Source organism: Pseudomonas sp. R2-60-08W, from assembly GCF_003852335.1.
In the GTDB taxonomy this organism is placed as follows: Bacteria; Pseudomonadota; Gammaproteobacteria; order Pseudomonadales; family Pseudomonadaceae; genus Aquipseudomonas.
Map to the genome: position 1 here is coordinate 1,435,839 of NZ_CP027731.1, position 56,904 is coordinate 1,492,742.

Below are 56,904 nucleotides of genomic sequence, written 5' to 3' on the forward strand. Positions count from 1 at the left end.
TAGGTAAACAGCGTCAGCACCTGCTCATCACGCTGGAAACGCTCACCGGCTTGCAGCGCCAGGGAGAAAAAGTCGGTGTCCTTCCAGGCGCAGGCATCCATGTCCACCAGCACCGCGATGCGGCTGGCATTGAGGTTACGGACACCACCCAATAACCTCAGACCCTGGGGTTTGGGCAGGTGTTCAAGGCAATCGACCACCAGCGCCAGGTCAAAACGCTGCGCCGCCAGGTCGGCAGGCAGTGGCCCGGGTTGCGCAACGCTGACGAGCACATCGGGGTGCGCTGTTTTAAACGCATCCAGTGCCGGGAAGTGGCTGGCGCCCAACAGCAGCAGGCGTTTGGGAGCGTGCAGGTCCAACAGCGCAGCCAACGCTTGCTGGGGCGTACGGGCAGAAATTCCAGCGGTCATCGCAGATCCTCACATCAGGACCGTAGAGACTAGCGCGCCTGGGCGTGCGGGCCTAGAGCATCAGGGCAATACCGCTGGCGTTGCGAAGTTTTTTGATCCTTCACTGGCAAAGCGCCTGCAGAAGTCGTTACTGTGCGTCCAAAGAAAAATTTGAAAACACTCGGGAGCCCCATGATGCGTAAGGTTTTTCTGCTGGCCCTGTTGGTCAGCCCCGTTGCCCTGGCCCAGAGTGTCAGTGTCGAAACCAACTCGTTGATGCGCCTGCCCAGCAGCACCAGCGTGTTGCAACTGGAGCGCCTGGACGTGGCGGACTACGGCACCCTGCTGATTCCAGCCACCATCAGTCAGATCGCGGTGGAAGAACTGCATCTGGGGCGTGACGCGCGCATTGCGATTGTCCCCGGCAATACCGCGCTGCAGTTGCAGGTGCGCCAGGCTCAACTGGAGCACGGCAGCCAGATCACCTCCCGCGGCGCCCCCGGCACTCATGAAAAACCGGCCAAAGCCGGGCGTGACCTGACCTTGCGTATTAATTCGCTGACGGCTGAAGAACTGTCGGTGGACGCCCGTGGTGGCGCCGGCGCCCAAGGGTACGCGGGCCTGGATGGTGCCAATGGCGTCGACCCGGGTTGCACCTGGGGTTCGGCCGGACGCGGGTTCAATGGCGATAACGGCGGCGATGGGTTGCCGGGGGCGTCGGGGGCGGCGGTGCGTATTGAGCTGGCTCAGGATTTCCCAGGCGACAAGATCAAGGTCTTGGTGGACGGCGGCGCCGGTGGTTTGGCCGGTGTAGCGGGCAAACCTGGCAAGGGCGGGCAGTCCAAGGGCTGCCTGGTGTACCGCGCCGATGGCGGCGACAAAGGCCGGCCTGGGTTGGAAGGGCAGCCGGGGCCGGCTGGGCCTGCGGGGTCTGTGACCATTCAACGGCTCTGAAGCGCCGTAGCTTCAAGCTTCAAGTTTACAGCTGCAAGTTCAAAGCTTGCAGCTTCAGGCTTGAAGCTTGGCGCTGTGCTTAGAACATTGGCCGAGCCGAAGCAATCGCCACCACCACCAACCCCACAATCAAGTTAACGCCCACTAGTTTGCGAATCTGCCCCAGCGCCGCCGCGCCCGCCGGCCAGTCCTCAGCCGCCACCGCCGCCTTCAACGCCGGAAACTTCAACGCCTGGATGCGAATAAACAGCGCCGTCATCACCAGGTACAAGCCCATCATCACTTGCACATAACGCGGTGCGGTTTCAAAGCCGTTGAAGCGCAGGTGCAGCAGGCCGACGCCGCTGATCGGCAAAATCAGTACCGCCACCCACACCCATACAAAAAAACGTTGAAACACATTTGCCCACAGCTTCAGCCGGGCAGGGCCCTCAAGGGCCGCCATGGCGGCGGGGCGCAGGATCATCCAGGCGAAAAACATACCGCCGACCCAGATCAGGGCGGCCAATACATGCAGGGTGTAAGCGAGGCTAAACGCGGTCATTGTGGTACTCCGTTCTGCGCGGGATTAATTAGCGGGGTATGATAGCGGCCGATCCGAACCACTGAAAATTTATCCAGCGTTTTTTGCGCCCGACTATCCATGATCAGCACTGAACTCAAAACTACGATCCAGGGCGCTTATACGCGTTTTCTCGAAGCCAAGAGCTTGAAACCGCGCTACGGCCAACGCCTGATGATCGCCGAAGTGGCGAAAGTCCTCGGGGATATCGACACTGACGACGAGGGCCGCCGTGCGGGCGAACCGGCGGTTGTGGCCGTCGAGGCCGGCACCGGCACCGGCAAGACCGTGGCCTACAGCCTGGCTGCGATCCCCACCGCCAAGGCCGCAGGCAAGCGCCTGGTGATCGCTACGGCGACCGTCGCACTGCAGGAGCAGATTGTCTACAAAGACCTGCCTGACCTGATGCGCAATAGCGGCTTGAGTTTTACCTTTGCCCTGGCCAAGGGGCGTGGCCGCTACATGTGCCTGTCCAAGCTCGATGTGTTGCTGCAGGAAGGCCACGCGCAGACCGCTACGGCCTCGCTGTTCGAAGAAGAAGGCTTCAAGATCGAGGTCGATGAGGCCAGCCAGAAGCTGTTCACCAGCATGATCGAGAAACTCGCGGGCAATAAATGGGACGGTGATCGCGACAGCTGGCCCACGGCCCTGGAGGATTCCGACTGGGCGCGCCTGACCACCGACCACAGCCAGTGCACCAACCGCCATTGCCCCAACTTCGGCCAGTGCGCCTTCTACAAGGCCCGCGAAGGTATGGGCAAGGTTGATGTGATCGTCACCAACCACGATATGGTGCTGGCCGACCTGGCCCTGGGCGGCGGCGCCGTATTGCCGGACCCGCGCGACACCCTGTACGTATTCGACGAAGGCCATCACCTGCCGGACAAGGCCATCGGCCACTTTGCCCATTACACGCGCCTGCGCTCTACCGCCGACTGGCTGGAAACCACCGCCAAGAACCTCACCAAGCTGCTCGCCCAGCATCCGCTGCCCGGTGACCTGGGCAAGTTGATCGAACAGGTGCCCGAGCTGGCGCGGGAGATCAAGACCCAGCAGCAGTTCATGTTCAGCGCCTGCGAGCAGGTGGCCGACTTCAAGCCCGGCGAAGACGTGGAAGGCCGTGAGCGGCCGCGTCACCGGTTTGTTGGCGGGATGATTCCCGAGCATATGCGCGAAATGGGCATTGAACTGAAGAAAGGCTTTTCACGCCTGACCGACCTGTTCACCCGTCTTACGGACTTGCTCAAGGAAGGCATGGATGGCGAGGTCAATATCGGCATCGCCAGCAACCAGGCCGAAGAATGGTACCCGCTGTTCGGTAGCCTGCTGTCCCGCGCCCAGGGCAACTGGGAGTTGTGGACCGCCTTTACCGTCGAAGACCCGGAAGACAACCCGCCCATGGCGCGTTGGCTGACCTTGTCAGAAAGCGGTGCGCTGTTCGATATCGAGGTCAATGCCAGCCCGATCCTGGCCGCCGAAATGCTGCGCCGCAACCTGTGGAACGTGGCCTACGGCTGCCTGGTGACGTCGGCCACGCTGACCGCCCTTGGCACCTTCGACCGCTTCCGCATGCGCGCCGGCCTGCCGAAAAAGGCCGTCACTGCGGTGGTGCCGAGCCCGTTCCACCACGCCGACGCCGGCGTGCTGCGGGTGCCCGACCTCAAGGCCGACCCAAGGGACGCGCCGGCGCACACGGCGGCGATCATCCGCGACCTGCCGGGATTGGTGGAAGGCTCGCGGGGCACCCTGGTGCTGTTTTCGTCGCGCAAGCAGATGCAGGACGTGTTTGACGGCCTTGATCGCGACTGGCGTAAACAGGTGTTTATCCAGGGCAACCTGTCCAAGCAGGAAACCTTGAACAAGCACAAGGCGCGGGTCGATGGCGGTGATTCCAGCGTGTTGTTCGGCCTGGCGAGCTTTGCCGAGGGCGTGGACTTGCCCGGCGCCTACTGCGAACACGTGGTGATCGCCAAGATCCCGTTCTCGGTGCCGGACGATCCGGTTGAGGCCGCGCTGGCCGAATGGATCGAAGCCCGAGGCGGCAACCCATTCATGGAAATTTCGGTACCCGATGCTTCACTGAAACTGGTGCAGGCCTGCGGGCGCTTGCTGCGCACCGAGCAGGACCGGGGCACCATCACTTTGCTCGATCGCCGCCTGGTCACCCAGCGCTATGGCAAGGCCATTCTGAATGCCTTGCCGCCGTTCAGGCGCGAAATTTCTTAAGCCACAGTGGGCGAATTCGTCCACTGCGTGGTCTATCTCACTGTATGTCATCAGGCCAGCCATCGGCCGTTTGGGAGAACCTTGTTCGTATGATTCGCACGCTGCCCGCTCTTTTTGCCCTGCTGTTCGCTGCGCCCTTGATGGCCGCACCGGCCGGGCAACAAACTCTGTTCAACTTCGTCCGGCCCGCCGATGTGGTCAAGGTGGCGACCCAGGACGCCAGCCTGCCGCAATACAACGCCGAACAAACGCCCGAAGGCGAGGTGCTGCGCCGCATCACCTTCAACCCGGCGGCCGAGCCGAGCCTGGTGCTCAGCCCGCAAACGGGCGTGTGGGACTGGTCGCAATCGGGCGCCATGAGCCTGCGTATCCAGAGCGCCATGAACTGGGCGTTGACCCTCTACATAAAGGTACAAAGTGCCGACGGTAAAACCCTGTTCAGCCGCATCGACTTGCCGGCCGGCCCGGCCCAGACCTTGCTGGTGCCGCTGCAAGCCCACTCGCCGCTGAGCCAGGGCATGAAGGCCGGCCCGCCGATGCCGATGACCGTGGACGGCCAGCGTGTGTTGCTGGCTGCCAGCGCCGGGGACATCGACCGCAGCCAGGTGGTGTCGGTGACGCTGTCGATGATCAAACCGAATGCCGCCCAAAGCATCCTGCTGGAGCGCTTTGGCGTGCAGGACAGCGAGCCGGTGATGAAAGCTGCCTACAGCGAACTGGTGGACGCTTACGGCCAGTCCACCCGCGCGCGCTGGCCGGAAAAAGTCAGCAACGACGAGCAGCTCAAGGCTGCGGCGGCCAAGGAGCAACAACAACTGAAGGTGTGGCTTGCCGAGCGGGACAAATCCTCCCTGGATCAGTACGGCGGCTGGAACAAGGGCCCGGCGTTCGACGCCAGCGGCTTCTTCCGCACTGAAAAGCGCGACGGTCGCTGGTATCTGGTCACACCGCAAGGCCATCCGTTCTACTCGCTGGGTGTCAACACCGTGGCCCCGGACAACAGCCAGACCTACGTGGCCGGGCGTGAGTGGATGTTTGCGGCGCTGCCCAAGGCCGGCGAGCCCTTCGACAAGTATTACGGCAGCGGCGATAACCGCACCGGCAACGGCGCGGGCGAGGGGCGTGGTTTTGGCGCAGGGCGTTGGTATGATTTTTATGGCGCCAATCTGCAGCGCACCTATGGCACTGAAACCGGCACCGACGGTTTCGACCAGAAGCGCTGGGTGACCCACACCCTTGATCGCCTGCAAGCCTGGGGCTTCAACACCGTCGGCAACTGGAGCGATCCGGACCTGGCCACGGCCGACCGCGTGCCCTACACCTTGCCGCTGTCGATTGTGGGTGACTACGCCAGCATCAGCACCGGCACCGACTGGTGGGGCGGCATGCCTGACCCGTTCGACCCACGTTTTGCCATGGCCACTGAACGCGCCGTGGCCATTGCCGCTCGCGATCATCGCGACGACCCGTGGCTGATCGGCTTCTTTGCCGACAACGAACTGGCCTGGGCCGGCCCTGGCGACGATGCAAAATCCCGTTACGCCCTGGCCTACGGCACCCTGCGCATGACCACCGACGTACCGGCCAAGCGTGCCTTCCTCAAGCAACTGCGCGACAAATACCGCAATGAAGAAGGTCTGTCGAAAGCCTGGGGCATCCACCTGGCCGGCTGGGAACTGATGGAAGACCCTGGCTTCGAGCCGCCTATGCCTGACCCGGAGCATCCCGAAATCGAGGCTGACTTCAAGTATTTCCAGAAGACCTTCGCCGACGCTTACTTCAAGACCATTTCCGATTCGCTGAAATGGCACGCGCCCAACCAGTTGCTGCTGGGTGGGCGTTATGCGGTGAGCACCCCCGAAGCCGTGGCAGCCTGTGCCCAGTACTGCGATGTGCTGAGCTTCAACATGTACACCCTCAAGCCCCAGGACGGTTATGACTTCGCCGCCCTGCGTGCACTCGACAAGCCGGTACTGATCACCGAATTCAATTTTGGCTCGACCGACCGTGGCCCGTTCTGGGGCGGCGTCACCCAATTGGCCGCCGAAGAAGGGCGTGGCGCGGCGTACGCGGCCTTCCTCAAGCAAGCCATGGCGGAGCCGTCGATTGTCGGCGTGCACTGGTTCCAGTACCTGGACCAGCCGGTGACCGGGCGTTTGCTGGACGGTGAAAACGGCCACTTCGGCCTCGTTGGCATTACCGACGTGCCCTTTCAGGGCTTTGTCGACAGCGTGCGCAAAAGCAATCTCGCGGCGGTCGACCAGTTGGGTAAAGCGGCCGAAAAGGCCAAGGCGGCCGGCGCGGCACGCGAGAGCGAGGGCGGCCGGGCAGGCCAGGCCGGCAAAGACGCAGGCCAGGGCGCCGGGCACGCCGGCGGGCACTCCGCAAATGGGCATTGATTCGTCGTTGATGGGTTCACAAAACCCCTAATGGCTGGAACAATGTCGGCCACTTTTCATGATGTTTTTCGAGGTCGCTCAGGTGCAGATTCAGGGTCATTACGAGCTCCAGTTCGAAGCGGTACGTGAAGCGTTCGCCGCATTGTTCGATGACCCTCAGGAGCGCGGCGCCGGGCTTTGCATCCAGGTCGGCGGCGAGACGGTCGTCGACCTGTGGGCCGGCACCGCCGACAAGGACGGCGCCGAAGCCTGGCACAGCGACACGATCGTCAACCTGTTCTCTTGCACCAAGACCTTCACTGCGGTCGCTGCGCTGCAACTGGTGGCCGAAGGCAAGCTGAAGCTGGACGCGCCCGTGGCCGAGTACTGGCCGGAATTCGCGGCGGCGGGCAAGGAATCCATCACCCTGCGCCAGTTGCTCTGCCACCAGGCCGGGTTGCCGGCGATCCGCGAGATGCTGCCCGCCGAAGCCCTGTACGACTGGCAACTGATGGTCGATACCCTGGCGGCCGAAGCGCCGTGGTGGACACCCGGCCAGGGTCACGGCTACGAGGCGATCACTTATGGCTGGCTGGTCGGTGAGCTGCTGCGCCGTGCTGACGGGCGCGGGCCCGGAGAGTCCATTGTGGCGCGGGTGGCGCGGCCATTGGGATTGGATTTTCACGTCGGCCTGGCGGACGAAGAATTTTATCGTGTCGCCCATATAGCTCGCAGCAAAGGCAATATGGGCGATGCCGCGGCACAACGGTTACTTCAAGTAATGATGCGTGAACCCACGGCCATGACTACCCGTGCATTTGCCAACCCACCGTCTATTCTGACCAGCACTAATAAACCCGAGTGGCGGCGTATGCAGCAACCGGCGGCAAATGGTCACGGGAATGCACGGAGCCTGGCCGGGTTTTATAGCGGTTTATTGGACGGTAGTTTGCTCGAAAGCGACATGCTCGAACAATTGACCCGTGAACACAGTATTGGCCCGGATAAAACCTTATTGACCCAAACCCGTTTCGGCCTGGGTTGCATGTTGGACCAACCGCAGTTGCCCAATGCGACATTCGGCCTTGGCCCGCGCGCCTTTGGGCATCCCGGGGCAGGGGGCTCGGTAGGATTTGCCGACCCTGAGCATGATGTAGCGTTCGGTTTCGTGACTAATACCCTGGGGCCCTATGTACTTATGGACCCACGTGCGCAGAAGTTGGTCGGAATATTGGCCGGTTGTCTATAAACCCCTTGCTGTTTCACAATTTTTTGTTACAAAGACACGTATAAGAAGACGCTGAACGCAATGATGTAACTTCAATGTTCTTTAAGCGTCGGTTTAACGGGGCATCTGGCCCCCCTGATTTTTTCTCATTTTGTGGATATCTCATGTTATCGAACAAGTCCTTGGCACTGGCGCTGTGCCTCACTATTACCGGCTGTGTACAAACACCACAGAATGATGCCGAAGGTGGGCACTGGTGGTCATTTGGGTCCGATAAGGCTGCTACCAAGGACGCAGTGACCCAAACCGACGCCAAGCCGGACGCCAAGCCCGCTGCCGGCGCCAAGGATGCCGCGCCTGTTGCCGCTGCCGCAGCGCCTGCCCCGGCAGCCAAGGCTGACACAGGCTCCAGCTGGTGGCCATTCTCCACCAAGAGCGCCGACGAAAAGGCCGCCGAGGCCAAGGCCGACCTGAAAGCCGACCTCAAGGCCGCAACCCCGGCTCCGGACGGTGCTCCGGTCGTGGCCAAGACCGATACCGAAGCCCACTGGTGGTGGCCGTTCGATACCAAGCCAAAGCCGCTGGCCAAGGTCGATGTGACCAACGTGCCGATGCCTGATCCGAAAATCACCCAGGCCTGGTTGGACGATTACGAGCCGCGCCTACGTGCCGCCATCAAGGACAGCAACCTGCAATTGGAACGTCGTGACAACGTGCTGGTAGTGATTGCCCCGGTGGACGGCTCCTACAACCCGAAACGTCCAGCGATGCTGCTGCCGGTGACCCTGGGCCCGTTCACTCGCGTCGCCAAGGCCGTCGAAGCGGATCCAAAGACCGCCGTACTGGTGCTGGGCCACGTCGATGCCACCGGTAGCGCGCCGGCCAGCCAGGCGCTGAGCAAGGAACGTGCGCAGTCGATTGCCTCGATTTTCAGCCTCAGCGGTTTGAAGCAGGATCGCCTGATGCTGCGTGGCATGGGCGACCTGATGCCGCGTGCCGCCAACGACAGTTCCCAGGGCCGTGCGCTGAATCGTCGCATGGAAATTATGTTCACTCAGCGTACAACTATGTTGGCGCTGCTGAACAAGTACAACTCGGGCAAGACCCCGCCTGTGGCGGAAATGGTTGCCGTGCAGGATGTTCCCGCACCGGCCCCGGCGGTAAAAGCCCCTGCGAAGAAAGCGCCAGCCAAGAAGGCCGCCGCCAAGCCAGCTGCTAAAGCCGCAAAAAAAGCCCCGGCCAAATCGGCTGCAAAGAAACCGACTCCGGCCAAGGCCAAGGCTGCTGCACCGGCGAGTAACGACCAGGCGAAAAACTGATCCGTTGAACCAGAAGGATAACGCCGCATGACCCAGGCACTGGCCGATATGCGCCGTGACTACACAAGGGACGGTTTGAGCGAGGCCCAGGCCCCGGACGAGCCGTTTGCCTTGTTCCACCAATGGTTCGCCGATGCGGTGAAAACCGAGCAGGCACCGGTGGAGGCCAACGCCATGACCCTGGCCACGGTCGACCAGGAGGGTCGGCCGCACTGTCGCATCCTGTTGCTCAAGGGCCTGGATGCGCAGGGCTTTACCTTCTTTACCAACTATCAGAGCGCCAAAGGTGAACAACTGGCGGCGCGGCCATTCGCGGCAATGACCTTTTTCTGGCCGACCCTCGAGCGTCAGGTGCGCATTGAAGGTCGCGTGGTCAAGGTTACGCCTGAAGAATCGAATGCGTATTATCAGGTACGACCGCTGGGCAGCCGCCTGGGGGCGTGGGCATCGCCGCAGAGCAAGGTCATTGGTGATCGCGAAGAACTGCAGGCGCTGCTCAAGGCGACCGAACAGCGTTTCAGCGACACCCAGCCCGACTGCCCCGAGCATTGGGGGGGCTATCGTTTGTTACCCGAGCGCATCGAGTTCTGGCAAGGCCGCGCCAGCCGCCTGCATGACCGTCTCAACTATCGGCTGCAAGCGGGCCAATGGACGCGCGAGCGTCTGGCGCCCTGAGCGTCCCCTTTCGTCATCTAATTTGAATCATGCCCTTTGCGCCGAAGTCTTTATGCAGGAGACTTCGGCGTTTTCGGCTGTATGGCTACACTGACTAACCACGCTATGGCATGTTTTGGTTAAGCTACCGTTCGTCGAGCTGTGTGGTGCCGACAGCCTGTACTCAGGCTGAATGAAAGCACTTTTCTGCCTGGCTCGCCGTGACAGGCGCCAGGCTGCAGCGTTTAATGAATACCTGTCCTTTGGAGTTGATGCTATGCGTAAGTCCGTTTTACTAGTTGCCTGCTTTACCACCCTGTCCTTGCTGTTGGGTGGCTGCGCCTCGAGTCTGACCGGCGACTCGTACTCCCGTGACGAGGCGCGTCGTGTACAGACCGTCCGCATGGGTACCATCGAATCCCTGCGTCCGGTCAAAATCGAAGGCACCAAGACCCCAATCGGCGGTGCTGCGGGTGCGGTCATCGGCGGCGTTGGCGGCAGCGCCATCGGCGGCGGCCGTGGCAGCATCGTTACCGCTGTGATCGGCGCGGTAGCCGGTGGCCTGCTGGGCTCGGCCACCGAAGAAGGCCTGACCCGTACTCAAGGCGTGGAAATTACCGTTCGTGAAGACGACGGCAGCATGCGTTCCTATGTACAAGCCGTGCAGGAAAATGAAATTTTCCGCATTGGCGACCGTGTGCGCATCATGACGGTCGACGGTACCAGCCGCGTTACTCGCTAAACGCGTAGGCAACAGGCAAAGAAAAACCCCAACCGGGTGACTGGTTGGGGTTTTTCTTTGTCTGTTGGCCGGATCTTCCAAAAATGCATAAGTGGCAGGTAATAAAAAACCGCCTTAGTAGGGCGGTTTTTTATCGCAAGGCCATATGAAGCTCGGCTTGCATGCTCACAGAACGCAATGACATGTCGGAATACTACTGTCGGTTGACGTTTCACGCAAGATGCGGCTCTGAGAGGGACTGTTGCTTCTGCTACTTTTTTTGTCAGAAAAAAATGGCAATAAATATTCCGGGCCACTCTGCGCTTAGTCACACCTTCAACGGGCCGCTCAGCTAGTATCGAGGCCGTTCTACGTTCGTCACTCTGTGAGTCGACGGGGTCAGCAAAAACAAGTTTTCTGGACCAGCCGCCACGGGCTAGTAATCCGTGCCGGATTGATGCGGAGGGCCCGTCAACCCTGCCGCCTCATGGAACGCAATGACAGCATTCGAAGGCTCACGTGTTCCGGTAAGTGCGCTGGAGGTAGGCCCAACTCTAGGAGGGCCGAGTATGTCTAAGTTTGCACGACGTACGTGGAACCTCGTGGTGAATGCCCTGCGTTTTTATCACGTATGGGTATTCCTGCGGGACAGCTTTGATGACCTGTAAGGTCTGAGAAGTGGAGCCGCCTCGATTCAGGTCGAGGCGGCTTTTTGGTGTTTGGATGGCACCTCAACTATGAAATAACGGCTTTCTTGCGACTTGCTATTGCCGTCACCGCATAACCAATAAACGCCGCCACTATCGACCCGGTCAGAATCCCCATGCGATCTTCGCCGGCGAACTCGCTGACCCCCGGTACAAATGCCAGTGAGCCGACAAACAGGCTCATGGTAAAGCCGATGCCGCACAGGATCGCCACGCCCAGCACCTGGCCCCAGTTCGCACCGCTGGGCAGTGAGGCGATGCCGGTCTTGATGGCCAGCCAGGTAAGGCCGAACACACCGATGGTCTTGCCGATCAACAGGCCGGCGGCAATGCCCATGGGCACAGGGTGGGTGAAACTCTCAAGGCTGACGCCGGTGAGTGACACCCCGGCGTTGGCGAACGCGAACAGCGGCAGGATGGCGTAGGCCACCCACGGGTGCAGCGCATGCTCAAGGGTCAGCAGGGGCGAGGTTTCGGCATTTTTGGTGCGCAGTGGAATGCAGAACGCCAGGGTCACCCCAGCGAGGGTGGCGTGGACGCCGCTCTTGAGTACGCACACCCACAGGATCAGGCCGATGATGAGGTACGGCCCGAGCTTGACCACACCCAGGCGGTTCATCGCGATCAGGGCGACCAGGCAGGCCGCTGCACCCGCCAGGGATGCGCCGGACAGGTCAGCGGAATAGAACAGCGCAATGACGATGATGGCACCCAGGTCGTCAATGATTGCCAGGGTCATCAGGAACAGTTTCAGCGACACCGGCACGCGCTTGCCCAGCAGCGCCAGGACGCCGAGCGCAAAGGCGATATCCGTGGCCATCGGGATCGCCCAGCCGGCGAGGGCTGCAGGGTTATCCTTGTTCAGCGCCCAGTAGATGAGCGCGGGGACGACCATGCCGCCGATAGCCGCCGCGCCGGGAAGGACGACCTGGGACGGTTTGGACAGGTGACCATCGAGCAGCTCGCGTTTGACTTCGAGGCCGATCAGCAGGAAGAACAGGGCCATCAGGCCGTCGTTGATCCACAGCAAGGCGGGCTTGGCGATTTGCAGCGCGCCAACCTGTGCCACCACCGGGGTGTCGAGAAAGGCGCCATACAGGTGCGACAAAGGTGAGTTGTTGATAATCAGCGCCAACGCGGCAGCAGCAATCAACAACAGACCGCTGGCGGCTTCCAGCTGGAAAAAACGGGTGAAAGTGCTTCGCAGAGGCAAGGGATGCTCTCCAATCCAGGTTCAATAGGTGGGTACCCTAACCCGTACCGTTAGTTGTTAAAACAAAAGTTATATTCTTATTTGTTATAAGCGTCGGTCAGAGCGGGCGCTGTTTCTGAGCCTAGCAATTGTGTGTCCAATTGAGTCCTCACTGTATCTGTGTGCAGTGTAGGAAACCCCCTAATATCGGGGCTGAAATTCTTAGAGAAACCTCCTCATGAGCGATCACCGTCCCTGGGCCCGCGAAGCCATTCGTATCATTGAAGCGGATTTCCAGCGCAGCGCAGACACCCATCTGATCCCTTTGCCATTGCCGGGTTTGCCGGGTATCGAGTTGTATTTCAAGGACGAGTCCAGCCACCCGACCGGCAGCCTGAAACATCGGCTGGCGCGCTCGCTGTTCCTGTACGCGTTGTGCAATGGCTGGCTGAAGCCGCACGCCCCAGTGATCGAGGCCTCCAGCGGTTCGACGGCGATCTCCGAAGCCTATTTTGCGCGCCTGCTCGGCCTGCCGTTTATCGCCGTGATGCCCGCCACCACTTCCCAGGAGAAGATCGCCCAAATCGCCTTTTATGGTGGTAAGAGCCATCTGGTGCAGGATCCCACGCAGATCTACGCCGAATCCGAACGCCTGGCCCAGGAAAGCGGCGGCCACTTCATGGACCAGTTTACCTACGCCGAGCGCGCCACCGACTGGCGCGCAAACAACAACATCGCCGAGTCGATCTTCCAGCAGTTGCGTTTCGAGCAGCATCCGGAGCCGAGCTGGTTGATTTCCAGCCCCGGAACTGGCGGCACTACCGCGACCCTGGGGCGCTATGTGCGTTATCGCCAGCATTGCACGCGAGTGCTATGTGCCGATGCCGAACGTTCGGTGTTTTTCGATTATTACCTGAGCGGCGACGCCAGCCTGCGTCTGGACTGCGGCTCACGGATCGAAGGGATTGGCCGGCCACGGGTCGAAGCCTCGTTTTTGCCCGCTGTGATCGATGCGATGGTCAAGGTGCCGGATGCGCTGTCTCTGGCAGCCATGCATTATCTGGCCGAGCGGTTGGGGCGGCGCGTGGGCGGTTCCAGCGGGACCAACCTGATCGGTGCCCTGGTAGCTGCGCAGCAGATGAAAGCGGCGGGGGAGTCGGGGTCGATCGTGGCGATCTTGTGTGATGGTGGCGAGCGCTATGCCACGACTTATTATGATCAGGCGTGGCTGGCGGCGCAGGGCTATGCGTTGCAAGGGTTGATTGCGGCCGTTGCGGCGAGTGTCGAGCAGGGTGAGCCACTGCCGGCCAGCATCCTGTGTGCCAATATCTGATACCCCGCAAACCCAATGTGGGAGGGGCGGTGCGACGATCCGACTTGCGGTGTGTCAGTCAAAAAATTCAGATTGAACCACTGCTATCGGGGCATAGGTATCTACACAGCTTTAGCATGGCCCTGAACCTGTGACGGCTCTGGAGCCGAAGCCTCTCTAACTGACGTCTCGCGTTCCAAATGTGGGAGGGGGCTTGCCCCCGATGGCGGCCTGACAGCCGACCAGGGTGTTGGATCAGAGCGAGTACATATCCGTTGCTGCGGTAACGGCGGCTGGCGGTTCCGCTCTTACAGCGGGTCACTTTTGGAAGGACCCAAAAGTAACCAAAAGGTCCTCGCCCCACCACTCGGCACCTCGCCCAGGCTCGGTGTGCCCGTAATCCGACAGTGATTTGGGGGGCCGCCGCCACGCGCCATCCATGGCGCGGGGCGGCTAAACCGGCATCCCTGCCGGTTTAGCCCCCAAATCACTATCGAATTGCGGCCAGCGTGGTTTAACGGGGCGACTGAGATCAAGATCAAAAGCAAGAGCGGCTCGCTTCGCATCGTGGTTACCGTAGGCTGCTACAAAGTTGTGTAGATACCTATGACCATCGGGAGCAAGCCCCCTCCCACATGTTTTCAGGCCTCGATGCCCAGCATATCCCGCGCCAACGCTTCGGCAATCCGGATCCCGTCAACGCCTGCCGACAGGATCCCGCCGGCATAACCCGCGCCTTCGCCGGCCGGGAACAAGCCTTTCACGTTGAGGCTCTGCATCGACTCATTGCGGGTAATGCGCAGCGGCGATGAGGTGCGCGTCTCGATACCGGTCAAGACCGCATCGTGCAGCGAGTAGCCTTTGATCTGCTTTTCGAACGCCGGCAAGGCTTCACGGATGGCTTCGATGGCGAAGTCCGGCAGGGCCAGGGCCAGGTCACCCAGGGCTACCCCAGGCTTGTAGGACGGTTCTACGCTGCCGATGGCCGTGGACGGCCGGCCTGCGATGAAATCGCCGACCAACTGTGCCGGGGCCTCGTAATTACTGCCGCCGAGCACGTAGGCATGGGACTCCAGGCGCTCCTGCAGTTCGATACCGGCGAGCGGGCCGCCTGGGTAGTCCACCTCAGGCGTGATGCCGACCACGATGCCTGAGTTGGCGTTGCGCTCATTGCGCGAATACTGGCTCATGCCGTTGGTCACGACGCGATTGGGCTCCGACGTCGCGGCCACCACGGTGCCGCCAGGGCACATGCAAAAGCTGTAGACCGAGCGACCGTTCTTGGCGTGGTGCACCAACTTGTAATCGGCGGCGCCGAGTTTCGGGTGCCCGGCGTATTTGCCCAGGCGCGCGGCGTCGATCAGCGACTGTGGGTGCTCGATACGGAAGCCCACCGAGAACGGCTTGGCCTCCATGTACACGCCACGGCCGTGAAGCATACGGAAGGTGTCGCGGGCGCTGTGGCCCAGGGCGAGGATCACATGCCTGGAGAGGATTTGCTCGCCGCCGTCGATGACCACGCCCTTTAACTGGCCCTCTTCGATCAGGACGTCGGTGACCCGTTGTTCGAAGCGCACTTCACCGCCCAGGGCAATGATTTGCTGGCGCATGTTTTCCACCACGCCGGTCAGACGGAATGTGCCGATATGCGGCTTGCTGACGTAGAGAATCTCTTCCGGGGCGCCGGCCTTGACGAACTCATGCAGCACCTTGCGCCCGTGGAATTTCGGGTCCTTGATCTGGCTGTACAGCTTGCCGTCGGAGAAGGTCCCGGCGCCGCCTTCGCCGAACTGCACGTTGGACTCGGGGTTGAGTACGCTTTTGCGCCACAGGCCCCAGGTGTCCTTGGTGCGCTGGCGTACTTCCTTGCCACGCTCGAGGATGATCGGCTTGAAGCCCATCTGTGCCAGCAGCAGCCCGGCGAAGATGCCGCATGGGCCGAAACCGACCACCACCGGCCGTTCGACCAAGCCTTCCGGTGCCTGCCCTACCACGTGGTAACTGACATCCGGCGCCGGATTGACGTTGCGATCATCGGCGAACTTGAGCAGCAGGGCGGCTTCGCCCTTTACATTCAAGTCGACGGTGTAGATGAAGCACAGCTCCGAGGACTTCTTGCGGGCATCATAGCTGCGCTTGAACAGGGTGAAATCGAGCAGGTCATCACTGGCGATGCCCAGGCGCTGCACGATGGCGGGCCGCAGGTCTTCTTCGGGATGGTCGATGGGCAGCTTGAGTTCGGTGATTCGTAACATGACAGGATCCGGTAGGCGGCGGGCAAGAAGGCCGGCTGTTTTGCAAACCGGCGATTATAAGCCCCAATGGCGTCTTTCCGTCAGGTTAAAAAACAGCGCAGGGCGCAATCAGTCGTCCCGCGAGCCGCCAAAGGCTGCGCAACCACGCTGGACCTGGCCGTTGACACGCAATTGGGCGGTCATGTGCTGCAGGCTGCCGCTCACGCTGTCGACGCATCGCTGCGGGGCGACCCACAATTCGATGTGCTGGTTATTGGCGTCGGTCATCAGGTTGAAGCGCCCGTCACCCAGTTGCTCTTCGACATAAGGCACTGCCAGGGGCGGTTGGCCTTCGCGTTCCAGCACCATGCCCTTGGCCGTGACGCTCATCGCCCAGGCCGGCTTATGGCCGTTTGCCCGCAGGATCATGCGCTTGAAGTCCGGGTCGCCACAGGCTGAGGTCGAGCGCTCGACGCGATACAGCTGTTGCAGGTCCACCGAACCCTGGGTGCCGCTGGCAACGCCGGAAAACTTGCCACGCAAATCTGCAAACAACGCGCCCTGCTGACCGGCCAGCGAGGCGGCCTCCTGCAGGATGCTGGTGCCACCGGTGTCGTTGACCACGTAGTTGCGCTGGTCGTTGCAGGGCTGGAACAACAGCTTGCCGTCCACCGCCATCAATTCACCCTGCATGCGGGTCAGCCCGGCGGTAGACAGCTTGGCGGGCTCGCTGTCGAACATCTGGCAAGCAGCGAGCAAGGGGAACAGGGCTAGCAACGTTAGGGTCGAGGCGGCACGCATTTTCGGTCTCCAGACAAGTGCCGCCACGTTACGCAGGCTCGCGCCGCATCACAAGCCCGCGGCCCAGCTTCAGGCGATTCTTACAGACCTGCAACTCAACCCACGATAAAGGTCTGACCGGTCTGTAAGCCCTCGACACTTTTTGCATAGGCCAAGGCCACTTCAGCGCCGGCAACCGGTTTGAATCCACGGAAATACGGCGCATAGCTGCCCATGGCTTCCACCAGCACCGTCGGGCTCACGCAATTAATGCGCAAGCCGCGTGGCAGTTCAATTGCCGCTGCTTTGACAAAGGCGTCCAGCGCGCCGTTGACCAGCGCAGCAGAGGCGCCGGTGCGAATCGGATCACGGTTCAGAATGCCGCTGGTGAAGGTAAACGACGCGCCGTCATTGGCGAACTCCCGGCCGATCAGCAGCAGGTTGACTTGGCCCATCAGCTTGTCCCGCAGGCCCAGTTCGAAGTCGGTTTCGTTCATGTCGCCCAGCGCCACGAAGTTCACGCTGCCCGCCGCGCAAACCAGCGCGTCGAACGTGCCGGTCTGCTCGAACAGTGTGCGAATCGAGGCGCTGTCGCTGATATCGACGTGGAAGTCGCCGCTGTGGCGGCCGATGGCGATCACCTCGTGACGCTGCGCCAGCTCTGCCTTGACCGCTGAACCGATCGTGCCGTTGGCACCAATTAAAAGAATTTTCATCGTGCTGCTCCTTCAGGGGGTGGGTGAAGGTTGAGTCTAGGGTGGCTTTTTCAGCGGATAAACCTGCTAATAGGCAACCTTTGGTTTTCAGTTGGAAACAATCCATGAGCGAAATGGATGACTTGGCGGCCTTCGCGGTGTTGATCGAAGCCGGCAGTTTCACCGTGGCGTCGGAGCAACTGGGGTGCAGCAAGGGCCAATTGTCCAAGCGAATCAGCCAGCTCGAAGCGCAGTACGCCGTGGTGCTGTTGCATCGCACCACGCGCAAGCTGAGCCTGACCGCCGCAGGCGCGGAATTGCTGCCCCAGGCACAGGCGCTGGTGGTGCAAGTGGAGCGTGCGCGTCAGGCCTTGGCGCGACTCAAAGATGATTTGGCCGGGCCAGTACGTATGACGGTTCCGGTGTCATTGGGAGAAACCTTCTTCGATGGCTTGTTGCTGGAATTTTCCAAGCACTACCCACAGGTGCAGATCGAACTGGAGCTCAATAACAACTATCGTGATCTGGCGCGGGATGGCTTCGATCTGGGCGTACGCTCGGGTGCCATCGAGAATGAGCGCCTGGTGATCAAGCCGCTGCTGGCCTGGCACGAGATGACCTGCGCCAGTCCGGCCTATCTGGAACAGCACGGTGAACCGCTGCACCCGGCGGAGCTGGCGGGCCATACCTGTTTGCTCAACAGTCACTACAGCGGCCGCGAAGAATGGCTGTATCACCAGCAGCATGAGCTGTTGCGTGTGCGGGTCAGTGGCACTTTCGCGTCCAACCACTACAACCTCTTGAAGAAAGCCGCATTGGTGGGCGCCGGTATCGCGCGCCTGCCGTCCTACCTGCTACCGACGGAATTGGCGGAGGGTCGATTGCGCTGGCTGCTGCGCGATTATCAAACGCGCAGCCAGCCGATGTACCTGGTGCATCCCTATCAAGGTGGCCTGCCGCGGCGCACCCAGGTACTGGCCGACTATTTGGTGGACTGGTTCAAGCGCAGCGGCGCGGCCCTGGACCGTCTTCAGCGGGAGTGACGGGCGATCCAGTGGTCGATGGACAGCCGGCCCGGGCCCTTGGCCACCAGCAGCAGTAACAGCGCGATCCAGGTGCCATGGGTCGGGTAGGCGTCCGGATAGACAAACAACTGAATGGTCAGGGTCATGCCGATCAAGGCAAGGGCCGAGAATCGCGTGGCGAATCCCAGCAGGATCAGCACCGGGAAAAAGTGCTCGGCAAACGCTGCCAGGTGCGCGGCGACTTCAGGTGACAACAGCGGCACGTGGTATTCGCTGCGAAATAACGGCAAGGTCGAGGCGGCCAGTTTGGGGGCGCCGAGTTGGAAGGTGCCGCTGATCAGATCAATGGCAAACCCTTCGACTTTGGTTTGTCCGGATTTCCAGAACACCGCCGCGATAGAGAAGCGCGCGATAAAGGCGATCAGGCTGTAGGGAATTTTTTCAAAAAGTGCGATGGCCTGTTTCAGCAGGCTGGCGGCGGAATTGTTCATGGCGATACCTTGGGTTCCAGGTGTAAATGAGTAATGGCGTCGTGGCTGATCAACAGCGTCAGGCACCGATGCAGATCGAATTCGGAGGAGGCCTGCAAGGCATGCTCCACCGCCATCTCCAGTCTCGCGCCCTGGTTCAGGCAGTTGATAAAGGCCACCGAGCCGCTGTCGATGACGAAGACCTTGACCGCCAACCCGTGGCGCAACACCAGCGCGTTCTGGGCAGGCCACGGGGTCAAGCCAGCGAGGTCGCCGTCCGCCTGGTGCGCGGCCCATACCGTCACGACCGCGTAAGCAGAGCTCAAGGTGGCGAGCGATGGATGCAGCGTCAGGCTCAACCGCGCTACGCCTGATTGACCTTGCAGATGCTGGAGAACAGCGTGCTGGCACAGCGCCGGAATGTCGGTCGCGTGATAAGCACGCACCCGCAGGCGCTCCAGCCGCGCGACATCCGCCAGGTAGGGCACGCTGGCGGCCGGTGCGAATGCCTGGATAAAGTCGGCCAATGTGCTGCCGTACGCGTTGATCAGCGGGCTGGTGGGCGGGTTGGCCTGGACGAAAACGCCAGCCATGGCGCGGAAAAACTCATCGCCCACCAGCTGTAGCGTCACGGGATAACTGGCCGCCAGCGCATTGATCAACGAACTGTGGACGTTATTGCGATACACCGCAAAGCGGCTGGCGGGGTCGGCGCCGTTACTGCTGAACACCCCCTCCGGGCAGGAACCGTGCGCCGCGAGCAGGGCGTGGGTGAACGCGTCCTGAAGGCTCATGACATCACCTGCGACAGATACCATTCGGCGTGCCTGGCCTCGGCGTGCAGCGTGCTGAAGCTCGGCACCTGGTTATCCCGTTCGATCAGCGTGGCGACCGGCCCAGTGCGTTTGAGCAACTGTTCGTATAGCTGCCACACCGCAGCATCGATCGGCGCACCGTGATCATCGATAAGCAGCCTGTCGCCCAGGCTGTCGGTGTCTTCGGCAAACCCGGCCAGATGTATCTCGCCGACGGCATGCAACGGTAAGGCATCGATGTAGGCCAGCGGATCGCGCTGATGATTGATGCACGACACGTAGACGTTATTCACGTCCAGCAGCAAACCGCAGCCGGTGCGCCGAATGACTTCGTTGATGAAGTCCGCTTCGTCCAGGGTGGAGCGTTGAAATTGCACATAGGTCGACGGGTTCTCCAATAGCATCGGCCGCTTGAGCGCGCTTTGCACTTGGTCTATGTGCTCGGCTACGCGCGCCAGGGTTTGTGCATCGTAGGCCAGGGGCAGCAGGTCATTGAGAAACACCGCGCCGTGGCTGGACCAGGCTAGGTGTTCGGAAAATGAGTGAGGTTGATAGCGTTCGATCAGCCCGGCCAACCGTGCCAGGTGCTCAAGGTTGAGCGGGCCTTCGCCGCCGATGGAGAGGCCCACGCCGTGCAACGACAGTGGGTAGCGTTCGCGGATCAACCCCAGGTAATGGTGAAAAGGGCCGCCGGCGACCATGTAGTTTTCGGCGTGCACTTCAAAGAAACCAATGTCTGGTGAAGAGCCGAGCACTTCAGTGAAGTGCTCGGTCTTCAGTCCCAATCCGGCCCGACGCGGCAGGCCGGATGCCTGAGCCTGGGAGACGGCTTGCAGGGATGAAAGGGTCATCATCAGTACTCAGGTCGCGTTGGGCTTCAGGACTTTGCGGTGAAAGCAGCTTCCTGGCCGAAACCGGTCGGCGAGGTAGTGCTTGGGGTTTTCAGGCAGGTACCGGCTGGGACCAGTTTCCAGGCGTTGGCCTGGTCCTTGGTTTTGGACGTACCGGCGCACGAGGTGCCAGCGCCGGCGGCGCAGTCGTTCTTGCCGGCCTCGGCGATGCCGAAGCATTTCTGCATGTCGTCGGCAGCATGGGCGGTGGTGGTCAGGGCGGACAGGCTCAGGGTCGAACCGAGGGCCAGGAGGAGGGCGGCAGCGGACAGTTTGGTGGTCATGGGGTATCTCCAGCAGTGGTTGAGTTGGCAAGCTTGATTGCCTGCTTGCACCACTAGAGAGAGGGGGACGAACTTCGTTACAAGCCAGCCGGAAAAAATTTAGAAAACGCGGGTTTAAGGATCACACAAAGCAAATGTGGGAGGGGGCTTGCCCCCGATGGCTGAGTGTCAGTCAATATAGTTATCAACTGACCCACCGCTATCGGGGGCAAGCCCCCTCCCACATTGAGTACCGGTTCATCCAGCAACCGTTTTAACCGCCCAGGTAGGCCTCACGCACCTTAGGATCGGTCAGCAATTGCTCGCCAGTGCCCTGCATCACCACCCGGCCGTTTTCCAGCACGTAGGCCCGGTCGGCAATTTTCAGGGCCTGGTTGGCGTTCTGTTCCACCAAAAACACCGTTACCCCGTCCTTGCGCAGTTGCTCAATGATGTCGAAGATCTGCTGGATGATGATCGGTGCCAGGCCCAGGGACGGCTCGTCCAACAGCAACAGCTTGGGCTTGCTCATCAACGCCCGCCCGATGGCGAGCATTTGCTGCTCGCCGCCGGACATGGTGCCGCCGCGCTGGCTGAAGCGCTCCTTGAGCCGAGGGAACAGGTGCAGCACCTTGTCCATCTGTTCCTGGTAATCGCCCTTGTCGGTAAAGAACCCGCCCATGGCCAGGTTCTCTTCCACGGTCAGGCGCGAAAACACGCGACGGCCTTCCGGTACCACCGCAATGCTCTTGCGCATGATTTCGGCGGAGTGCTTGCCCACCAGCTCTTCACCCATGTAGCGGATGCTGCCGCTGTGGGCCTGGGGCGAGCCGCACAGGGTCATCAGCAACGTGGACTTGCCAGCGCCGTTGGCGCCGATCAGGGTCACGATCTCGCCCTGACGCACTTCCACGTTGACGCTGTGCAGGGCCTGGATCTTGCCGTAGAAAGTGGAAACGTTTTCGAATTGCAGCATTTTACGCTTCCCCCAGGTAGGCTTTGATCACTTCGGGATTGTCGCGGATCTGCTCCGGCGTCCCGTCGGCGAGCGGCGTGCCCTGGTTGATCACCACGATATGGTCGGAAATGCTCATGACCAGTTTCATATCGTGTTCGATCAACAGCACGGTGGCATTGTTTTCCTCACGCAACACGCCGATAAGCGCCTTGAGGTCTTCGGTTTCCTTGGGGTTCAAGCCCGCCGCCGGTTCGTCGAGCATCAGGATCCGCGGGCGGGTCATCATGCAGCGGGCGATTTCCAGGCGACGTTGCTGACCATAGGCCAGGGTGCCGGCCGGGCGGTTGGCAAACTCGGTGAGATTGACCTTGTCCAGCCAATACGCCGCGTACTCCATGGCTTCGCGCTCGCTCTTGCGGAACGCCGGGGTCTTGAACAGGCCTGCGAAGAAGTTGGTGTTCAGGTGACGGTGCTGGGCGATAAGCAGGTTCTCGACCGCTGTCATGTCCTTGAACAAGCGCACATTCTGGAACGTGCGCACCACGCCCTTGCGGGCGATCTCGTGACCGGCCAGGCCCTGGATCGGCTGGCCGTCCAGCAGGATACTGCCGCCGCTCGGCTTGTAGAAACCGGTGAGGCAGTTGAACACCGTGGTCTTGCCGGCGCCATTGGGGCCGATCAGCGCGACGACCTGCTTCTCTTTGACGGTCAGGGCGACGCCGTTGACCGCGAGCAAGCCGCCAAAGCGCATGCTCAGATTTTCGACTTTCAGGATCTCGCGGCTCATTTGCGCAGCTCCATGTGTGGACGTTGCATGGGCAGCAGGCCTTGAGGGCGCCAGATCATCATCAGCACCATGAGCGCGCCGAACATCAACATGCGGTATTCACTGAAGTCGCGCATCAGTTCCGGGAGCAGTGTCATTACTACGGCAGCCAAAATGACGCCCAGTTGTGAACCCATTCCGCCCAATACGACGATCGCCAGGATGATCGCAGACTCCAGGAAGGTGAACGACTCCGGCGTAACCAGCCCCTGGCGTGCAGCAAAGAAGCTGCCGGCAAAACCGGCGAATGTCGCCCCGAGGGTGAATGCCGAGAGCTTGATCACTGTCGGGTTCATACCCAACGCCCGGCAGGCGATCTCATCTTCTCGTAATGCTTCCCAGGCTCGGCCGATTGGCATGCGCAGCAAGCGATTGATTACGAACAACGTCGCCAGAACCAGCAACAGCGCAATCAGATAGAGAAACACTATCTTGTCAGATCCGCTGTAAACCAAACCGAAGTACTCATGGAACGTTTGCCCGCCATCAGGCGCAGTTTTATCGAGTGGAAGACCGAAAAAAGTGGGTTTGGGAACGTTGCTTATGCCGTTTGGCCCGCCGGTAAGGTCCGTCAGGTTGCGAAGAAACAGACGAATTATCTCACCGAAGCCCAGCGTTACGATTGCCAGATAGTCACCGCGCAGTCGTAACACGGGGAAACCCAGGAGGAAACCGAAGGTGGCGGCCATCATTCCGGCGATTGGCAGGCAGATCCAGAAGCCCCAGCCGAGGTAGTGCGACAGCAGTGCATAGGTATAAGCGCCAACAGCGTAAAAACCTACGTAACCCAGGTCGAGCAAACCTGCTAGACCCACCACGATATTCAACCCTAGGCCAAGCATCACGTAGATTAGGATCAAAATGCCGATATCCACCGCACCTCGGGAGCCAAAAAACGGCCATACCAAGGCGGCGGCGATCAGGCCGATGATGATGTAACGCTGTGTACGCGGGAGCGTCAGGAACTGGCTTACCTTGGGTGAAACCAATGGACCACGATTGCGCTTGAACAACCCGCCAAGCTGCTGGGTAAACAGTACCCGCAAAAACATCAGAACCGAGCACACTGCGATGACGCTCAGCGTGAGCGGCCCTGTGCCATGCACTTCCAGATTGATGCCGACAATGCTCAGCTTGAGGCCGAGTACGGGGAAGGCCACGGCCCACACCAGCAAGGCGCTGAAAAACGCCGATTTAAGATATCTGCTCATACTTTCTCAACCTCCGGACGGCCCAGGATGCCGGTCGGACGGAACAACAACACCAGGACCAACAAGCCGAACGCCACGACGTCCTTGTACTGGTCACCGAAGATATCGGCGCCAAAGGCTTCGGCCACGCCCAGCACCAGCCCACCGAGCATGGCGCCCGGAATACTGCCGATGCCGCCCAGTACCGCTGCGGTAAAGGCCTTGAGCCCCACCAGGAAACCAGCGTTGGGGTTGATCACGCCGTACTGCATGCTCAGCAACACGGCCGCGACCGCCGCCAGCGCGGCGCCGATCACGAAGGTCAGGGCGATGATGTTATTGGTGTTGATGCCCAACAGGTTGGCCATCTTGATGTCTTCGGCGCAGGCCCGGCAGGCGCGCCCCAGACGAGAGCGGGAAATGAACAGCGTGAGGCCGAGCATCGCCACCAGAGTGACGACGAAAACCAGGATCTGCATGTAGGAAATCAGCACTTCTTGCGCACCACCTGGGCCGAAGGAGAAGCTTCCCGGGATCAGGTTGGGAATGGACTTGTCCTTGGAGTCCTGGGACAGCAATACGGTGTTCTGCAGGAAAATCGACATGCCGATGGCGGAAATCAGCGGGATCAACCGGTTGCTGCCGCGCAAGGGGCGGTAGGCAACGCGCTCGATACTGTAGCCATAGGCACTGGTCACGACGATCGATGCCAGGAACGCAGCGGTCATCAACAGCGGCAGGGAGTGGATACCCATCATGGCCAGCCCGGCAAGGGCGATGAAGGCCACGTAGGAACCAATCATGTACACCTCGCCATGGGCGAAGTTGATCATTCCAATGATGCCGTAAACCATTGTGTAGCCAATGGCTATCAAGGCATAGGTGCTGCCAATGGTCAGGCCATTAACCAGCTGTTGGAAAAAATGATAGATCTCAGGCATTACAGCGCTCCTAAAAACCCGATACGCATTTCACTGGTGGAGTCATGTTCCGGCCCTGCGCTGTGTTCTGTGAGCACATTTGCACAAAGCGTTTGCCAGCGAACCGCTGGTGACGGTTTTAAGATTTTCAGGTGAGCCAGCGCCCGGATCGCGGGGGACATGGCCCATAAACCTCGTAAAACAAAACCCACTGCTTTCACAGTGGGCTTGTTGACCAGTAATGCCTGGCTTACTGAGGGGATACTTCGGTTTTTGGTTTGCCGAAGTGCCATTCGTAGACCACGAATTTGAAGTCCTTCAGGTCGCCCTTGGCGTCGAAGCTCAGCTCGCCAGTCGGGGTCTTGAAGGTACCCGCGTGGATGGCCTCGGCCACCTTGGCGGTGTCTTCGCTCTTGGCAGCCTTGATGCCGCCGGCGATCACTTCGATGGCCGAGTAGGCCGGGAACACGAACGGACCGGTTGGGTCCTGCTTGTTCTTGGCGAACTCTTCAACGATGGCTTTGTTGGCCGGGTCGGTGTCGAAGGATTTAGGCAGGGTCACCAGCAGGCCTTCGGAAGCGCCCTGGGCGATTTGCGAGATGGAGTCGTTGCCGACGCCCTCTGGGCCCATGAACTTGGCGTTCAGGCCTTTTTCCTTGGCTTGGCGCAGGATCAGGCCCAGCTCAGGGTGGTAGCCGCCGTAGTAGACGAAGTCGACGTTGGCTTGCTTGAGTTTCTGGATGACCGAGGAGAAGTCCTTGTCACCGGCGTTCAGGCCTTCGAAGACGGCAACCTTGGTGCCTTTCTTCTCGAGGGTTTGCTTGACGGCGGTGGCGATGCCTTCACCGTATTGCTGCTTGTCGTGCAGTACGGCAACGATCTTCGGCTTGACGTGGTCGGCGATGTAGTTGCCGGCCGCCGGGCCCTGGGCGCTGTCCAGGCCGATGGTGCGGAAGATCAGCTTGTAGCCACGGGCGGTGATTTCCGGGCTGGTGGCCGCCGGGGTAATCATGATGACGCCTTCGTCTTCATAGATATCCGAGGCTGGCTGAGTGGAGCTGGAGCAAAGGTGACCGACCACGAACTTGACGCCATCGTTGACCACTTTGTTGGCGACGGCAACGGCTTGCTTCGGATCGCACGCGTCGTCGTATTCCTTGGCTTCAAGCATTTTGCCGTCGACGCCGCCCTTGGCGTTGATGTCGGCGATGGCCTGCTTGGCACCCATGAATTGCATGTCGCCATATTGCGTTACAGGCCCGGTCTTGGGGCCGGCGATGCCGATCTTGATGGTGTCGGCTGCGAACGAATGGCCGGCAACCCCAGCCAGGACCATAGCGGCAAACAGTTTGGAAATCTGCTTAGTAGCCTTATTCATAGTGCTCCACTCTTACTGTTGTATTTTTTATAGTTCTAGCGGCCTTGTGAGCTGCAGAACCGGATCAGATATCTCGGATATCCCCCGGCGATGCCCTGGCAACTGTACCGGTACAGTGTAGAGCGCCGGTTGATCGCTTGGAAAGCTGGCTGCTGGGGGCAAAACCGAGTTGTGTCGCTTAAATGAAAGAAAAAGACAGAATTGCGGCGGGGTAATGCCAGTCTTTCGAGCATTCCTTGGCTTTTCCGACACTTTCAATCGCTAGCTTATTTGCTACTGGGTTTTTCCAACTGAGACACGACGTTATGATTGCGCCGATTTTTTACTCAGGTGAACTCCCATGACGCAAGAACCTAGCACCCTCTATGCCAAGCTGCTCGGTGAAACCGCCGAAATTTCCTGGAAGGAGCTTGAACCGTTCTTTGCCAAGGGTGCCCTATTGTGGGTCGACGCCGGCCTGGATTTGATCGAAGCGGCCGAAGCGATGGCCGAAGACAATCGCGAGAAAGTCGCTGCCTGGCTGGCTGCGGGGAGTCTTAGCGAAGTGTCTGCGACGCGGGCGGTGGACTTGGTCACGCGTGACCCGAGCCTGTGGGCGGTGGTGGTCTCGCCGTGGATTTTGATCCAGGAAAGGGCAGCGTAAGAAATCATTGAGCCAAATAGGTGCACGGCTCGCGCCTGCGCAAGTGTGTAGCGGAGTAACCGCTTCCGCCGTGATGGCACGTTGCCGTAGAGAAAGGTCACAGGTGACGGTGACGTTAACGTCACGGGAACAGTTGGAGCGCTGGCGTAACGGCTGGGAAATTGTTTCAAGGTATTGGCGCCTGACTACTGGCAGCCTGCCACGTCAGCGGATGGGCCTGACAACTGAAGGCGGGCTGATGCACGCCGGGGCAGGTTCTTTTGGCGGCGGCGCCTCTTTATTACCGTCTGCGCTGAATGTGTGGAGTGGGTTGCGTATCTGCATGCCTTGCATGACGCCAATGATGTCGCTGAGGGCCACCGCCGGGCTCAGCAAATAACCCTGAATGAAATCGCAGCCATGCTGCTGCAACAGCTCGAATTGCGCCTGGGTTTCCACCCCTTCGGTCACCACCTCCAGGTGCAACGTATGAGCCATGGCAATGATGGCCTGGACAATTTCGCTGTCGGCGGTGGACCTGGGTATGTCCTGGATAAACGACCGGTCGATCTTCAAGGTGTTGAGCGGCAGGCGCTTGAGGTAGGCCAGGGATGAATAGCCGGTGCCGAAGTCATCGATCGCCAGGGATACACCCAAGGCGCGGATTTGCCGCAACAGGGCCAGGGTGCTGCTGATATTGCCCATCAACGCGTTTTCGGTGACTTCCAGCTCCAGGCGATTGGCAGCAATGCCGGCAAAGCGCAGGGCCGCTTCGATTTCATCCGCCAGTTCATCACGGGCCAGGTTCAGGGCCGAGCAATTCACGGCCATGGTCAACTCGCTATAGCCGCGATCAGACAACAGGCTCAAGTCATGACAGGCCTGGCGCAATACCCAGTGGTCCAGTTCGGCAATCAAGCCGTTATTCTCGGCAATCCCGATAAACCGGTCCGGCGCCAGCAACCCATGTTGTGGGTGCTGCCAACGCACCAGGGCCTCCAGGCGCGTGACCTTGCCGAGCTTCATGTCGAAGATCGGCTGATAAAACAACACCAACTCATTGCGCCCGCGCAGGGCCGCGCGCAGTTGCTCTTCAAGTTGCAGCTCAAGGAAAGCGCGGGTTTTGAGGTTGGAGCTGAAGAAGTGCAGGCTATTGCGGCCAGCATCCTTGGACTGGTAAAGCGCCAAGTCGGCGGTTTTCAGCAGTTCTTCACAGGTTTGGCCATCGTCGGGAAACAGGCTGATACCGATGCTGGTAGTCATGACCATGCGCCGGCCTGCCAACTCGATGGGTTCTTTCATTTTTTGCATGATGCGCTGGGCCATGTGCCGCGCTTCGTCGCGATGATGGATATTGATCAAAATGCAGAATTCATCCCCGCCAAAACGCGCGACCACATCGGCATGGCTGCGTACCGAGCCTTTGATATGGCTGGCCAGCACGGAGAGCAACTGGTCACCGGCATCATGCCCAAGGCTGTCGTTGATGCGCTTGAAATGATCGATGTCGAGGAAGATCACCGCCATCATGCCGCAGGTCGCGGTTTTTTCCGCGACCTTTTCCGCGAAGATCTGGTTGAAGCCACGCCGGTTGAGCAAGCTGGTCAGCGCGTCGTAATGGGCCACCTGTTGCAACGAGGCTCGGGCCTGGTCCAGCTCGCTGAGCAGTGCGTTGACCCGGCGCAAATCGCGTTCCTTGTGCTGCAGCTTTTTGTCGGCCAACGCTGCGCTGATGCTGCTGCCGATAACCAGCAAGGTGATCGTGGCCACCGACAGGCTCAGTTGCAGCGGATTGTTATCGACGGGCAACGACAGATCCGCCCCGTCCGGTATCAGCATTTGCATGGCCGCCATGCCGGTGAAATGCATGCTCAGGATGCCGGCGCCCAGCACCAGGCTGGCGGCGTACTTGAGCAATTGATGAAACACGCCGGTACCGTCGCGCAGGTAGCTCGACAACAACAACGCTGCCAGGCTCGCGCCGATGGCAATCGCGACCGAGGCCATGAGCAGCCCGGAGTCGAAGTAGGCCTGGGCCTGGGAGCGCATGGCTGACATGCCGACGTAGTGCATCAGCGCGATACCCAGTCCCATCCACACCGAGGCCAGCAGGTATTGATGGAGCCGCAGGTGCGCATGACTGAGGGTTTGCATGGCGAACAGCGAAGCGATCAGGGCAATCACCAACGAGGCGAAGGTCATCAGCAATTCGTAATGAATGGCGACGGGGGCCTGGAATGCCAGCATGCTGATGAAGTGGGTCGACCAAATACCGCCCGCCAGGCAACCGGCGCCCAACCAACACCAGCGACGGCGGGCGGTGGGGTCTTCGACATGACCGACGCGCTCGGCCATGTCCAGCGTGCCAAAGCCGGCCGCGCAGGCGACCAGGTACGCCAGCAGCACCAGAAAGGGGTTATGACTGCAATTGAGTAATAAGTGCCCGTTGTCTGGAAGGTCGGTGAAAAAGTGCAGTCCCAGCCATTCCATAGCGTGTCCCGTCATAGTGTCGCGTCATTGCCTCAGGCGATGACCTATGAGGTCGAGTATAGAAGCCTCGCGGGATTTGCCAGGAATAATGGCACTTTGATACAACTCTTTTTGCATGCCAGTCATAGCGTTTGATGCTAAGCGCTGATGGGCAAATCCAGCTCAAAAAGCGGCTCGTCGAGCGGCGCCAGGCCGAAGGCGGCACGGGCAGCATCGCAATCGGCGTTCTGCACGCCCTGGCTCCAGGAGGCGTCGAACTCGCGGCAGGGGCTTGAGCGCTGTTCATAAATTGAACAGCGCGTGCCTTTGCCCACTTCACCCTCGAGGCTGCAGCAGCGTGCGGGCTTCTGGTCGGTGCCGATCATCGCCACGCGGGTGGGGTTGATCTGCACTACCAGGTCATCGGGCACGGTGCCACCCGATGAGGCGCACTCGCCCCAGAAGAAAGACACACGAAAGTATGAACAGCAGGCACCGCAATTCAGACACGGACTGGCTTCGGACATGGGCGTCATCGATTAAGGATAGGTAAGGGGGGACTGCGGGAAGGCTCGCCATTCTATCCGGGCGCTGGCCATTGGGAAGGGGGGCGCACACATATATTTTTGTAGGGAAAGCCCCGTAATGCCGGGTGAAATCACGTCCTATCAGCTTTACGAATCATTACAGACAAGCGCCGCCAGCCTGACTATGTTGCAGATACCTGAGCAGGATGCAGTGGGCATCGCAGCTCTCATAACAATAAAAGAGACGGACCCATGCAGAACTCGACCCAAGCGGCGAATGCCTGGCGCATTCTGTTCCTGCTGTTCCTCGCCAACCTGTTCAACTTCTTCGACCGAACCATTCCCGCGATCATCATCGAGCCGATCCGCATGGAATGGCGCCTGAGCGACTTTCAGCTCGGCATCATCGGCACCTCTTTCACCATCGTCTATGCCATCGCCGGGCTACCGCTGGGGCGCCTGGCCGATACCGGCTCGCGCAGCAAATTGATGGGCTGGGGCTTGTTTGCCTGGAGCGGACTGACTGCGCTCAATGGCCTGGCCGGCAGTTTCTGGAGCTTCCTGGTGGTGCGCATGGGCATTGGCATCGGGGAAGCCAGCTATGCCCCCGCCGCCAATTCATTGATTGGCGATCTGTTTCCCGCCCACCGCCGCGCGCGCGCCATGGGCATTTTCATGCTGGGCCTGCCGTTGGGCTTGCTGCTGGCGTTCTTCACCATCGGCTGGATGGTCAAGGCGTTCGACAGCTGGCGTGCGCCGTTCTTTATTGCCGCCGTACCGGGGCTGATCCTCGCGGTATTCATGTTCTACATCAAGGAGCCCAAACGCGGCGCGGCGGAAACGGTGCAAGTGCCCCAGGAACGCGTCGACCGTCCGATCCGCCGCGTACTTGCGGTGCCGACCTTCCTGTGGCTGGTGCTGGCCGGGCTGTGCTTCAACTTCGCCACCTATGCGTGCAACTCGTTCCTGGTGCCGATGCTGCAACGTTACTTCCTGATGCCGTTGCAGGACGCAGCGGTGGCCACCGGTGTCATCGTCGGTGTGACCGGCCTGGTGGGCCTGACCCTGGGCGGCTGGATCGCCGACAAGATCCATCAGCGGGTCGCCAATGGCCGGCTGCTGTTTGCCGCGTGCAGTCTGATCATCTCCACGCTCACCACCGCCTGGGCATTGCATGCCGGGCGGATCGAGATCGGCGTGTTCGTCGCGCTGTTCAGCGTGGGCTGGTTGTTTGCCTATAACTTCTATACCTGCGTGTACACGGCAATCCAGGACGTGGTTGAACCGCGCCTGCGGGCCACGGCGATGGCGTTGTTCTTTGCCGGCTTGTATCTGCTGGGCGGGGGCATGGGGCCGATTGTGGTGGGCGGCCTGTCTGATCACTTTGCGCATGCGGCGATGTATGCGGCGGGGGCCGAGCAGATGACCGAGGCATACAAGGCTGTAGGTTTGCACGACGCCATGTACCTGATTCCGGTGGCGTTGTTCCTGACCATGCTGTTTCTATTCCAGGCGTCGCGCAGTTTTGTGCGCGATGCCAAGCGGATGAAAGAGGGGTTAAGTGCGGTGGAGGTGCCGGCGTTGGCTACGGCTTGAGATCGCGGTGACTCTATCGGGGGCAAGGCCCCCTCCCACATTTGAACTGTGAATACATTCGAGTGTGGGAGGGGGCTTGCCCCCGATGAGGCCCTTACAGCCACAGCCATTTGCCAGTGAATAAAAAAGGCCCGCATTGCGCGGGCCTCTCTCATTCAGCGCAGGATCAGCCCGCGACCAACACCCGAATCGCTTCCAGTCGCAACGCCGCCTTGTCGAGCATGGCCAGGCCTTGCTCGCGCTGGTTGCGCAGGGCGACCAGTTCACTGTCGCGCACGGTCGGGTTGACCGCTTGCAGCGCGGTCAAGCGCGCCAGCTCTTCGTCAGTGTCTGCCGCCAGGCGACGCTTGGCCTCGGCCACACGTTCGGCGTGACGCGGGGCGATTTTCTCTTCGCCGGCATTGATGCGCGGCGTCAATTGGTCGCGCTGGGCCTGCACGAATTTGTTGGCGCTGGCCCGGGGCACGCTTTCCAACTGCTCGTTCAAGGTCACGAACGACACTCGGCCGGACAGGTCATTGCCGTTGGCATCCAGCAGGCAGCGCAGCGCTGCCGGTGGCAGGTAGCGACCCAGTTGCAGCGAGCGCGGGGCAACCACTTCGCTGACATACAGCAGTTCGAGCAATACGGTGCCCGGCTTGAGCGCCTTGTTCTTGATCAGCGCCACAGCGGTATTGCCCATGGAACCGGACAGCACCAGGTCCATGCCGCCTTGCACCATCGGGTGTTCCCAGGTGATGAACTGCATGTCTTCACGGGACAGCGCCTGGTTACGGTCGTAGGTGATGGTCACACCTTCGTCGTCGCCCAGGGGGAAGCTGGCGTCGAGCATCTTCTCGCTGGGCTTGAGGATCAGCGCGTTTTCCGAATGGTCTTCGCTGTCGATGCCGAAGGCGTCGAACAGGGTTTCCATATAGATCGGCAGGGCGAACTGGTCGTCTTGCTCGAGGATGTCTTCGACCAGCGCATCGCCTTCACCGGCGCCGCCAGAGTTGAGCTCCAGCAAACGATCGCGCCCGGTGTGCAGCTCCTGCTCCAGGCGCTCGCGCTCGGCACGGGCTTCGTCGATCAGGGCCTGCCATTCGCCGTCGTCGGCGTTTTCCAGCAGCGGCAGCAGGCGCGGGCCGAACTGATGCTGCAAGGCGTTGCCGGTCGGGCAGGTATTGAGGAACGCGTTCAGCGCTTCGTGGTACCACTGGAACAGGCGCTCTTGCGGGCTGGTTTCCAGGTATGGCACGTGCAGTTCGATCACGTGTTTCTGGCCGATCCGGTCCAGGCGGCCGATGCGCTGTTCCAGCAGGTCGGGGTGCGACGGCAGGTCGAACAGCACCAGGTGGTGGGAGAACTGGAAGTTACGGCCTTCACTGCCGATTTCCGAACAGATCAACACCTGGGCGCCGAACTCTTCATCCGCGAAGTAGGCCGCGGCGCGGTCGCGCTCGAGGATATTCATGCCTTCGTGGAACACCGTGGCCGGAATGCCGGAGCGTACGCGCAGCGCGTCTTCCAGGTCCATGGCGGTTTCGGCGTGGGCGCAGATCACCAGGACCTTGGTGCGCTTGAGCATTTTCAGCTGGTCGATCAGCCACTCGACGCGCGGGTCGAAGCGCCACCAGCGGTTGTCTTCCTCGATGTCCGGCTGCGACTGGAAGCTGACTTCCGGATACAGCTCGGCATGTTCGCCCAGGGGCAACTCCATGTATTCGTCTGGGTTCGGCAGCGGGTAGGCGTGCAGTTTACGCTCGGGGAACCCCTGCACGGCGGCGCGGGTGTTGCGAAACAGCACGCGGCCGGTGCCGTGGCGGTCGAGCAGTTCACGCACCAGGCGCGCGCTGGCCTCGCTGTCGCCATCGTTGACGGCGGTAAGCAAGGCTTCGCCTTCATTGCCGAGGAAACCCTGGATGGTTTTGTGCGCGGCGGGCGACAAGCGGCCCTTGTCCAGCAGCTCCTGCACGGCTTCGGCCACCGGGCGGTAGTTCTCGCTCTCGGCGCGGAAGGCGTGCAGGTCGTGGAAACGGTTCGGGTCGAGCAGGCGCAGGCGCGCGAAGTGGCTGTCCTGGCCCAGTTGTTCCGGCGTAGCGGTGAGCAGCAGCACGCCGGGAATCACTTCGGCGAGTTGCTCGACCAGCGAGTACTCGGCGCTGGCTTTTTCTTCGTGCCACACCAGGTGGTGGGCTTCGTCGACCACCAGCAGGTCCCAACCGGCCGCGAACAGCGCGTCCTGGGCCTTCTCGTCGTCCACCAGCCATTCCAGGGCGACCAGCGCCAGCTGAGTGTCTTCGAACGGGTTGGTGGCATCGCTTTCGATAAAGCGCTCTTCGTCGAACAGCGCAACCTGCAGGTTGAAGCGCCGGCGCATTTCCACCAGCCACTGGTGCTGCAGGTTTTCCGGGACCAGGATCAGCACGCGGCTGGCACGGCCCGACAGCAGTTGACGATGGATCACCAGGCCGGCTTCGATGGTCTTGCCCAGGCCCACTTCGTCGGCGAGCAATACCCGTGGCGCGATACGGTCAGCGACTTCACGGGCGATGTGCAGTTGGTGCGCGATAGGTTGCGCACGCACGCCGCCCAGGCCCCACAGTGCGGACTGCAATTGGCGACTGGTGTGTTCCAGGGTGTGGTAGCGCAGCGAGAACCAGGCCAGCGGGTCGATCTGCCCGGCGAACAGGCGGTCGCTGGCGAGGCGGAACTGGATGAAGTTGGACAGTTGGGTTTCCGGCAGGGTGACCTGTTCGTTCTGCCCGTTGAGGCCGTGGTACACCAGCAGGCCGTCGACGTCGTCGACTTCCTGCACGGTCATCTTCCAGCCTTCGAAATGGGTGATGCTGTCGCCCGGCGAAAACCTCACGCGGGTGAGGGGCGCATTCCGTAGCGCATACTGGCGGGTGTCGCCAGTGGCCGGATAGAGCACGGTCAACAAGCGGCCGTCCTGTGCCAGAACGGTGCCTAACCCCAGCTCTGCTTCGCTGTCACTAATCCAGCGTTGCCCCGGTTGATACTGCTGCGCCATGCTGCCTGACTCCCGCCGTGAAAAAGCCGACTATCTTAACGGAACAAGGCCTCACGCCCAAGGACTCCGACAAAAAGTACTCCGACAAAAAGTACTCTGACAAAAACTACTGCGTCAGCGTCCAGGCCCGCAGGCCGAATCGACGGGTGGCGGGCACTCATAAGTGTCGACTGGGTCACAGCTTGGCCAGCCAATGTTCAAGTCGCCCTGGGGCGCGCCGACAGCCTGTTGACCAGGAGAATCAAGATTATGTTGCCACCCATGCTGCCCGTCAGCGTTGTGCCGGTCACGTCACAACTCGATCCGGTACGCCAGAAGCCGGATATTCCGCCCGTGGTGCCGGTTCAACAAGGCTCCAACGAGAGCACCATCGACCTGAAAAAAGGCGATGCCGAGCAATCGACCTTTCTGCTGCGCGAAGAACAGCGCCGTCAGCAAGAGCAGCAAAAGCGTCAGCGTGAAGCCAGCGAGGATCCCGAGCAGCACCTGCCGATCCCCGGCGATCTGCTCAATGCCGACAATACTGTCCCCGTGGCGCCGCTGATTGAAGACGCGCCGCGCCAGGGCCTGTGGGTGGATATCGAGGTTTGATCGCCAGCTGATTTGCGGTCGAGCGGAGGAGGCCGCATTATTGCGACATTCCCGCCATAACGTAAGCCAAGCCATGAGTGATGATGACAAGCTGATCGACCTGAATGCCGAGCGCGCCAAGCGTGTGCATGATCTCAATGACAAACGCCTGAATGAAGTGCGCCAGGCGTTTGAACAGGCCATGCCCCTGGGTAAAGCCAAGAAGAAATCGAAGAACAAGCCGAAAAAACGTTGAATCAACTGGCCTCCATTGATGCAGGTCAGTTATTGCCTTTCTTTACGCCCCGTCGAGGGCGACATTGATCCCCGTCAATTTTCCAATCCGCCTTCTCGATTAACTTAGCCCTATCGCAACAGGGCAAGTGCAGGAGGCCGGTCATGTTTATCGATAATGTGGTATTTGCCGGAGTGCTGACCGTAAGCCTCATGGTGCTGTTTTTTGTAGGGTTTGGCATTTTTATCTGGAAAGACGCACACAAGCGTAAAAAACCATAAGTTTTTCCGGGTTACAGGGCACGCAAGGCATTTTGGGCGACTTCGGTCGCCTTTTTTTTTGGCCGATCGTTCCCACGCTCTGCGTGGGAATGCCGCCTCGGGCGCTCCGCGTCCGCTGTTGAGGCCTGCGCATGGGTGACGCGGAGCGTCACGGGGCGCATTCCCACGCAGAGCGTGGGAATGATCATCAGGGCCATAAAAAAGGTGCGATTCTCGCGAATCGCACCTTGTTCATTGCAGGCCGCTATCAGCTGCCCAGCGCCTTGGACGCCAGCCAGAACAACCCGGCCGAGAGGCCTACGGTTGCCGGCAGGGTCAGCACCCACGCCATCAGGATGGTCTTGACCGTGCCGCCTTGCAGGCCGCTTTTGTTGGCGACCATGGTACCGGCCACGCCAGAAGACAACACGTGGGTGGTGGACACCGGCAGGGCGAAGATATTGGCAAAGCCGATCATGGTGGCTGTGGTGATCTGCGCCGACATGCCCTGGGCATAGGTCATGCCTTGCTTGCCGATCTTCTCACCGATGGTCAGTACCACGCGTTTCCAGCCCACCATAGTGCCCAGGCCCAGGGCCAGTGCGACCGCGAGGATCACCCAGAACGGCGCGTATTCGGTCGTGGCGGTCAGGTCTTTGCGCAGCTTGTCGAGGTCGGACTTCTCACGCGCATCCAGGCCAGGCAGCTTGCCGACTTTCTTCGCGGTATCGTCCAGGCAGAGCAGGTAGCGACGCACTTCAATGCGCTGGTCGGCATTCAACGAGTGGTAGTCGGACACACCTTTGAGCGTGTCAACGAGCGCGTTGATGGTCGGCTCGGTCTGCTGCGGGTTGCACTGGAACTTGCCCGGCAGGTCGTCCTTCACGCTTTTGCCCAGTGCCAGGAACTCGCCAAGGGTGGCGTTGTTGCGCTGGTAGAACTGGCTCAGATGCACAGTGGCGTCGCGGGTCCGTTCGATCTGGTAGGTGGTGCTGCCCAGGTCGAGCACGAACTGCGCCGGCACGATACCGATCAGCACCAGCATGATCAGGCCGATACCTTTCTGCCCATCGTTGGAGCCGTGTACGAAGCTCACGGCCATGGCGGAAATCACCAGGACCAGGCGGTTCCAGAACGGCGGGTGCTTCTTGTCATCAAGCTTGCGGCGTTGGTCCGGGGTCTTGTGCATCTTCGACAGCGGGCGCCACCACTTCAGGCCGATCAGCACCAGGGCTGCGACCAGGAAACCGGCCATCGGCGAGAACACCAGGGACGCACCGATATCGATCGCTTTCTGCCAGTTCACACCGTCAGCCAGGGGAATATCGTTGATCAGGGCGTTGGCCAGGCCCACGCCGAGGATCGAGCCGATCAGGGTGTGGGAGCTGGAGGCCGGGATCCCGAAGTACCAGGTGCCCAGGTTCCAGGTGATTGCCGCCGCCAACAACGAGAAGACCATCGCCAGACCATGGCCGGTGTTCACATTGATCAGCAACTCCACCGGCAGCAAATGCACGATGGCGTAGGCGACACCCACACCACCGAGCAGCACGCCGAGGAAATTGAACACCCCGGAGAAGAACACCGCCAGGTGTGGCGGCATGGCTTTGGTATAGATGACTGTGGCCACCGCGTTAGCGGTGTCATGAAAGCCATTGATGAACTCGAAGGCGAGGACAAAGGCCAGGGCGAGCAACAGGCTCACTAGAACCCAAGCATCCAGTCCGCTGAATAAATCGATCATGAAGGTTTTCTGACCCGGTCGTAAGGGGGCGCGATTATGCCAGAAAACCTCAGTAATCGATGCATTAGCTGCTCATCGGTAACAATCTACTTGGAAAAAAACCGCTGGAAACGGGCGTATCCCAGGGTTTTCGGGGCTTTGGCAAGTCTTTGATTTTTAACGCCGGGGCGCGAAAAGACACGGTTTCGTCACGAAAACGTCATGTGTGAAACATTTGTATGAAAATTCGTTGGCGGCAGTAGGGCGCCGACCAGCGGCGGCTAATGCGTGCTGCCCTCGTCCGGTGGCGGGCCGGCAGACGCAGCAAAACCCTGGGACCAACCCAAAGAGTACTCAGGGCTCTTCGGTCTTGAGTTCCTGCTCGATTTTCTGAATTTCCTGGGCGAATGCCTGGTCCAGCAGGCTGGCGCGCTTGCGCCATGGCTTACGTTCCGGCTCAGGCTGGGCGGCGTAGGTGGTGACTTCCCCGCCGTAAACATCCTTGTAACGTTGCTCCTGGCGCTCAAGTTCCGCGCGCAGTTCATCTTTCGTCACAGTTATACCTAATTGAGTTGAGTTTAATAAAAGTGCAACGTCATGCCAAAAGGCCGCCTTGGGGTGTACGAACTTGAACAGACGGACTGTCCAAGTTTGAAGTGGGGACCCGAGGTCGCTTTTTCAATCCAATACTTTAATCGACCCTGCGCTCGAGTATGCGGCGCCGGGCGAGCTCTGATCCCAACAGGTAAATTGGGCTGACCTCTGCACAGGCTGCATTATAGCGATGCATGTGAATAACGCTATCGGCATAAAGTTAAAAAGCATCAACTTCATATGCGGGTTTTGTTACATCACAACGTAAGTGTTGGCTGAACATATCTATCCACGGTCATCTGGTTTTTCTTCCATAAGGCTTTGAAACAGGCTTGGCCGCTGAAAATTGCGATAATCGAATGATCGTCCGATAATCGCCCAATGTTGCCAGCCCCGTCTTGTACATCTCTACTGGCGCGGCTAGAAATGACAGCCAGCCCTTCTGTGGTTGAAAACAAGAAAAAGGATCCCTGCAATGAACGATCAATTGCGCAATTCTTTCGCGTCCGTGGCGCCGCCGATCGTGGCCTCACCCGCCAAGCGCATCCAGGCCTTCACGGGTGATCCGGACTTCATGACCTCCCTGGCCCGTGGCCTGGCCGTGGTGCAGGCGTTTCAGGAGCGCAAGCGTCACCTGACCATCGCCCAGATCAGCCACCGCACCGAAATCCCCCGCGCCGCCGTGCGCCGTTGCCTGCACACCTTGATCAAACTCGGTTACGCCACCACCGATGGCCGTACCTACTCGTTGCTGCCCAAGGTGCTGACGCTTGGCCATGCGTATCTGTCATCGACGCCCTTGGCCGTGTCGGCCCAGCCTTATCTGGACCGCATGAGCGAACAACTTCACGAAGCCTGCAACATGGCGACCCTCGAAGGCGATGACATTCTGTACATCGCCCGTTCCGCCACCACTCAGCGCCTGATTTCCGTGGACCTTTCCGTGGGCGGCCGCTTGCCGGCGTACTGCACCTCCATGGGCCGTATCCTGCTGGCCGCCCTGGACGATGCCTCGCTGCAGGATTATCTCGACCACGCCGACCTGCAAACCAAGACCAGTCGCACCTTGACCACGCCCGAGGCTTTGTTCGAATGCCTGCAACAGGTTCGTCAGCAAGGCTGGTGCATCGTCGATCAGGAACTGGAGCAGGGCCTGCGCTCCATCGCCGTACCGGTGTACGACGCGTCCGGCCAGGTGTTGGCCGCACTCAATGTCAGTACTCATGCCGGGCGGGTCAGCCGCAGCGAGCTGGAGCAGCGCTTCCTGCCGAGCATGCTCAGCGCCAGCCGCGAGCTGAGTACGCAACTGTTTGCCTAAGTGTTCGGTGACCGCACAGATCCCGGCTTGATCGATTGACGCTGTTTCCCCTGGCTCATTAATGTGCGGCAGCGCTCCCAAGCGCTCCAATAATAACGGCGACCCCCAGTCGCTGACCCGCCATCGGTGTGGAATAAAAATAATGAATCAGCCCTCTGTCGGTACCACCTTGGACGTGCAGTCCTTCATCAACGCCCAGCCGTTGTCGCGTTATCAATGGCGTGTGGTGATCCTGTGTTTCCTGATTGTCTTTCTCGACGGCCTCGACACCGCCGCCATGGGTTTTATCGCGCCCGCGCTGTCCCAGGACTGGGGCATCGACCGCGCCAGCCTTGGTCCGGTGATGAGCGCCGCATTGATCGGCATGGTGTTCGGCGCGCTGGGTTCCGGCCCGCTGGCCGACCGCTTCGGGCGTAAAGGCGTGCTGGTGGGCGCGGTGCTGGTGTTTGGCGCCTTCAGCCTGGCATCGGCGTACAGCAGCAATGTCGACCAACTGCTGGTGTTGCGTTTCCTGACGGGCCTGGGCCTGGGCGCTGGCATGCCCAACGCCACCACGCTGCTTTCTGAATACACCCCCGAGCGGCACAAGTCGCTGCTGGTGACCAGCATGTTCTGCGGCTTCAACCTGGGCATGGCCGGTGGCGGGTTTATCTCGGCCAAGTTGATCCCGGCGTTCGGCTGGCACAGCCTGTTGCTGATCGGCGGCATACTGCCGTTGATCCTGGCCGCCGTGCTGCTGGTGTGGTTGCCGGAATCGGCGCGTTATCTGGTGGTGCGTAACCGTGGCGCCGACAAGGTGCGCAAAACCCTGTCTCCTATTGAGCCCGCTATCGTTGCCCAGGCCAGCGCCTTCAGCGTGCCGGAGCAGAAGACCGTCAAGACACGCAACGTGCTCGCGGTGATTTTCTCTGGCACCTACAGCGCCGGCACCTTGTTGCTGTGGCTCACCTACTTCATGGGCCTGGTGATCGTTTATCTGCTCACCAGTTGGCTGCCAACCCTGATGCGCGACAGTGGCGCCAGCATGGAACAGGCCGCGTTCATCGGCGCGTTGTTCCAGTTTGGCGGCGTATTGAGCGCAGTGGGCGTGGGCTGGGCGATGGACCGGTTCAACCCGCACAAGGTGATCGGCACCTTCTATCTGCTGGCCGGGGTGTTTGCCTACGCGGTAGGGCAGAGCCTGGGCAATATCACCTTACTGGCCACCCTGGTGCTGATGGCCGGGATGTGCGTCAACGGTGCGCAATCGGCGATGCCCTCCCTGGCCGCGCGTTTCTACCCGACCCAAGGCCGCGCCACCGGTGTGTCGTGGATGCTCGGTATTGGCCGTTTCGGTGCAATTCTGGGGGCGTGGATGGGGGCTACCTTGCTGGGCCTGGGCTGGAATTTCGAGCAGGTGCTGACGGCATTGGTAATTCCGGCTGCGCTGGCCACCGCTGCCGTGGTGATCAAAGGCATGGTCAGCCATGCCGACGCGACCTGACGTCTGGCACAGCTAAAAATGTGGGAGGGGGCAAGCCCCCTCCCACATTGGATCGTGTTCGTTGAGGAGATTAGGTAGGCAACAATTCGTTCGATAATCGAACACTGAGTCGATTATCGGATTGTTCCACCCATTTCCCCGGCTTAATCTTCAAGCACTTCGGCGCCACCTCAGCGCCTTTTTCGATCAACACCGGGAGCCCAACCCCATGGCTGAAATTCTCACCCTGCGTGATGCGGTCAAGCGTTTCGTGAGCGACGGCGATACCGTCGCGCTCGAAGGCTTTACTCACCTGATCCCTACAGCCGCAGGTCATGAAATCATTCGTCAGGGCAAAAAAGACCTGACGCTGGTGCGCATGACGCCTGATCTGATCTACGACCAGTTGATCGGTGCCGGCTGTGCGCGCAAGTTGATTTTTTCCTGGGGCGGCAACCCTGGCGTGGGTTCCCTGCATCGCCTGCGCGACGCCGTGGAAAAACACTGGCCGCAGCCGCTGGAGATCGAGGAACACAGCCATGCCGACCTGGCCAATGCCTACGTTGCCGGCGCCTCCGGCCTGCCGTTTGCGGTGTTGCGTGCCTACGCCGGTTCCGACTTGCCCAAGGTCAACCCGCTGATCAAGACGGTCACTTGCCCATTCACCGGCGAGGTGCTGGCGGCAGTCCCGTCGGTACGCCCGGATGTCACGGTGATCCATGCGCAGAAGGCCGACCGCAAGGGCAACGTGCTGCTCTGGGGCATCCTCGGCGTGCAGAAAGAGGCGGCCCTGGCGGCCAAGCGCTGCATCGTCACCGTCGAGGAAATCGTCGATGACCTGAACGCGCCGATGAACAGCTGCGTATTGCCGACCTGGGCCCTGACCGCCGTGTGCCACGTGCCCGGTGGCGCGCATCCGTCCTACGCCCACGGCTACAACGAGCGGGACAACCGTTTCTACCAGGCGTGGGACCCGATTGCCCGCGACCGTGGGACCTTTACCGCCTGGATCGACGAATACATTCACGGCACCGCCGACTTCAGTGAATTCCAGGCCAAGCTGGCCACCGCGCAGGAGGCCAAGTGATGGCTTACTCCACCAATGAAATGATGACCGTCGCCGCCGCGCGTCGCCTCAAGAACGGCTCGGTGTGCTTTGTCGGCATCGGCCTGCCGTCCAAGGCGGCCAACCTGGCGCGCCTGACTTCCTCGCCCGACGTGGTATTGATCTACGAGTCCGGCCCGATTGGCGCCAAGCCATCGGTGCTGCCGCTGTCCATCGGCGACGGTGAGCTGGCCGAAACCGCCGATACGGTGGTACCTACCGGTGAGATCTTCCGCTACTGGCTGCAAGGCGGGCGCATCGATGTGGGCTTTCTTGGCGCGGCTCAGGTTGACCGTTTCGGCAACATCAACACCACCGTGGTCGGCGATTATCACCAGCCCAAGGTGCGTTTGCCGGGGGCCGGCGGCGCGCCGGAGATCGCCGGTTCCGCCAAGAGCGTGTTGATCATCCTTAAACAGTCGTCCCGCTCGTTTGTCGACAAACTGGACTTCATCACCTCGGTCGGCCACGGCGAAGGTGGCGATTCGCGTAAACGCCTGGGCCTGCCGGGCGCCGGTCCCGTCGGCATCATTACCGACCTGTGCATCATGGAGCCGGAGGAGGGCACCCATGAGTTCGTGGTCACCGCGTTGCACCCGGGCGTGACCCGTGAGCAGGTGACAGCGGCGACCGGCTGGGCCATTCGTTTTGCCGAGCAGGTCGAGACCACCGCCGAGCCGACCGAGGTTGAACTGAGCGCGTTGCGTGACCTTGAGGCCCGCACCGCGGCCGCCCATGGCCAAGCGCCGGGAGAAGCCTGATGCGTGATGTCTTTATCTGTGATGCCATTCGAACCCCCATCGGTCGTTTCGGCGGTGGCCTGTCCACGGTGCGTGCCGATGACCTGGCGGCCTTGCCGATCAAGGCACTGATGGAGCGCAACCCGACGGTGGACTGGAATGCCGTTGATGAAGTGTTCCTCGGCTGCGCCAACCAGGCCGGCGAAGACAACCGCAACGTGGCACGCATGGCACTGCTGCTGGCGGGCCTGCCGGAAACTACCCCAGGCGTGACCCTCAACCGCCTGTGCGCCTCGGGCATGGACGCCATCGGCACGGCCTTTCGCGCGATTGCCAGCGGCGAAATGGAGCTGGCGATTGCCGGTGGCGTCGAGTCGATGTCCCGCGCGCCGTTCGTGATGGGCAAGGCCGATGCGGCGTTTTCGCGCACCATGAAACTGGAAGACACCACCATTGGCTGGCGCTTTATCAACCCGTTGATGAAGGCCCAGTACGGCGTGGATGCAATGCCGCAGACCGCCGATAACGTCGCCGACGACTACAGCATTTCCCGCGCCGACCAGGACGCGTTCGCCCTGCGCAGCCAGCAACGTACCGCCGCCGCGCAGGCTGCCGGCTTCTTCGCCGAAGAAATCGTACCGGTGCGGGTCGCCCATAAAAAAGGCGAAACCCTGGTGGAGCACGATGAGCATCCCAGGGACACCACCCTGGAGGCGCTGGCCAAACTCAAACCGGTGAATGGCCCCGACAAAACCGTGACCGCCGGCAATGCCTCAGGTGTCAACGATGGCGCTGCCGCGCTGATCCTGGCCTCTGGCGAGGCGGTGAAAAAACACGGGCTCACCGCCCGCGCCCGGGTACTGGGTATGGCCAGCGCCGGCGTCGCCCCGCGTGTGATGGGCATCGGCCCGGTGCCGGCGGTGCGCAAACTGGTGGAACGATTAGGCCTGGCGGTCACCGATTTTGACGTGATCGAGCTCAACGAAGCCTTCGCCAGCCAAGGCCTGGCAGTGCTGCGCGAGCTGGGCCTCGCCGACGATGCGCCCCAGGTCAACCCCAACGGAGGCGCCATCGCCCTGGGCCATCCCCTGGGCATGAGCGGCGCGCGGTTGGTACTGACCGCCCTGCATCAGCTGGAAAAAACCGGCGGCCGTAAAGGCCTGGCGACTATGTGTGTGGGCGTCGGCCAAGGCCTGGCCCTGGCGATTGAACGCATCTAACAAGAGAGGATTGCTCCATGAGTGACAAGCCCGGTTACCGGCGCCCGCAAGCGGGCACTCAACCTGATTACCTGCACCCGGCCTATCAGTCGACGAACCTGCGTTCGCCGTCCCAGCCGTTGGTGTTCCTGCCCCATTCCTTGTCGGAAATCACCGGCCCGACCATCGGTGCCGAGCGCATCGATGCCAAGGACAACGACCTCACCGCCCAGCATGAAGGCGAGCCCCAGGGCGAGCGCATCATCATTCATGGGCGTGTGCTGGACGAGAACGGCCTGCCGGTGCCGGGCATCCTCGTGGAGATCTGGCAAGCCAACGCCGCCGGTCGCTACAACCACAAGCGCGACCTGCACGATGCGCCGCTGGACCCGAACTTCAGCGGCACCGGGCGCACCGTCACCGACGCCGACGGCTGGTACCAGTTCCAGACCATCAAGCCCGGCGCCTACCCGTGGGGCAACCACCACAACGCCTGGCGCCCGGCGCATATCCACTTTTCGCTGTTCGGCCCGAGTGTGCTGACGCGCCTGGTCACGCAAATGTATTTCCCCGGTGACCCGCTGCTGGAATACGACCCGATCTACAACTGTGTGCCGGACACCCGCGCCAAGCAGCGCTTGATCGCCAGTTTCGACCTGGAAAAAACCATTCCTTCCTATGCCCTCGGCTACCGCTGGGACATCGTCCTGCGCGGCCGCGACGCCACGCCGATGGAGAAATGAGATGAGCCTTTACGCAACCACGTCCCACACCGTCGGGCCGTATTACCACATCGGTCTGACCTGGCTTAACCGCGAAGACCTGACCGTCGCCGCCACCCTCGGCGAGCGCGTGGCGATCAGCGGGCAGGTGCTGGACGGTAACGGTGAGGTGGTCAACGACGCCATGCTTGAGGTCTGGCAAGCGAACGCCGCCGGCAAGTACGCCCACCCTGAAGACGAGCAGGACAAAGCGCTGGACCCGCACTTTGAAGGCTTCGGCCGCGTGCCGGTGGACGCCGAAGGGCGCTTTCGCTTTACCACGATCAAGCCTGGCAGCGTGCCGGGGCTTAAGGGCACGACCCAGGCGCCGCATCTGGTCGTGCTGGTGTTTGCCCGTGGTTTGGTGAAGCACCTGCTGACGCGGATTTATTTTGACGGTGAAGCGTTGAATGGGGATGACCCGCTGCTGGCGTGTGTGCCGGCTGAGCGGCGCGGTACCTTGATTGCCAAGCCGGATGCGGCGGGTGTGCATCAGTGGAATGTGATTTTGCAAGGGACAGATAAGGAAACGGTGTTCTTCGATTACTGAGTTGGCTGGAGGGCCTCATCGGGGGCAAGCCCCCTCCCACATTTTGACCGCGCCGCCTATCAAGTGTGGGAGGGGGCTTGCCCCCGATAGGGCCCTCCCAGGCAACACTGTCCGAAAAGTCTGCTTGCGGAACATGGTTGTTGCCAAGTATGTCTAGGCTATAACCGTTCCCATTGAGTAAAAACCATGACAACAAAAACCAGTCACTACACCGGAGAAGAACGCAGCAAACGGATTTTTGCGATTGTCGGTGCTTCCTCCGGCAACCTGGTCGAATGGTTCGACTTCTACGTCTATGCCTTCTGCGCCATCTACTTCGCCCCGGCGTTTTTTCCGTCGGACGACCCCACCGTTCAACTGCTCAACACCGCGGGCGTATTCGCCGCCGGGTTCCTGATGCGCCCCATCGGCGGCTGGCTGTTCGGCCGGGTGGCCGACAAGCATGGCCGCAAGAACTCAATGATGATCTCGGTGCTGATGATGTGCGCCGGCTCCCTGGTCATCGCCTTCCTGCCCACTTACAAGGATATCGGCGCCTGGGCCCCGGCGCTGCTGTTGGTGGCGCGGCTGTTCCAGGGGTTGTCGGTGGGTGGCGAATACGGCACCACGGCCACCTACATGAGCGAAGTGGCGCTCAAGGGCCAGCGCGGTTTCTTCGCCTCGTTCCAGTACGTGACCCTGATCGGCGGGCAGTTGCTGGCGGTGCTGGTGGTGGTGATCCTGCAACAGATCCTCACCGAAGAAGAGTTGCGCGCCTGGGGCTGGCGGATTCCGTTCGTGATCGGCGCCATTGCGGCGGTGATCTCCCTGCTGCTGCGTCGCACCCTCAAGGAAACCACCAGCAAGGAAATGCGTGAAGACAAGGACGCCGGCAGTATCGTCGCGCTGTTCCGTGACCACGGCAAAGCGTTCATCACGGTGCTGGGCTACACCGCCGGCGGCTCGTTGATTTTCTATACCTTCACCACCTACATGCAGAAGTACCTGGTGAACACCGTCGGTATGCACGCCAAGACGTCCAGCTACATCATGACCGGCGCGCTGTTTCTATACATGTGCATGCAACCGCTGTTCGGCATGCTGGCCGACAAGATCGGCCGCCGCAATTCCATGCTCTGGTTCGCTGGCCTCGGCACGCTGTTCACGGTGCCGATCCTGCTGACCCTGAAAACCGTCACCAGTCCGTTCCTGGCCTTTGTCCTGATTACCCTGGCCCTGGCGATCGTCAGCTTCTACACCTCGATCAGCGGCCTGGTCAAAGCGGAGATGTTCCCGCCCCAGGTGCGTGCGCTGGGCGTGGGCCTGGCGTACGCCGTGGCCAACGCGGTATTCGGCGGTTCGGCGGAAGTGGTCGCGTTGAGCCTGAAGTCCATCGGTATGGAAAACACCTTCTACTGGTACGTCACCGCGATGATGGCGGTGGCGTTCCTGTTCAGCTTGCGTCTGCCCAAGCAGGCTGCTTATTTGCACCATGATTTGTAAGGGATGAGCTATGACACTGCGCACGAGCAACCAACTGTTCGACGCTTACTTCACCGCTGACAACATGGCCGAGGTGTTCTGCGACCAGGGCCGCTTGCAGGGCATGCTGGATTTCGAGGCCGCACTGGCCCGGGCCGAGGCCCAGGTCGGGCTGATCCCGCAGGCCGCCGTGGCACCGATTGCCCAGGCCTGCCTGGCCTCGTTGTATGACGTGGACGCGCTCAGCGTGGCGATTGCCACGGCGGGTAACTCGGCGATTCCATTGGTCAAGGCGCTGGGCAAGCTGATTGCCGAGGCAGATGCCGGGGCCGAGCGCTATGTGCACCTGGGCGCCACCAGCCAGGATGTGATGGACACCGGCCTGGTGGTGCAACTGCGCCGCGCGCTGGGGTTGATCGAAGCGGACTTGGCGCGCCTGGGCGATGTGTTGGCCGCCCAGGCGCAGCGGCATGCGTCGACACCTTTGGCTGGCCGCACCTGGCTGCAACACGCCACGCCCGTCACCCTGGGGATGAAAATCGCCGGCTGGCTGGGTGCGGTAACGCGCAATCGCCAGCGGCTGGTGGAATTGAAACCGCGTTTGCTGGTGCTGCAATTTGGCGGGGCCTCGGGCACCCTGGCCGCGCTCGGCGAGCAGGCCATGCCGGTGGCGCAAGCCTTGGCCGCCGAGCTGCAACTGGCCTTGCCCGAACAGCCCTGGCACACGCAACGTGATCGCCTGGTGGAGTTCGCCAGCGTGCTGGGCCTGATCGCCGGCAGCCTTGGCAAGCTGGGCCGCGATATCAGCCTGTTGATGCAAACCGAAGCGGCGGAAGTGTTCGAGCCCTCGGCGCCGGGCAAGGGCGGTTCGTCAACCATGCCCCATAAGCGCAACCCCGTCGGCGCCGCCGTGCTGATCAGCGCCGCGACCCGCGTTCCCGGTCTGGTGTCGACGCTGTTCAGTGCCATGCCCCAGGAGCATGAACGCAGCCTGGGACTGTGGCATGCCGAATGGGAAACCTTGCCCGAGATCTGCCGATTGGTATCGGGTGCACTGCAACAGGCGCTGCTGCTCAGCGAAGGCCTGGAGGTGGATGCCGCGCGCATGGCCCGCAACCTCGACCTGACCCAGGGCCTGGTGCTGGCCGAAGCCGTCAGCATCCTGCTGGCCCAACGCCTGGGCCGTGAAACCGCGCATCACCTGCTGGAGCAGTGCTGCAAGCGCGCCGTCACCGAACAGCGCCATTTACGTGCTGTGCTGGCGGACGCGCCGCAGATCACCGCCGAGCTGTCTTCGGCCGAACTGGACCGTTTGCTCGACCCGGCCAACTACTTGGGCCAGGCTCAGACCTGGGTTAGCCGCGCCGTGACCGAACACTTTGGATTGACTGCGTAAGGAGACCGCTGTGGCTTTCGTACAACTCGCCGAGGGCGAACTGCATTACCAACTCGATGGGCCCGTCGATGCGCCGGTATTGGTGCTGTCCAATTCCCTGGGCACCGACCTGCATATGTGGGACATCCAGATCCCGGCGTTCACCGAGCATTTTCGTGTGCTGCGCTTCGACACCCGTGGCCATGGCAAGTCCCTGGTCACCGCAGGGCCCTACAGCATCGAACAACTGGGCCAGGATGTGCTCGCGTTGCTGGATGCGCTGGATATTCAGCGTGCGCATTTTTGCGGGTTGTCCATGGGCGGGCTGATCGGCCAGTGGCTGGGCATCAACGCAGGAAAGCGGCTGCACCGCCTGGTGCTGTGCAACACCGCCGCCAAGATCGGCACGCCAGAGGTGTGGAACCCGCGCATCGACATGGTCTTGCGCGATGGCGCGGCGGCAATGGTCGCGCTGCGCGATGCCTCGATTGCACGCTGGTTCACCGCCGATTTTGCCGCCGCCCATCCCCACCAGGCCAAGCAGATCACCGACATGCTCGCGGCCACTTCGCCCGAGGGCTATGCCGCCAACTGCGCGGCGGTGCGTGATGCCGATTTCCGTGAGCAGTTGGCGTCGATCAAGGTACCGACCCTGGCGATTGCCGGCACGGAAGACGCGGTAACACCGCCGGCCGGCAGCCACTTTATCCAGAACCATGTACAGGGCGCCGAATACGCCGAGTTCTATGCGGCGCACCTGTCCAATGTCCAGGCCGGCGCTGCCTTCAGCGACCGCGTCATTGAATTTCTGCTGGGCCGCTGAGGAGCTTTTCGTGGACGAGAAACAACGTTATGCCGAAGGTCTGCAAGTGCGCCGCGACGTGCTGGGCGACGCCCATGTCGAGCGCAGCCTCAACGCGCTGACCGAATTCAACAGTGAGTTCCAGGAAATGATCACCCGCCATGCCTGGGGCGACATCTGGACCCGTCCTGGCTTGCCCCGGCACACCCGCAGCCTGATCACCATTGCCATGCTGATCGGCATGAACCGCACAGAAGAGTTGAAGCTGCATCTACGTGCCGCCGCGAGCAACGGCGTGACCCGCGCCGAAATCAAGGAAGTGCTGATGCAGAGCGCGATCTACTGCGGCATACCGGCGGCGAATGCGACGTTTCATCTGGCCGAGTCGGTGTGGGATGAGTTGGGTGTCGAATCACGCGAGACCTGACTCTGGAACACAGGCAAATGTGGGAGGGGGCTTGCTCCCGATGACGGTGTGTCAGTCAGCAGATGTAGTGGCTGAACCACCGCTATCGGGAGCAAGCCCCCTCCCACATTCAGGCATCAACGCATATCGGCATCCCACACCCAATTCCACACCCCCGGCAGATGCACCGGCTCGTTCACATCCTTGACCGTGCGTGCCAGCGCCGCGTGTTGCAGCGCAGCGGTGTCGGTGTAGAACGGCTCGGCAGCGGTAGTCATCCCGTTGATGCGTGCACTGTCCATCAGGATCTGCAGATATTCCTGCATATGCCGTGCGGTGTAGCGGTTGATGTCGTGGAAAGTCACCACCACCGGTATCACGCCGTCCACCGACGGTAACTCGCCCAGGGCTATGCGTTCACGCACCACCGACAGCTGCCGGTACAGGTTGGCGCGGCGGCGCGGGCTGGCGTTGAAGCCCCAGATTTTGCCGTCATTGGCACTCAGGTCGGTCAGCAATACGCGCATGCCGTGGCGCTGGTAGGCGGCGAAGGTGCGGCGGTCATAGTTCCAGAACGGTGGTCGCACCAGCAGGGGCGGTGTGCCGGTGATGGCGGCAATGTGCGCGGCGCCTTCGGTGAGTGTGCGTTCCAGCTCGGCATCGTTCAGCCAGCGGTGGTTGGTGTGAAACGCCGTCGCCGTATGGAAGGCCAGGACATGGCCGGCGGCGTACTCGCGCTCCATGGTCTTGCGCCCCCGGGCGCTGCCGCCGGAGCGTGCCGCTTCGGTCTGCAGGAAGAACACCGCCTTGATCCCTGGCAGCACCGGGTTGTGCGCCAGGTCGGCTATCACCGAACGGCTCGGGTTGTTGTACCCCGATGCGCTGGGGCCGTCATCGAAGGTCAGCAGGAAGCGGATCGGCGCCTGGGCCTGCAGGCGTTGCTCGGTCTGCGGCGTCAGGGCGATGGGCGCGCCGATACAGCCGGGCAGGCCCAGGGCCAGGGCAAACACTGCGAGTGCTGTAGCGAAGGTTTTCATGCTGTGCGCGGGCCCGAATAAAAGGCCGCTGCTGGGGCGATCAGCAGCGGCAGGCGCGCACCATACAGTAACTGCGGCGCCGGTTTACAGCAGACTTATCGGGTAGCTGACGATCAACCGGTTTTCATCGAACTCATTGTTGCTGTAGTCGCGACGCATGCTGGAGTTGCGCCAGCGCAGGGTGAGGTTTTTCAGGCTGCCGCTTTGCACGGTGTAGCCCAATTCGCTTTCGCGGCCCCATTCCTTGCCGTCGGTCACCGTGCCGGTGTGCACGTTGCTGCCGCTGATATAGCGGTTCATCAAGGTCAGGCCGGGTACGCCAAGGGCGGCGAAGTTGTAGTCGTGGCGCACTTGCCAGGATTTTTCCTCGGCGTTGTCGTAGCTCGCGTTATAGCTGTCGTTGGCCAGGGTGCCGCCGCTGGTGCCGTTGACCCGCATCCAGGCGCTGTCGCCGGTGAGCTTTTGCAGGCCGACGTAAAAGGTGTTGCCACCGTGGCGGGCCGATAACAAGCCGGACCAGGTCTTGTTGTCCAGGCTGCCGGCGCGGGCGCTGCCGTCGTCCTTGCCGTAGAAGAACCCCAGGTTGGCGCCCAGGGTCCAGTCGCCCGCCGGCTGGCTGTGGATCAGATTGACGAATTGCTGGCGGTAGACGTCCTTGAGCTGGGCATTCCATACGCCGACTTGCGTGCGTTTTTCGTTGAAGGCGTATTCGGCGCCCTGGAAATTGAAGCGGTCGGAGGTGAACGCAGGTTTGCCGGTCATCGACATGTCGCCCATGCTGCTGTCGTCGCGCGGGCTGTTGGCACGGAACTGACCGCCATATAGGGTCAGGCCCTCGATTTCCTTGGATGTGATTTGCCCGCCACGCAGGGTTTGCGGCAGTGAGCGGCCATCGTCCGCGCGCAGGATCGGCAGCACCGGCATCCATTCGCCGACTTTCACCTCCGTCTTCGAAAAACGCGCCTTGAACGCTACGCCCAGGCGCCCGAACTCATCGGCCGGTCGGCCGTCGTGGTCCAGCGGCAATAACTGAGTGCCGCCGGTGCCGCGCCCGCCATCGAGCTTGAGCGAGTACAGGCCCAGCACGTCCACCCCGAAGCCGACCGTGCCCTGGGTGAACCCGGACTTGGCGTCGAAGATGAAACTTTGCGTCCACTCCTGCGCGCCGCCCTGGGTTTTGGTCGGGTTGGTGTAGTTGCGATTGAAGAAGAAATTGCGCAGGTTGAGGTTGGCGCTGGCATCTTCGAGAAAGCCGTGTTCTTCGGCGACCACGGGGAGGGCAAGACTGGCGACCGCAGTTGCCAGCAACAGCCGGCGCGGGTGGAAAGTGCTCATGGTTTCGAACCTGTTGTTATTGGGTTTATGCAGGTGGCGGCCATGGTGCGCGGCGGTGCGGGGGCGATGAAAGTGGGGGAGAGCGGGTTGTGGGCGATGATCGAACGCAAGTTACCGAGCCTGAGCGTTGCACCCAGGCCCGGCTGGCGAGGTCAGCGTAGCGGCAGGTTGAGGTGGGTCCAGGGCACGGTCGGCAGGTAATACTGGGCGGCGAGGATTGCCGCCACCATCACTACCAGGAACACCGCTTGCTGCGGGCTCCAGAATGCCCAGTGCAAGCCGTTCACCCACGGGTACTGGCTGGCTTTGGCGCTCATCTGGCCGATGCGCCTTGTGTGCAGCAGGTTGATCAGCACCATCCCGGCGTAGGTCACCATACCCAGTACGCCCAGTATCGCCCCGCAGGCCAGCAGCATGCACAGCTGGGGGACGCCATGGCGTAGCACCAGCCAGTATCCGTTGGGATTGAGTCGCTTGGGGATCAGGCGCTGGCTCAGCCACAGGTCTTGAACAATAAGAGACCAGCTCGTGGCGACCCACATCTGGGTGAGGCGAAAACTGATCGCCGCCGGTACGATCGACAACGCCAGCATTATCACCGTCGCGCTAGCATCCAGCTTTGCGGATTCGTCGTGGATCAGGTTCAGGCCCGTCCCCAAGGCGAAGATTGCCCACAGTCGGATAAACGCCTGGACGTAGATCGGTCGGGCCATGAATTTGCGCCAGAAAAACGCGTCGGCCTCAGGCAGTCGCTCCAGCAGTTGCGGGTAGCGCCACGTCAAGGTTTCGCCGAGTTGCTGACACGCGTTCCAGTGGGCCTCGCTGAAGCCCTTGATCAGGCGCAGTTGTTCTGTCGCAGACATCGGTGTCAGCAGCAAGCGCGCGGCCTGGGCGTCGACGGACATGCGGCGGGTGTCCTGGGCCTTTTCCTGACGGTTGGTGTAGAAGCTTTCCTGCTCGCAGCGCGACACCAGCTCGCGCCATAGCCAGGCGGGCTCCGGGTGGATGCCTTGCTGGTCGTCCCAGCCAAACGCCTGACACACGCGCTCGAACAGTGGCACGCTCCATTGGGAGTCGTGCAGCAGGCGCAGAATGCTCTGCTGCCATTGTTGCTGCAGGTCGAATATTCGCAGCCAGGGCTGGCTGTTGTACTGGGTCAACGCGGTGATGAACTCGCGCTCGGCTTTTTGCTCCAGCAGTGTTTGCAGATGATGATGGTATTCCTGCTGCAATTGGCTGACGAGTGCCTGGTGTTGCCACGGCGGCATGCTCACGCGTTGCCAGGGCGTCAGCCATTCCAGGTGTTGCATCGCCCAATGGACGATGGCGCTGCGCTCGCCAGGTGCTTCGAAGCAATGGCGCAACAGCCCGGCCTGAAAGGCGTCGCCACAACCCTGCCGCTGGGCCTGGGCCCAACGTTCATCGAGATTTTGCGGATCAACGCCCTGGAGCAGGGCGTGTGCCGGGTCCGGTTCGCGGGCGTCAAGAGGCGCCGGACGCAGCGTGCTCACGTCCATTAATTCGGCCAGGTCGTTGAAGTGGCCATGGCTTTGTTCGACGACGTCAGCCTGGCGCTCCTCTTCTTCCTCCTGCTGATGCTCGGCTTGCCAGCGCGAAGAGCTCAGCGCTTGCTCATAGGCTTCGCGCAAGCGCTGGAAACCCTCGGCATCTTCGTCCGGGCGACAGCTTTTGATCAGCCGCGCGTAAGTGCGTTTGATCGTACGTTCGTCGGCATCATCGGCCAGTTGCAATACTGTCCAGCAGTCCATGTCGTTAAGCCTCAGCGCCAGAACCCGTTATCGAGTTGCTCAAGTTGTCGGGTCAGTTCGCTGCGGGCCTCGCGGATGCGGCGTTCGTCCTGGGTATCGAGCACTTGCTGGAATTGCGCGGCCCAGTGGCCCAGTTGCTGGCGCAAGTCGCCCAGGCTTTCCTGGTAGAGGCGTTCGAGGCGGGCGGTCAGCACCGTGTTGACCTGCTGGTCGCGCGGATGAATCTTCAACAGTGCCAGGGCTTGCAGGCGTTGCTGGATTTCCTGCGGGCTGAGCACGCCCGGGTTGTTCTCAATCACCAGCGAATGCTGCTCGCCCGTCAATGGGATGCTCACCTGGGCTTCGAGCAGACCGTTGTTGTCGTAGGTGAAGCGCACGTCCAGCGAGACCTCGCCGGCCTTGCGCTTGGGTACCGGGATTTCCAGTTGGCCCAGCTCGATGTTGTCTTTCACTAGGCGGCTTTCGCCCTGATAGATTTTCAGCAGCACGCGCGACTGATCGTCGGAAAGGGTGACCACGCTTTTAACCCGGCTCACCGGTACGCTGCTATTGCGTTCGATCAGCGGCAGGTAATGGCCGCTTTCGATGTGGCTGCCGTACTGGTTGGCGGTTTCGATACCCAGGGTGTACGGGCATACGTCAGTCAACACGACTTCTTCCAGCGCCGCGGATCGGGCCTTGAGCGCCGCCTGAATCGCCGCGCCATGGGCGACTACCTGGTCTGGATCAAGGCTGATGGACGGGAAGCGCCCGAACAGACTGGCGGCGAGTTTGCGCACCAGCGGCATGCGCGTGGTGCCGCCCACCAGCAGGATTTCATCAAGATCGCCCACACGAATGCGCGCATCGCGTAGCGCCCGTTCAATCGGCGCACGCAGGCGTTCGAGCAGGGGCGTATAGAGCTTGGCCAGTTCCTGTTGGGTGATGGTTTTCACCCATTGCTGGCCGTCGACACGCAAGGCGAAGTCGGCGCTGTCGTCCTGGCCCAATGCCTTGCGCACGCGCTCGGCTTCGCGGCGCAGGGCCTGCAGTACACTGCTGGTGGGTGGGAAACCCTGGGTGTTGCGCTGGCTGTCGACGAAGTGTTCCAGCAACAGCGTGTCGAAGTCTTCGCCGCCGAGGAAGTTGTCCCCCGCGCTGGCGCGCACTTCCATTACCCCGTCGAACAGCTCGATGATCGACACGTCGAACGTACCGCCACCCAGGTCGAATACGAGGAATGACGTTTCCTTGTCACGCTGATGCAGGCCGTAGGCGAGGGCGGCGGCGGTGGGTTCGTTGATCAGTTTTTCAACCGTGAGCCCGGCCAGTTCACCGGCGATACGCGTGGCCTTGCGCTGGCCGTCGCTGAAATACGCGGGCACGCTGATCACGGCTTCGGTGACGGTATGCCCGTAGGTGCGCTCGATGTCTTCCTTCAGGCTTTTGAGCACCAGTGCCGAGAGTTCTTCCGGGCGGAACGAGCGGTCACCCAGACGGACTTCGGTGGCACTGCCCATATAGCGCTTGAACAGCGAGGTGGTCAGATGCGGGTGGGTATGCAGGCGCTCTTTGGCAGCCTGGCCTACCAGGACACGGCCCTGATCATCCAGCCCGACCACACTGGGGGTCAGCAACTGGCCAAGGGCATTGGGCACCAATTCTGCGGCATCACCGCGCCAGACGGCGGCCAGACTGTTGGTGGTCCCCAAGTCGATTCCTACGATCATTACGACAAGCTCCCTTTGTGGTCTGTAAGAATCTGTTACCAATTTTACCCTGAACGGTTCAAGAAAAAGCAAGCCCAGCTCCCACAGGGGGCCGACGTTGTTAATTCAAGGGCATAAAAAAACCGCTTCCGGTAAGGGAAGCGGTTTTTTGCCGCGCTATTAGAACAACTTCAGCGGCGGTGCTTCTTCTTTCACTGGCTCGTTCTTCGCGGTCTGCTCGTTCCAGCCACCGCCGAGGGCCTTGTACAGGTTGACCTCGCTGGTCAGCTGCGCCAGGCGGTCGGTGATCAGCGATTGCTGGGCACTGAACAGTTGGCGCTGGGCATCGAGGAAGGTCAGGTTGCTGTCCACACCGATGCGGTAGCGACGCTCGGCCAGGCGGTAATAGTCCTGGTTGGCGGCGACGAAGCCACGTTGTGCATCCAGTTGCTGCTTGTAGGTCGCACGCGCGGCGAGGCCGTCGGAGACTTCCTGGAAGCCGGTCTGGATGGCCTTCTCGTAGTTGGCCACGTTGATCTCTTTCTGGATCTTCGAGTAGTCCAGGCTTGCGCGCAGGCTACCGGCGTTGAAGATCGGGATGTTGATCTGCGGCGCGAAGGACCAGGTGCCCGAGCCGCCCTTGAACAGACCGCCCAGGTTCGGGCTGGCGGTACCGGCGCTGGCGGTCAGGCTGATGCTCGGGAAGAACGCCGCGCGGGCCGCACCGATGTTCGCGTTGGCGGCCTTGAGGTTGTACTCGGCCTGAACGATGTCGGGACGCCGTTGCAGCAGGTCCGACGGCAAGCCAGCGGGTACTTCGCTGAGCAGGTCATCCGACAAAGGCTTGCTGGCGATATTCGCCGGCAGGCCGGTGCCCAACAGCAGGGTCAGGCTGTTTTCGTCCTGGGCCACCTGGCGCGTATAGCGGGCCAGCTGCACGCGGGCGTTTTCCACCGAGGTGCGCGCCTGGCTGAGGTCGAGGGCCGAGGCCACGCCGACTTCGTTGCTGCGCGAGGTGAGCTTGAAGCTCTGCTCGAACGCGCCGAGAGTGTCCTGGGTCAGCTTGAGCAGTTCCTTGTCGGCCTGCCAGGTCAGGTAGGCATTCGCCACACTGGCCACCAGGCTGATCTGGGTGCTGCGCCGCGCTTCTTCGGTGGCGAAGTATCTCTGCAGCGCTTCTTCACTCAGGCTGCGCACGCGACCGAACAGGTCCAGCTCATAAGAGCTGATCCCCAGGCCTGCCGAATACTGGCTGGCGATGGTCGATTCGCCGGTCTGCGACAGGCGCGCCGGAGTACGCGAACGGCTGCCGCTGCCAGTGGCCGAGACGGCCGGGAACAGGTCGGCACGCTGGATCTGGTACTGCGCCGCATACGCGTCGATGTTCAGGGCCGCGACGCGCAGGTCACGGTTGTTCACCAGCGCAGTCTGGATCAGCTGTTGCAGGGCAGGGTCATGGAAAAACTGCTTCCAGCCTTGCTCGGCGGCAGCCTGGCCCGGCGCCTGGGCCGACGAGTACGCCGGCCCCTGCGGGAACTGCGCCGCTACCGGCGCTTCGGGGCGCTGGTAGTCAGGGATCAGCGAGCAGCCACTGAGCACGAATGCGGTGACGGCTAAGGAAAGTAGCGACTTGCTCATTGGCCAGCCTCTTTAGGAGTTTGCTTGGTTTCAGTCTTTTTACGCTCGCCAGCGGAGGACACGGTTGCGTAGAACAATGGCACCCAGAAGATCGCCAGCACGGTGGCCGTGATCATACCGCCGATTACGCCGGTACCGATCGCATGCTGGCTGCCTGAGCCGGCGCCGGTGGAAATCGCCAGCGGCAATACGCCGAGCACGAACGCCATGGACGTCATGATGATCGGGCGCAGACGCATGCGGGACGCCTCGATGGCCGCCTCGACGATGCCCTTGCCCTGCTCGTGAAGCTCCTTGGCGAACTCCACGATCAGGATGGCGTTTTTCGCCGCCAGACCCACCGTCACCAGCAAGCCCACCTGGAAGAACACGTCGTTGGACAAGCCGCGCATGCTGGTGGCGATCAGCGCACCGATCACACCCAGTGGCACCACCAGGATTACCGCGATCGGAATCGACCAGCTTTCGTACAGTGCCGCAAGGCACAGGAACACCACCAGCAGCGACAAGGCGTACAGCGCAGGCGCCTGGGAGCCGGACAGACGTTCTTCGTACGACAGGCC

General features: G+C 61.3%; 51 protein-coding genes (2 of these 51 running past the window's edge). 25 read left to right on the forward strand and 26 right to left on the reverse strand.

Annotation, left to right across the window (positions count from 1 at the left end; all coding sequences use genetic code 11):
* A protein-coding gene (locus C4J90_RS06445) for a DUF6231 family protein (protein WP_124419441.1) crosses the window boundary here: on the reverse strand, positions 1-410 show its 5' portion. The gene continues 88 nt to the left of window position 1, outside the view; 410 of the gene's 498 nt are visible here — the first part of the coding sequence; it begins with the start codon at positions 408-410; its stop codon lies beyond the left edge, outside the window.
* A gap of 174 nt (positions 411-584) precedes the next feature.
* Between C4J90_RS06445 and C4J90_RS06450 the strand changes: the two genes are divergently transcribed.
* Positions 585-1,343: a collagen-like protein gene (locus C4J90_RS06450; RefSeq protein WP_124361641.1), complete on the forward strand. Its 759-nt coding sequence runs from the start codon at positions 585-587 to the stop codon at positions 1,341-1,343.
* 79 nt (positions 1,344-1,422) lie between these two features.
* Here C4J90_RS06450 and C4J90_RS06455 read toward each other — a convergent pair whose 3' ends face one another.
* Complete coding sequence (locus C4J90_RS06455; protein WP_124419442.1) at positions 1,423-1,887, reverse strand: CopD family protein; 465 nt, start codon at positions 1,885-1,887, stop codon at positions 1,423-1,425.
* A 99-nt stretch (positions 1,888-1,986) separates the two neighbouring features.
* Here C4J90_RS06455 and dinG point away from each other — a divergent pair, with 99 nt between their 5' ends.
* From dinG to C4J90_RS06485, 6 genes are all read left to right on the forward strand, one after another.
* Positions 1,987-4,131 (forward strand): ATP-dependent DNA helicase DinG, encoded by a 2,145-nt coding sequence (gene dinG, locus C4J90_RS06460; RefSeq protein ID WP_124361643.1) that lies wholly within the window; start codon positions 1,987-1,989, stop codon positions 4,129-4,131.
* 89 nt (positions 4,132-4,220) lie between these two features.
* Positions 4,221-6,530: a beta-galactosidase gene (locus C4J90_RS06465; protein WP_124419443.1), complete on the forward strand. Its 2,310-nt coding sequence runs from the start codon at positions 4,221-4,223 to the stop codon at positions 6,528-6,530.
* A gap of 82 nt (positions 6,531-6,612) precedes the next feature.
* Positions 6,613-7,758, forward strand: a complete 1,146-nt coding sequence (locus tag C4J90_RS06470) for a serine hydrolase domain-containing protein (protein WP_124368943.1) — start codon at positions 6,613-6,615, stop codon at positions 7,756-7,758.
* Positions 7,759-7,901: 143 nt separating this feature from the next.
* The gene (locus C4J90_RS06475; protein ID WP_124419444.1) at positions 7,902-9,056 is read left to right on the forward strand and encodes an OmpA family protein; all 1,155 of its coding nucleotides are present in this window, start codon (positions 7,902-7,904) and stop codon (positions 9,054-9,056) included.
* 27 nt (positions 9,057-9,083) lie between these two features.
* Positions 9,084-9,731 carry a pyridoxamine 5'-phosphate oxidase gene (gene pdxH, locus C4J90_RS06480; protein WP_124419445.1) on the forward strand — a complete coding sequence of 216 codons (648 nt, stop codon included), beginning with the start codon at positions 9,084-9,086 and terminating at the stop codon, positions 9,729-9,731.
* A gap of 256 nt (positions 9,732-9,987) precedes the next feature.
* Complete coding sequence (locus C4J90_RS06485) at positions 9,988-10,452, forward strand: glycine zipper 2TM domain-containing protein (protein WP_065886131.1); 465 nt, start codon at positions 9,988-9,990, stop codon at positions 10,450-10,452.
* Between the two features lie 714 nt (positions 10,453-11,166).
* Here C4J90_RS06485 and nhaA read toward each other — a convergent pair.
* Positions 11,167-12,351, reverse strand: coding sequence for a Na+/H+ antiporter NhaA (nhaA, locus tag C4J90_RS06490; RefSeq protein ID WP_124414034.1), 1,185 nt, complete (start codon positions 12,349-12,351; stop codon positions 11,167-11,169).
* Positions 12,352-12,568: 217 nt separating this feature from the next.
* On the opposite strand from nhaA, the gene C4J90_RS06495 reads away from it, so the two are divergent.
* Positions 12,569-13,663 (forward strand): PLP-dependent cysteine synthase family protein, encoded by a 1,095-nt coding sequence (locus tag C4J90_RS06495; protein ID WP_124419446.1) that lies wholly within the window; start codon positions 12,569-12,571, stop codon positions 13,661-13,663.
* Between the two features lie 620 nt (positions 13,664-14,283).
* On the opposite strand, the gene C4J90_RS06505 is transcribed toward C4J90_RS06495, so the two are convergent.
* The 3 genes from C4J90_RS06505 to C4J90_RS06515 all read right to left on the reverse strand — a co-directional run bounded on the left by C4J90_RS06505 (position 14,284) and on the right by C4J90_RS06515 (position 17,372).
* On the reverse strand, positions 14,284-15,897 hold the full coding sequence (locus C4J90_RS06505; protein WP_124366147.1) for an NAD(P)/FAD-dependent oxidoreductase: 1,614 nt from the start codon (positions 15,895-15,897) through the stop codon (positions 14,284-14,286).
* Between the two features lie 108 nt (positions 15,898-16,005).
* On the reverse strand, positions 16,006-16,677 hold the full coding sequence (locus C4J90_RS06510) for a COG3650 family protein (RefSeq protein WP_124419447.1): 672 nt from the start codon (positions 16,675-16,677) through the stop codon (positions 16,006-16,008).
* Positions 16,678-16,772: 95 nt separating this feature from the next.
* The gene (locus tag C4J90_RS06515; protein WP_124419448.1) at positions 16,773-17,372 is read right to left on the reverse strand and encodes a short chain dehydrogenase; all 600 of its coding nucleotides are present in this window, start codon (positions 17,370-17,372) and stop codon (positions 16,773-16,775) included.
* A gap of 104 nt (positions 17,373-17,476) precedes the next feature.
* Here C4J90_RS06515 and C4J90_RS06520 point away from each other — a divergent pair, with 104 nt between their 5' ends.
* Positions 17,477-18,394 carry a LysR family transcriptional regulator gene (locus C4J90_RS06520; protein WP_124419449.1) on the forward strand — a complete coding sequence of 306 codons (918 nt, stop codon included), beginning with the start codon at positions 17,477-17,479 and terminating at the stop codon, positions 18,392-18,394.
* Here the strand turns inward: C4J90_RS06520 and C4J90_RS06525 are convergent.
* From C4J90_RS06525 to C4J90_RS06565, 9 genes are all read right to left on the reverse strand, one after another.
* On the reverse strand, positions 18,382-18,867 hold the full coding sequence (locus C4J90_RS06525) for a DoxX family protein (protein WP_124361653.1): 486 nt from the start codon (positions 18,865-18,867) through the stop codon (positions 18,382-18,384). The genes C4J90_RS06520 and C4J90_RS06525 overlap by 13 nt on opposite strands.
* Positions 18,864-19,640: a DNA-binding domain-containing protein gene (locus C4J90_RS06530; protein ID WP_124419450.1), complete on the reverse strand. Its 777-nt coding sequence runs from the start codon at positions 19,638-19,640 to the stop codon at positions 18,864-18,866. Before C4J90_RS06530 ends, C4J90_RS06525 begins: the two co-directional genes overlap by 4 nt.
* Positions 19,637-20,515: a DUF692 domain-containing protein gene (locus C4J90_RS06535; RefSeq protein ID WP_124419451.1), complete on the reverse strand. Its 879-nt coding sequence runs from the start codon at positions 20,513-20,515 to the stop codon at positions 19,637-19,639. The genes C4J90_RS06530 and C4J90_RS06535 overlap by 4 nt, the downstream gene beginning before the upstream one ends.
* Before the next feature lie 23 nt (positions 20,516-20,538).
* Positions 20,539-20,835 carry a DUF2282 domain-containing protein gene (locus C4J90_RS06540; RefSeq protein WP_124361656.1) on the reverse strand — a complete coding sequence of 99 codons (297 nt, stop codon included), beginning with the start codon at positions 20,833-20,835 and terminating at the stop codon, positions 20,539-20,541.
* Between the two features lie 253 nt (positions 20,836-21,088).
* Complete coding sequence (locus C4J90_RS06545) at positions 21,089-21,790, reverse strand: ABC transporter ATP-binding protein (protein WP_065932826.1); 702 nt, start codon at positions 21,788-21,790, stop codon at positions 21,089-21,091.
* A gap of 1 nt (position 21,791) precedes the next feature.
* The gene (gene livG / locus C4J90_RS06550) at positions 21,792-22,559 is read right to left on the reverse strand and encodes a high-affinity branched-chain amino acid ABC transporter ATP-binding protein LivG (protein WP_027604424.1); all 768 of its coding nucleotides are present in this window, start codon (positions 22,557-22,559) and stop codon (positions 21,792-21,794) included.
* The gene (locus tag C4J90_RS06555) at positions 22,556-23,809 is read right to left on the reverse strand and encodes a high-affinity branched-chain amino acid ABC transporter permease LivM (protein WP_124419452.1); all 1,254 of its coding nucleotides are present in this window, start codon (positions 23,807-23,809) and stop codon (positions 22,556-22,558) included. Before C4J90_RS06555 ends, livG begins: the two co-directional genes overlap by 4 nt.
* Positions 23,806-24,729 carry a high-affinity branched-chain amino acid ABC transporter permease LivH gene (livH, locus tag C4J90_RS06560; protein ID WP_003231100.1) on the reverse strand — a complete coding sequence of 308 codons (924 nt, stop codon included), beginning with the start codon at positions 24,727-24,729 and terminating at the stop codon, positions 23,806-23,808. Before livH ends, C4J90_RS06555 begins: the two co-directional genes overlap by 4 nt.
* A 229-nt stretch (positions 24,730-24,958) precedes the next feature.
* Complete coding sequence (locus C4J90_RS06565; RefSeq protein ID WP_124361658.1) at positions 24,959-26,086, reverse strand: branched-chain amino acid ABC transporter substrate-binding protein; 1,128 nt, start codon at positions 26,084-26,086, stop codon at positions 24,959-24,961.
* A gap of 340 nt (positions 26,087-26,426) precedes the next feature.
* On the opposite strand from C4J90_RS06565, the gene C4J90_RS06570 reads away from it, so the two are divergent.
* Positions 26,427-26,729, forward strand: a complete 303-nt coding sequence (locus C4J90_RS06570) for a DUF2288 domain-containing protein (RefSeq protein WP_124419453.1) — start codon at positions 26,427-26,429, stop codon at positions 26,727-26,729.
* Positions 26,730-26,933: 204 nt separating this feature from the next.
* On the opposite strand, the gene C4J90_RS06575 is transcribed toward C4J90_RS06570, so the two are convergent.
* Positions 26,934-29,198, reverse strand: coding sequence for a bifunctional diguanylate cyclase/phosphodiesterase (locus C4J90_RS06575; protein ID WP_124419454.1), 2,265 nt, complete (start codon positions 29,196-29,198; stop codon positions 26,934-26,936).
* A 137-nt stretch (positions 29,199-29,335) separates the two neighbouring features.
* A complete protein-coding gene (locus tag C4J90_RS06580) occupies positions 29,336-29,704 on the reverse strand; it encodes a YkgJ family cysteine cluster protein (protein WP_124361661.1) in 369 nt (122 codons plus the stop codon).
* A gap of 252 nt (positions 29,705-29,956) precedes the next feature.
* Between C4J90_RS06580 and C4J90_RS06585 the strand changes: the two genes are divergently transcribed.
* On the forward strand, positions 29,957-31,300 hold the full coding sequence (locus C4J90_RS06585; protein ID WP_124419455.1) for an MFS transporter: 1,344 nt from the start codon (positions 29,957-29,959) through the stop codon (positions 31,298-31,300).
* 166 nt (positions 31,301-31,466) lie between these two features.
* Here C4J90_RS06585 and rapA read toward each other — a convergent pair whose 3' ends face one another.
* Positions 31,467-34,313, reverse strand: a complete 2,847-nt coding sequence (gene rapA / locus C4J90_RS06590) for an RNA polymerase-associated protein RapA (protein ID WP_124361663.1) — start codon at positions 34,311-34,313, stop codon at positions 31,467-31,469.
* A gap of 249 nt (positions 34,314-34,562) precedes the next feature.
* Between rapA and C4J90_RS06595 the strand changes: the two genes are divergently transcribed.
* From C4J90_RS06595 to ccoM, 3 genes are all read left to right on the forward strand, one after another.
* Positions 34,563-34,904, forward strand: a complete 342-nt coding sequence (locus C4J90_RS06595) for an aspartate-semialdehyde dehydrogenase (RefSeq protein WP_124361664.1) — start codon at positions 34,563-34,565, stop codon at positions 34,902-34,904.
* Between the two features lie 73 nt (positions 34,905-34,977).
* Complete coding sequence (locus tag C4J90_RS26840; protein ID WP_090408332.1) at positions 34,978-35,139, forward strand: hypothetical protein; 162 nt, start codon at positions 34,978-34,980, stop codon at positions 35,137-35,139.
* 143 nt (positions 35,140-35,282) lie between these two features.
* Entirely contained in the window at positions 35,283-35,399 is a 117-nt protein-coding gene (gene ccoM, locus C4J90_RS27285; RefSeq protein ID WP_034096309.1) for a cytochrome c oxidase subunit CcoM, read from the forward strand.
* A gap of 247 nt (positions 35,400-35,646) precedes the next feature.
* Here ccoM and C4J90_RS06605 read toward each other — a convergent pair whose 3' ends face one another.
* Together C4J90_RS06605 and C4J90_RS06610 are read right to left on the reverse strand one after the other, a co-directional pair.
* A complete protein-coding gene (locus C4J90_RS06605; RefSeq protein WP_124361665.1) occupies positions 35,647-37,122 on the reverse strand; it encodes an inorganic phosphate transporter in 1,476 nt (491 codons plus the stop codon).
* 333 nt (positions 37,123-37,455) lie between these two features.
* A complete protein-coding gene (locus C4J90_RS06610) occupies positions 37,456-37,656 on the reverse strand; it encodes a hypothetical protein (protein ID WP_003189295.1) in 201 nt (66 codons plus the stop codon).
* A 514-nt stretch (positions 37,657-38,170) separates the two neighbouring features.
* On the opposite strand from C4J90_RS06610, the gene pcaR reads away from it, so the two are divergent.
* The 11 genes from pcaR (at position 38,171) to pcaC (ending at position 48,895) form a co-directional block, all read left to right on the forward strand.
* Entirely contained in the window at positions 38,171-39,013 is an 843-nt protein-coding gene (gene pcaR / locus C4J90_RS06615) for a pca regulon transcriptional regulator PcaR (RefSeq protein ID WP_124361666.1), read from the forward strand.
* A gap of 142 nt (positions 39,014-39,155) precedes the next feature.
* A complete protein-coding gene (locus tag C4J90_RS06620) occupies positions 39,156-40,496 on the forward strand; it encodes an MFS transporter (RefSeq protein ID WP_124419456.1) in 1,341 nt (446 codons plus the stop codon).
* 208 nt (positions 40,497-40,704) lie between these two features.
* Complete coding sequence (locus C4J90_RS06625; protein ID WP_124366160.1) at positions 40,705-41,562, forward strand: CoA transferase subunit A; 858 nt, start codon at positions 40,705-40,707, stop codon at positions 41,560-41,562.
* A complete protein-coding gene (locus C4J90_RS06630; RefSeq protein WP_177412742.1) occupies positions 41,559-42,341 on the forward strand; it encodes a CoA-transferase subunit beta in 783 nt (260 codons plus the stop codon). The genes C4J90_RS06625 and C4J90_RS06630 overlap by 4 nt, the downstream gene beginning before the upstream one ends.
* Entirely contained in the window at positions 42,338-43,540 is a 1,203-nt protein-coding gene (gene pcaF / locus C4J90_RS06635) for a 3-oxoadipyl-CoA thiolase (protein WP_177413422.1), read from the forward strand. The genes C4J90_RS06630 and pcaF overlap by 4 nt, the downstream gene beginning before the upstream one ends.
* A 17-nt stretch (positions 43,541-43,557) precedes the next feature.
* Complete coding sequence (gene pcaH, locus C4J90_RS06640; RefSeq protein ID WP_124419458.1) at positions 43,558-44,262, forward strand: protocatechuate 3,4-dioxygenase subunit beta; 705 nt, start codon at positions 43,558-43,560, stop codon at positions 44,260-44,262.
* A 1-nt stretch (position 44,263) separates the two neighbouring features.
* A complete protein-coding gene (gene pcaG / locus C4J90_RS06645) occupies positions 44,264-44,830 on the forward strand; it encodes a protocatechuate 3,4-dioxygenase subunit alpha (RefSeq protein ID WP_124403342.1) in 567 nt (188 codons plus the stop codon).
* Between the two features lie 186 nt (positions 44,831-45,016).
* Positions 45,017-46,312 (forward strand): MFS family transporter, encoded by a 1,296-nt coding sequence (locus C4J90_RS06650; protein WP_065886164.1) that lies wholly within the window; start codon positions 45,017-45,019, stop codon positions 46,310-46,312.
* A gap of 10 nt (positions 46,313-46,322) precedes the next feature.
* Complete coding sequence (locus C4J90_RS06655; protein ID WP_124419459.1) at positions 46,323-47,687, forward strand: 3-carboxy-cis,cis-muconate cycloisomerase; 1,365 nt, start codon at positions 46,323-46,325, stop codon at positions 47,685-47,687.
* 10 nt (positions 47,688-47,697) lie between these two features.
* Positions 47,698-48,489, forward strand: coding sequence for a 3-oxoadipate enol-lactonase (pcaD, locus tag C4J90_RS06660; RefSeq protein WP_124419460.1), 792 nt, complete (start codon positions 47,698-47,700; stop codon positions 48,487-48,489).
* A gap of 10 nt (positions 48,490-48,499) precedes the next feature.
* Entirely contained in the window at positions 48,500-48,895 is a 396-nt protein-coding gene (gene pcaC, locus C4J90_RS06665; protein ID WP_124366168.1) for a 4-carboxymuconolactone decarboxylase, read from the forward strand.
* 116 nt (positions 48,896-49,011) lie between these two features.
* On the opposite strand, the gene C4J90_RS06670 is transcribed toward pcaC, so the two are convergent.
* The 6 genes from C4J90_RS06670 to C4J90_RS06700 form a co-directional block, all read right to left on the reverse strand.
* Positions 49,012-49,911 (reverse strand): polysaccharide deacetylase family protein, encoded by a 900-nt coding sequence (locus C4J90_RS06670; RefSeq protein ID WP_124419461.1) that lies wholly within the window; start codon positions 49,909-49,911, stop codon positions 49,012-49,014.
* 84 nt (positions 49,912-49,995) lie between these two features.
* The gene (locus tag C4J90_RS06675) at positions 49,996-51,246 is read right to left on the reverse strand and encodes an OprD family porin (protein ID WP_124419462.1); all 1,251 of its coding nucleotides are present in this window, start codon (positions 51,244-51,246) and stop codon (positions 49,996-49,998) included.
* 152 nt (positions 51,247-51,398) lie between these two features.
* Positions 51,399-53,015 (reverse strand): J domain-containing protein, encoded by a 1,617-nt coding sequence (locus C4J90_RS06685; protein WP_124419463.1) that lies wholly within the window; start codon positions 53,013-53,015, stop codon positions 51,399-51,401.
* Between the two features lie 11 nt (positions 53,016-53,026).
* Positions 53,027-54,724, reverse strand: a complete 1,698-nt coding sequence (locus C4J90_RS06690) for a molecular chaperone HscC (protein WP_124361679.1) — start codon at positions 54,722-54,724, stop codon at positions 53,027-53,029.
* Positions 54,725-54,883: 159 nt separating this feature from the next.
* A complete protein-coding gene (adeC, locus tag C4J90_RS06695; RefSeq protein WP_124361680.1) occupies positions 54,884-56,341 on the reverse strand; it encodes an AdeC/AdeK/OprM family multidrug efflux complex outer membrane factor in 1,458 nt (485 codons plus the stop codon).
* Positions 56,338-56,904, reverse strand: the 3' portion of a protein-coding gene (locus C4J90_RS06700) for an efflux RND transporter permease subunit (protein WP_124366171.1). It continues 2,595 nt past the right edge of the window; 567 of the gene's 3,162 nt are visible here — the last part of the coding sequence; the start codon falls outside the window, past its right edge — the gene reads right to left on this strand; its stop codon occupies positions 56,338-56,340. The genes adeC and C4J90_RS06700 overlap by 4 nt, the downstream gene beginning before the upstream one ends.

What these genes read in the sequence shown, in the direction of transcription:
- C4J90_RS06620 (WP_124419456.1), top strand. Translation starts at nt 39,156, where the DNA reads ATGAATCAGCCCTCTGTCGGTACCACCTTGGACGTGCAGTCCTTCATC.
- adeC (WP_124361680.1), bottom strand. Translation starts at nt 56,341, where the DNA reads ATGAGCAAGTCGCTACTTTCCTTAGCCGTCACCGCATTCGTGCTCAGT.
- C4J90_RS06595 (WP_124361664.1), top strand. Translation starts at nt 34,563, where the DNA reads ATGTTGCCACCCATGCTGCCCGTCAGCGTTGTGCCGGTCACGTCACAA.
- C4J90_RS26840 (WP_090408332.1), top strand. Translation starts at nt 34,978, where the DNA reads ATGAGTGATGATGACAAGCTGATCGACCTGAATGCCGAGCGCGCCAAG.
- C4J90_RS06485 (WP_065886131.1), top strand. Translation starts at nt 9,988, where the DNA reads ATGCGTAAGTCCGTTTTACTAGTTGCCTGCTTTACCACCCTGTCCTTG.
- pdxH (WP_124419445.1), top strand. Translation starts at nt 9,084, where the DNA reads ATGACCCAGGCACTGGCCGATATGCGCCGTGACTACACAAGGGACGGT.
- dinG (WP_124361643.1), top strand. Translation starts at nt 1,987, where the DNA reads ATGATCAGCACTGAACTCAAAACTACGATCCAGGGCGCTTATACGCGT.
- C4J90_RS06650 (WP_065886164.1), top strand. Translation starts at nt 45,017, where the DNA reads ATGACAACAAAAACCAGTCACTACACCGGAGAAGAACGCAGCAAACGG.
- C4J90_RS06475 (WP_124419444.1), top strand. Translation starts at nt 7,902, where the DNA reads ATGTTATCGAACAAGTCCTTGGCACTGGCGCTGTGCCTCACTATTACC.
- C4J90_RS06570 (WP_124419453.1), top strand. Translation starts at nt 26,427, where the DNA reads ATGACGCAAGAACCTAGCACCCTCTATGCCAAGCTGCTCGGTGAAACC.
- C4J90_RS06675 (WP_124419462.1), bottom strand. Translation starts at nt 51,246, where the DNA reads ATGAGCACTTTCCACCCGCGCCGGCTGTTGCTGGCAACTGCGGTCGCC.
- C4J90_RS06515 (WP_124419448.1), bottom strand. Translation starts at nt 17,372, where the DNA reads ATGAAAATTCTTTTAATTGGTGCCAACGGCACGATCGGTTCAGCGGTC.
- C4J90_RS06520 (WP_124419449.1), top strand. Translation starts at nt 17,477, where the DNA reads ATGAGCGAAATGGATGACTTGGCGGCCTTCGCGGTGTTGATCGAAGCC.
- pcaR (WP_124361666.1), top strand. Translation starts at nt 38,171, where the DNA reads ATGAACGATCAATTGCGCAATTCTTTCGCGTCCGTGGCGCCGCCGATC.
- C4J90_RS06690 (WP_124361679.1), bottom strand. Translation starts at nt 54,724, where the DNA reads ATGATCGTAGGAATCGACTTGGGGACCACCAACAGTCTGGCCGCCGTC.
- C4J90_RS06525 (WP_124361653.1), bottom strand. Translation starts at nt 18,867, where the DNA reads ATGAACAATTCCGCCGCCAGCCTGCTGAAACAGGCCATCGCACTTTTT.
- C4J90_RS06625 (WP_124366160.1), top strand. Translation starts at nt 40,705, where the DNA reads ATGGCTGAAATTCTCACCCTGCGTGATGCGGTCAAGCGTTTCGTGAGC.
- C4J90_RS06495 (WP_124419446.1), top strand. Translation starts at nt 12,569, where the DNA reads ATGAGCGATCACCGTCCCTGGGCCCGCGAAGCCATTCGTATCATTGAA.
- C4J90_RS06555 (WP_124419452.1), bottom strand. Translation starts at nt 23,809, where the DNA reads ATGAGCAGATATCTTAAATCGGCGTTTTTCAGCGCCTTGCTGGTGTGG.
- C4J90_RS06545 (WP_065932826.1), bottom strand. Translation starts at nt 21,790, where the DNA reads ATGCTGCAATTCGAAAACGTTTCCACTTTCTACGGCAAGATCCAGGCC.
- ccoM (WP_034096309.1), top strand. Translation starts at nt 35,283, where the DNA reads ATGTTTATCGATAATGTGGTATTTGCCGGAGTGCTGACCGTAAGCCTC.
- livG (WP_027604424.1), bottom strand. Translation starts at nt 22,559, where the DNA reads ATGAGCCGCGAGATCCTGAAAGTCGAAAATCTGAGCATGCGCTTTGGC.
- C4J90_RS06585 (WP_124419455.1), top strand. Translation starts at nt 29,957, where the DNA reads ATGCAGAACTCGACCCAAGCGGCGAATGCCTGGCGCATTCTGTTCCTG.
- pcaG (WP_124403342.1), top strand. Translation starts at nt 44,264, where the DNA reads ATGAGCCTTTACGCAACCACGTCCCACACCGTCGGGCCGTATTACCAC.
- C4J90_RS06535 (WP_124419451.1), bottom strand. Translation starts at nt 20,515, where the DNA reads ATGATGACCCTTTCATCCCTGCAAGCCGTCTCCCAGGCTCAGGCATCC.
- C4J90_RS06530 (WP_124419450.1), bottom strand. Translation starts at nt 19,640, where the DNA reads ATGAGCCTTCAGGACGCGTTCACCCACGCCCTGCTCGCGGCGCACGGT.
- C4J90_RS06540 (WP_124361656.1), bottom strand. Translation starts at nt 20,835, where the DNA reads ATGACCACCAAACTGTCCGCTGCCGCCCTCCTCCTGGCCCTCGGTTCG.
- C4J90_RS06505 (WP_124366147.1), bottom strand. Translation starts at nt 15,897, where the DNA reads ATGTTACGAATCACCGAACTCAAGCTGCCCATCGACCATCCCGAAGAA.
- C4J90_RS06565 (WP_124361658.1), bottom strand. Translation starts at nt 26,086, where the DNA reads ATGAATAAGGCTACTAAGCAGATTTCCAAACTGTTTGCCGCTATGGTC.
- C4J90_RS06605 (WP_124361665.1), bottom strand. Translation starts at nt 37,122, where the DNA reads ATGATCGATTTATTCAGCGGACTGGATGCTTGGGTTCTAGTGAGCCTG.
- C4J90_RS06450 (WP_124361641.1), top strand. Translation starts at nt 585, where the DNA reads ATGCGTAAGGTTTTTCTGCTGGCCCTGTTGGTCAGCCCCGTTGCCCTG.
- C4J90_RS06670 (WP_124419461.1), bottom strand. Translation starts at nt 49,911, where the DNA reads ATGAAAACCTTCGCTACAGCACTCGCAGTGTTTGCCCTGGCCCTGGGC.
- C4J90_RS06580 (WP_124361661.1), bottom strand. Translation starts at nt 29,704, where the DNA reads ATGTCCGAAGCCAGTCCGTGTCTGAATTGCGGTGCCTGCTGTTCATAC.
- livH (WP_003231100.1), bottom strand. Translation starts at nt 24,729, where the DNA reads ATGCCTGAGATCTATCATTTTTTCCAACAGCTGGTTAATGGCCTGACC.
- C4J90_RS06575 (WP_124419454.1), bottom strand. Translation starts at nt 29,198, where the DNA reads ATGGAATGGCTGGGACTGCACTTTTTCACCGACCTTCCAGACAACGGG.
- C4J90_RS06655 (WP_124419459.1), top strand. Translation starts at nt 46,323, where the DNA reads ATGACACTGCGCACGAGCAACCAACTGTTCGACGCTTACTTCACCGCT.
- C4J90_RS06510 (WP_124419447.1), bottom strand. Translation starts at nt 16,677, where the DNA reads ATGCGTGCCGCCTCGACCCTAACGTTGCTAGCCCTGTTCCCCTTGCTC.
- C4J90_RS06455 (WP_124419442.1), bottom strand. Translation starts at nt 1,887, where the DNA reads ATGACCGCGTTTAGCCTCGCTTACACCCTGCATGTATTGGCCGCCCTG.
- pcaH (WP_124419458.1), top strand. Translation starts at nt 43,558, where the DNA reads ATGAGTGACAAGCCCGGTTACCGGCGCCCGCAAGCGGGCACTCAACCT.
- rapA (WP_124361663.1), bottom strand. Translation starts at nt 34,313, where the DNA reads ATGGCGCAGCAGTATCAACCGGGGCAACGCTGGATTAGTGACAGCGAA.
- C4J90_RS06685 (WP_124419463.1), bottom strand. Translation starts at nt 53,015, where the DNA reads ATGGACTGCTGGACAGTATTGCAACTGGCCGATGATGCCGACGAACGT.
- C4J90_RS06465 (WP_124419443.1), top strand. Translation starts at nt 4,221, where the DNA reads ATGATTCGCACGCTGCCCGCTCTTTTTGCCCTGCTGTTCGCTGCGCCC.